The organism is Pedobacter steynii (assembly GCF_900103665.1).
Taxonomy (GTDB): Bacteria; Bacteroidota; Bacteroidia; order Sphingobacteriales; family Sphingobacteriaceae; genus Pedobacter; species Pedobacter steynii.
On record NZ_FNGY01000008.1, the window covers coordinates 57,672 to 115,342 of the forward strand.

49 protein-coding genes are annotated in these 57,671 nt (G+C 43.3%); 24 read left to right on the forward strand and 25 right to left on the reverse strand.

What is annotated here, in order from left to right; all coding sequences use genetic code 11:
- The first annotated feature begins 56 nt into the window (after positions 1 to 56).
- Both BLQ87_RS21670 and BLQ87_RS21675 read left to right on the forward strand, forming a co-directional pair.
- The gene (locus tag BLQ87_RS21670; RefSeq protein WP_074610982.1) at positions 57 to 1,193 is read left to right on the forward strand and encodes a peptide-N-glycosidase F-related protein; all 1,137 of its coding nucleotides are present in this window, start codon (positions 57 to 59) and stop codon (positions 1,191 to 1,193) included.
- A 130-nt stretch (positions 1,194 to 1,323) separates the two neighbouring features.
- The gene (locus tag BLQ87_RS21675) at positions 1,324 to 2,055 is read left to right on the forward strand and encodes a phosphodiester glycosidase family protein (protein ID WP_074610984.1); all 732 of its coding nucleotides are present in this window, start codon (positions 1,324 to 1,326) and stop codon (positions 2,053 to 2,055) included.
- A 29-nt stretch (positions 2,056 to 2,084) separates the two neighbouring features.
- Here BLQ87_RS21675 and BLQ87_RS21680 read toward each other — a convergent pair whose 3' ends face one another.
- The gene (locus tag BLQ87_RS21680) at positions 2,085 to 3,629 is read right to left on the reverse strand and encodes a serine hydrolase domain-containing protein (protein WP_074610987.1); all 1,545 of its coding nucleotides are present in this window, start codon (positions 3,627 to 3,629) and stop codon (positions 2,085 to 2,087) included.
- A 153-nt stretch (positions 3,630 to 3,782) separates the two neighbouring features.
- Here BLQ87_RS21680 and BLQ87_RS21685 point away from each other — a divergent pair, with 153 nt between their 5' ends.
- Positions 3,783 to 4,499 (forward strand): hypothetical protein, encoded by a 717-nt coding sequence (locus BLQ87_RS21685; protein ID WP_074610989.1) that lies wholly within the window; start codon positions 3,783 to 3,785, stop codon positions 4,497 to 4,499.
- A 148-nt stretch (positions 4,500 to 4,647) separates the two neighbouring features.
- Here the strand turns inward: BLQ87_RS21685 and map are convergent, their stop codons facing one another.
- Entirely contained in the window at positions 4,648 to 5,412 is a 765-nt protein-coding gene (map, locus tag BLQ87_RS21690; RefSeq protein WP_074610991.1) for a type I methionyl aminopeptidase, read from the reverse strand.
- A 204-nt stretch (positions 5,413 to 5,616) separates the two neighbouring features.
- On the opposite strand from map, the gene BLQ87_RS21695 reads away from it, so the two are divergent.
- Positions 5,617 to 6,303 (forward strand): substrate-binding periplasmic protein, encoded by a 687-nt coding sequence (locus BLQ87_RS21695; RefSeq protein WP_074610993.1) that lies wholly within the window; start codon positions 5,617 to 5,619, stop codon positions 6,301 to 6,303.
- 18 nt (positions 6,304 to 6,321) lie between these two features.
- Here the strand turns inward: BLQ87_RS21695 and BLQ87_RS21700 are convergent, their stop codons facing one another.
- Both BLQ87_RS21700 and BLQ87_RS21705 read right to left on the reverse strand, forming a co-directional pair.
- Positions 6,322 to 7,146 carry an ion transporter gene (locus BLQ87_RS21700; protein WP_074610995.1) on the reverse strand — a complete coding sequence of 275 codons (825 nt, stop codon included), beginning with the start codon at positions 7,144 to 7,146 and terminating at the stop codon, positions 6,322 to 6,324.
- A gap of 20 nt (positions 7,147 to 7,166) precedes the next feature.
- Positions 7,167 to 7,874 carry an arylesterase gene (locus BLQ87_RS21705; protein ID WP_074610997.1) on the reverse strand — a complete coding sequence of 236 codons (708 nt, stop codon included), beginning with the start codon at positions 7,872 to 7,874 and terminating at the stop codon, positions 7,167 to 7,169.
- Between the two features lie 74 nt (positions 7,875 to 7,948).
- On the opposite strand from BLQ87_RS21705, the gene BLQ87_RS21710 reads away from it, so the two are divergent.
- The 4 genes from BLQ87_RS21710 (at position 7,949) to BLQ87_RS21725 (ending at position 12,524) form a co-directional block, all read left to right on the forward strand.
- Positions 7,949 to 8,638 (forward strand): ABC transporter ATP-binding protein, encoded by a 690-nt coding sequence (locus BLQ87_RS21710; RefSeq protein ID WP_074610999.1) that lies wholly within the window; start codon positions 7,949 to 7,951, stop codon positions 8,636 to 8,638.
- Positions 8,631 to 11,204, forward strand: a complete 2,574-nt coding sequence (locus BLQ87_RS21715) for an ABC transporter permease (protein WP_074611001.1) — start codon at positions 8,631 to 8,633, stop codon at positions 11,202 to 11,204. Before BLQ87_RS21710 ends, BLQ87_RS21715 begins: the two co-directional genes overlap by 8 nt.
- Positions 11,205 to 11,594 carry a DUF2784 domain-containing protein gene (locus BLQ87_RS21720; protein ID WP_074611003.1) on the forward strand — a complete coding sequence of 130 codons (390 nt, stop codon included), beginning with the start codon at positions 11,205 to 11,207 and terminating at the stop codon, positions 11,592 to 11,594.
- Between the two features lie 177 nt (positions 11,595 to 11,771).
- Positions 11,772 to 12,524, forward strand: a complete 753-nt coding sequence (locus BLQ87_RS21725; protein ID WP_074611005.1) for a hypothetical protein — start codon at positions 11,772 to 11,774, stop codon at positions 12,522 to 12,524.
- Here BLQ87_RS21725 and BLQ87_RS21730 read toward each other — a convergent pair.
- Together BLQ87_RS21730 and BLQ87_RS21735 are read right to left on the reverse strand one after the other, a co-directional pair.
- On the reverse strand, positions 12,517 to 13,374 hold the full coding sequence (locus tag BLQ87_RS21730; protein ID WP_074611007.1) for an HD domain-containing protein: 858 nt from the start codon (positions 13,372 to 13,374) through the stop codon (positions 12,517 to 12,519). The two genes, BLQ87_RS21725 and BLQ87_RS21730, sit on opposite strands and share 8 nt — an antisense overlap.
- Positions 13,375 to 13,478: 104 nt before the next feature.
- A complete protein-coding gene (locus tag BLQ87_RS21735; RefSeq protein WP_074611009.1) occupies positions 13,479 to 14,339 on the reverse strand; it encodes an SDR family oxidoreductase in 861 nt (286 codons plus the stop codon).
- Between the two features lie 94 nt (positions 14,340 to 14,433).
- Between BLQ87_RS21735 and BLQ87_RS21740 the strand changes: the two genes are divergently transcribed.
- The 3 genes from BLQ87_RS21740 (at position 14,434) to BLQ87_RS21750 (ending at position 18,636) form a co-directional block, all read left to right on the forward strand.
- Positions 14,434 to 15,621 (forward strand): MFS transporter, encoded by a 1,188-nt coding sequence (locus BLQ87_RS21740; protein WP_074611011.1) that lies wholly within the window; start codon positions 14,434 to 14,436, stop codon positions 15,619 to 15,621.
- A gap of 111 nt (positions 15,622 to 15,732) precedes the next feature.
- Positions 15,733 to 17,418, forward strand: coding sequence for a sodium/sugar symporter (locus BLQ87_RS21745; protein ID WP_074611013.1), 1,686 nt, complete (start codon positions 15,733 to 15,735; stop codon positions 17,416 to 17,418).
- A gap of 204 nt (positions 17,419 to 17,622) precedes the next feature.
- Positions 17,623 to 18,636 carry a PorP/SprF family type IX secretion system membrane protein gene (locus BLQ87_RS21750; RefSeq protein ID WP_074611015.1) on the forward strand — a complete coding sequence of 338 codons (1,014 nt, stop codon included), beginning with the start codon at positions 17,623 to 17,625 and terminating at the stop codon, positions 18,634 to 18,636.
- Between the two features lie 41 nt (positions 18,637 to 18,677).
- Here BLQ87_RS21750 and BLQ87_RS21755 read toward each other — a convergent pair whose 3' ends face one another.
- From BLQ87_RS21755 to BLQ87_RS21770, 4 genes are read right to left on the reverse strand one after another with little or no spacing between them, the layout of a single operon-like run.
- Positions 18,678 to 19,880 carry a Gfo/Idh/MocA family protein gene (locus BLQ87_RS21755; protein WP_074611017.1) on the reverse strand — a complete coding sequence of 401 codons (1,203 nt, stop codon included), beginning with the start codon at positions 19,878 to 19,880 and terminating at the stop codon, positions 18,678 to 18,680.
- Between the two features lie 2 nt (positions 19,881 to 19,882).
- The gene (locus BLQ87_RS21760) at positions 19,883 to 21,241 is read right to left on the reverse strand and encodes a Gfo/Idh/MocA family protein (RefSeq protein ID WP_074611019.1); all 1,359 of its coding nucleotides are present in this window, start codon (positions 21,239 to 21,241) and stop codon (positions 19,883 to 19,885) included.
- 12 nt (positions 21,242 to 21,253) lie between these two features.
- Entirely contained in the window at positions 21,254 to 22,615 is a 1,362-nt protein-coding gene (locus tag BLQ87_RS21765; RefSeq protein ID WP_074611022.1) for a 3-keto-disaccharide hydrolase, read from the reverse strand.
- Between the two features lie 30 nt (positions 22,616 to 22,645).
- Positions 22,646 to 23,677 (reverse strand): DUF6807 domain-containing protein, encoded by a 1,032-nt coding sequence (locus BLQ87_RS21770; protein ID WP_074611024.1) that lies wholly within the window; start codon positions 23,675 to 23,677, stop codon positions 22,646 to 22,648.
- 186 nt (positions 23,678 to 23,863) lie between these two features.
- Between BLQ87_RS21770 and BLQ87_RS21775 the strand changes: the two genes are divergently transcribed.
- On the forward strand, positions 23,864 to 24,892 hold the full coding sequence (locus BLQ87_RS21775) for a S66 peptidase family protein (RefSeq protein WP_074611026.1): 1,029 nt from the start codon (positions 23,864 to 23,866) through the stop codon (positions 24,890 to 24,892).
- On the opposite strand, the gene BLQ87_RS21780 is transcribed toward BLQ87_RS21775, so the two are convergent.
- Positions 24,889 to 25,128: a hypothetical protein gene (locus BLQ87_RS21780; RefSeq protein ID WP_074611028.1), complete on the reverse strand. Its 240-nt coding sequence runs from the start codon at positions 25,126 to 25,128 to the stop codon at positions 24,889 to 24,891. The two genes, BLQ87_RS21775 and BLQ87_RS21780, sit on opposite strands and share 4 nt — an antisense overlap.
- 8 nt (positions 25,129 to 25,136) lie before the next feature.
- Complete coding sequence (locus BLQ87_RS21785; protein ID WP_074611030.1) at positions 25,137 to 25,397, reverse strand: YtxH domain-containing protein; 261 nt, start codon at positions 25,395 to 25,397, stop codon at positions 25,137 to 25,139.
- A gap of 98 nt (positions 25,398 to 25,495) precedes the next feature.
- Between BLQ87_RS21785 and xseA the strand changes: the two genes are divergently transcribed.
- Genes xseA through BLQ87_RS33235 form a run of 3 tightly spaced genes read left to right on the forward strand, consistent with a single transcriptional unit; the run spans position 25,496 to position 28,011 of the window.
- Positions 25,496 to 26,869, forward strand: a complete 1,374-nt coding sequence (gene xseA / locus BLQ87_RS21790; RefSeq protein ID WP_083361993.1) for an exodeoxyribonuclease VII large subunit — start codon at positions 25,496 to 25,498, stop codon at positions 26,867 to 26,869.
- On the forward strand, positions 26,847 to 27,050 hold the full coding sequence (xseB, locus tag BLQ87_RS21795) for an exodeoxyribonuclease VII small subunit (RefSeq protein ID WP_069381539.1): 204 nt from the start codon (positions 26,847 to 26,849) through the stop codon (positions 27,048 to 27,050). Before xseA ends, xseB begins: the two co-directional genes overlap by 23 nt.
- A 40-nt stretch (positions 27,051 to 27,090) precedes the next feature.
- The gene (locus BLQ87_RS33235; protein ID WP_083361994.1) at positions 27,091 to 28,011 is read left to right on the forward strand and encodes a tetratricopeptide repeat protein; all 921 of its coding nucleotides are present in this window, start codon (positions 27,091 to 27,093) and stop codon (positions 28,009 to 28,011) included.
- Here the strand turns inward: BLQ87_RS33235 and BLQ87_RS21805 are convergent.
- From BLQ87_RS21805 to spt, 3 genes are all read right to left on the reverse strand, one after another.
- Positions 28,006 to 28,992, reverse strand: a complete 987-nt coding sequence (locus BLQ87_RS21805) for an NAD-dependent epimerase/dehydratase family protein (protein ID WP_074611032.1) — start codon at positions 28,990 to 28,992, stop codon at positions 28,006 to 28,008. The genes BLQ87_RS33235 and BLQ87_RS21805 overlap by 6 nt on opposite strands.
- 76 nt (positions 28,993 to 29,068) lie before the next feature.
- A complete protein-coding gene (locus tag BLQ87_RS21810; protein WP_074611034.1) occupies positions 29,069 to 30,190 on the reverse strand; it encodes a hypothetical protein in 1,122 nt (373 codons plus the stop codon).
- Entirely contained in the window at positions 30,187 to 31,392 is a 1,206-nt protein-coding gene (gene spt / locus BLQ87_RS21815; RefSeq protein ID WP_074611036.1) for a serine palmitoyltransferase, read from the reverse strand. The genes BLQ87_RS21810 and spt overlap by 4 nt, the downstream gene beginning before the upstream one ends.
- Positions 31,393 to 31,839: 447 nt before the next feature.
- Here spt and BLQ87_RS21825 point away from each other — a divergent pair, with 447 nt between their 5' ends.
- Positions 31,840 to 32,184 (forward strand): hypothetical protein, encoded by a 345-nt coding sequence (locus tag BLQ87_RS21825; protein WP_074611041.1) that lies wholly within the window; start codon positions 31,840 to 31,842, stop codon positions 32,182 to 32,184.
- A 70-nt stretch (positions 32,185 to 32,254) separates the two neighbouring features.
- Here the strand turns inward: BLQ87_RS21825 and BLQ87_RS21830 are convergent, their stop codons facing one another.
- Positions 32,255 to 32,899, reverse strand: coding sequence for a hypothetical protein (locus BLQ87_RS21830; RefSeq protein WP_074611043.1), 645 nt, complete (start codon positions 32,897 to 32,899; stop codon positions 32,255 to 32,257).
- A gap of 227 nt (positions 32,900 to 33,126) precedes the next feature.
- Between BLQ87_RS21830 and BLQ87_RS21835 the strand changes: the two genes are divergently transcribed.
- Entirely contained in the window at positions 33,127 to 33,978 is an 852-nt protein-coding gene (locus tag BLQ87_RS21835; protein ID WP_074611045.1) for a dienelactone hydrolase family protein, read from the forward strand.
- Here the strand turns inward: BLQ87_RS21835 and BLQ87_RS21840 are convergent.
- Positions 33,965 to 35,227, reverse strand: a complete 1,263-nt coding sequence (locus BLQ87_RS21840; RefSeq protein WP_074611047.1) for a sensor histidine kinase — start codon at positions 35,225 to 35,227, stop codon at positions 33,965 to 33,967. The two genes, BLQ87_RS21835 and BLQ87_RS21840, sit on opposite strands and share 14 nt — an antisense overlap.
- A 386-nt stretch (positions 35,228 to 35,613) precedes the next feature.
- On the opposite strand from BLQ87_RS21840, the gene BLQ87_RS21845 reads away from it, so the two are divergent.
- Positions 35,614 to 35,922: an RNA recognition motif domain-containing protein gene (locus tag BLQ87_RS21845; protein WP_062548794.1), complete on the forward strand. Its 309-nt coding sequence runs from the start codon at positions 35,614 to 35,616 to the stop codon at positions 35,920 to 35,922.
- Positions 35,923 to 36,028: 106 nt separating this feature from the next.
- On the opposite strand, the gene BLQ87_RS21850 is transcribed toward BLQ87_RS21845, so the two are convergent.
- Positions 36,029 to 36,628: a hypothetical protein gene (locus BLQ87_RS21850; protein WP_074611236.1), complete on the reverse strand. Its 600-nt coding sequence runs from the start codon at positions 36,626 to 36,628 to the stop codon at positions 36,029 to 36,031.
- A gap of 98 nt (positions 36,629 to 36,726) precedes the next feature.
- Between BLQ87_RS21850 and BLQ87_RS21855 the strand changes: the two genes are divergently transcribed.
- Together BLQ87_RS21855 and BLQ87_RS21860 are read left to right on the forward strand one after the other, a co-directional pair.
- Entirely contained in the window at positions 36,727 to 37,953 is a 1,227-nt protein-coding gene (locus BLQ87_RS21855) for a sterol desaturase family protein (protein ID WP_074611050.1), read from the forward strand.
- On the forward strand, positions 37,928 to 38,617 hold the full coding sequence (locus BLQ87_RS21860) for a lysoplasmalogenase (RefSeq protein WP_074611052.1): 690 nt from the start codon (positions 37,928 to 37,930) through the stop codon (positions 38,615 to 38,617). Before BLQ87_RS21855 ends, BLQ87_RS21860 begins: the two co-directional genes overlap by 26 nt.
- Here BLQ87_RS21860 and pbpC read toward each other — a convergent pair.
- The 4 genes from pbpC to topA all read right to left on the reverse strand — a co-directional run bounded on the left by pbpC (position 38,614) and on the right by topA (position 49,680).
- Positions 38,614 to 41,004, reverse strand: coding sequence for a penicillin-binding protein 1C (gene pbpC / locus BLQ87_RS21865; RefSeq protein WP_074611054.1), 2,391 nt, complete (start codon positions 41,002 to 41,004; stop codon positions 38,614 to 38,616). The two genes, BLQ87_RS21860 and pbpC, sit on opposite strands and share 4 nt — an antisense overlap.
- A 1-nt stretch (position 41,005) precedes the next feature.
- Positions 41,006 to 46,615 carry an alpha-2-macroglobulin family protein gene (locus BLQ87_RS21870; RefSeq protein WP_074611055.1) on the reverse strand — a complete coding sequence of 1,870 codons (5,610 nt, stop codon included), beginning with the start codon at positions 46,613 to 46,615 and terminating at the stop codon, positions 41,006 to 41,008.
- Positions 46,616 to 46,688: 73 nt separating this feature from the next.
- On the reverse strand, positions 46,689 to 47,093 hold the full coding sequence (locus BLQ87_RS21875; protein ID WP_074611056.1) for a hypothetical protein: 405 nt from the start codon (positions 47,091 to 47,093) through the stop codon (positions 46,689 to 46,691).
- A 22-nt stretch (positions 47,094 to 47,115) separates the two neighbouring features.
- Positions 47,116 to 49,680 carry a type I DNA topoisomerase gene (topA, locus tag BLQ87_RS21880; RefSeq protein ID WP_074611057.1) on the reverse strand — a complete coding sequence of 855 codons (2,565 nt, stop codon included), beginning with the start codon at positions 49,678 to 49,680 and terminating at the stop codon, positions 47,116 to 47,118.
- A 541-nt stretch (positions 49,681 to 50,221) separates the two neighbouring features.
- Here topA and BLQ87_RS21885 point away from each other — a divergent pair.
- The 3 genes from BLQ87_RS21885 to BLQ87_RS21895 all read left to right on the forward strand — a co-directional run bounded on the left by BLQ87_RS21885 (position 50,222) and on the right by BLQ87_RS21895 (position 52,528).
- Positions 50,222 to 50,734 (forward strand): glutathione peroxidase, encoded by a 513-nt coding sequence (locus BLQ87_RS21885; protein WP_074611058.1) that lies wholly within the window; start codon positions 50,222 to 50,224, stop codon positions 50,732 to 50,734.
- Between the two features lie 107 nt (positions 50,735 to 50,841).
- Positions 50,842 to 51,603 (forward strand): 5'-nucleotidase C-terminal domain-containing protein, encoded by a 762-nt coding sequence (locus tag BLQ87_RS21890; protein ID WP_083361996.1) that lies wholly within the window; start codon positions 50,842 to 50,844, stop codon positions 51,601 to 51,603.
- Positions 51,581 to 52,528: a bifunctional metallophosphatase/5'-nucleotidase gene (locus BLQ87_RS21895; protein ID WP_074611059.1), complete on the forward strand. Its 948-nt coding sequence runs from the start codon at positions 51,581 to 51,583 to the stop codon at positions 52,526 to 52,528. The genes BLQ87_RS21890 and BLQ87_RS21895 overlap by 23 nt, the downstream gene beginning before the upstream one ends.
- Here the strand turns inward: BLQ87_RS21895 and mnmA are convergent.
- On the reverse strand, positions 52,525 to 53,616 hold the full coding sequence (gene mnmA / locus BLQ87_RS21900; RefSeq protein ID WP_074611060.1) for a tRNA 2-thiouridine(34) synthase MnmA: 1,092 nt from the start codon (positions 53,614 to 53,616) through the stop codon (positions 52,525 to 52,527). The two genes, BLQ87_RS21895 and mnmA, sit on opposite strands and share 4 nt — an antisense overlap.
- A gap of 182 nt (positions 53,617 to 53,798) precedes the next feature.
- On the opposite strand from mnmA, the gene BLQ87_RS21905 reads away from it, so the two are divergent.
- Positions 53,799 to 56,090, forward strand: coding sequence for a GH92 family glycosyl hydrolase (locus tag BLQ87_RS21905; RefSeq protein WP_074611061.1), 2,292 nt, complete (start codon positions 53,799 to 53,801; stop codon positions 56,088 to 56,090).
- A 214-nt stretch (positions 56,091 to 56,304) separates the two neighbouring features.
- On the opposite strand, the gene BLQ87_RS21910 is transcribed toward BLQ87_RS21905, so the two are convergent.
- Together BLQ87_RS21910 and BLQ87_RS21915 are read right to left on the reverse strand one after the other, a co-directional pair.
- Positions 56,305 to 56,625 (reverse strand): hypothetical protein, encoded by a 321-nt coding sequence (locus BLQ87_RS21910; protein WP_074611062.1) that lies wholly within the window; start codon positions 56,623 to 56,625, stop codon positions 56,305 to 56,307.
- Between the two features lie 98 nt (positions 56,626 to 56,723).
- Entirely contained in the window at positions 56,724 to 57,593 is an 870-nt protein-coding gene (locus BLQ87_RS21915) for a nucleoside phosphorylase (protein WP_074611063.1), read from the reverse strand.
- Positions 57,594 to 57,671: the final 78 nt, after the last annotated feature.

A 57,671-nucleotide genomic window follows, 5' to 3' on the forward strand; every position in this document is an offset into this window, starting at 1 on the left:
GTTGGTAAATAAATATAACTTTATGATACTTAGATATTAACAAACCCTTCATCCCTATGAAAAGAATTAATTTAATTTTATCCTTTCTGCTATTGTCAGGATCAACAGGCTTCTACGCCTGTAAAAAAAATGCCAGAGAATTGGAAGCTGGCAAGGCAAAAATGGAAATGTCAAATGCATCAGGTAATGCGCTGGCGACTAATTTTACCATCAATACCTTTAACAAAGAACCAATTGCAAATGCTGCGGTAGTTTCAAAGAAATTTACTTTTCCAGCTGGTTCAGACGACGTAACAAAGATACTCATGCATGTTTATCTTACTTGTCCTACCGGAGGATGTCCGCCATGGGATGTGTTTGCCAACCTGAAGCTGATGAAAAGTAACGGTGATGACACGAAGACCTACGGTTACGAATTGGGACGTTGGATTACGCCCTATGGCAGGCCCAATACTTCTATACCTGGTGGCTGGGTGATCGATGTTACCGATTTTCGTTCGCTGTTAATTGGAGAGGTTACATTGGAGACAAGAGCAGAGGTTTATAGCGGAACCTGGCAGTGCTCTGTTGATTTTGAATACTTCACAGGCACACCGCAATACAAATACTCGGCTGTAGTGCCGGTTATTGAATACAATGCCTGGTCAACATCCGGTATCACTTTCGGCAAAGGTATCGTTACTGCAAATTCATACAACGGAAAGCAAATGGGCTTTTCTATTCAAATGCCATCAAATGCAGAAAAAACATCTTTTAGGAGTATAATTTCAGGTTGGGGTCACGCTCAGCCATTGGCTCAGGGAGGACGTGGCTTTGCGGAATGGGCTTTTAGGAAACATCAGCTAAATATAGATGATACCCCAGCTTTCTGGCATGATATGGCAAGTCTGGGCTGTGGAACGAATCCTAAAGTAGTAAAAAATCAAGGGGGCAACTGGACGGGCAACAGGGCAGGATGGTGTCCGGGAATGGAAGTCCCGGTAAGGACAGATGTGCTGGCAACACCAAAGGCGGGTCAGACTTTTAACTTTAATTATGTTTTGCAGGAAGATCAATGGAACCCATCTGATATGACGAGTAAGTGGAGAGATAATGATGCCGTGCCCGGTGCTTATTATGCGCTGTCGACTTATTTAGTGGTGCAAAGCAATACGCCACTTACCACTATACCGATAGTTACCAACCGGCCGTAAAATACCCACCGACCTAAAAAAGGAGGGCTGGACTTCAAATGTCTTGTCCCTCCTTCTTTTCTCTTATGCTTAAACAGGTAGCGAAGTACTTAATCCTATATTTGTGTTGCCCGAAAAATTTGAAAGATTCATGAACAGGAGCAAAACTTCGATTTCAGCCATATTAGTTGTTCTTGTATTAGCAGGGGTGTTTGTATTCGCCCAAAAACCTAAACGCGCAGACGAGCAGTTTGTAAGCTATATTGTGGACACCAAAAAGCAAGACCTCAAACTGTATTGGAAAGACGACCAGCAGGAAATCTTTAAAAGCATACAGAATCTAAAAAGCTGGCTTGACAAAAAGCATAAGAAATTAGTGTTTGCAATGAATGCAGGAATGTATAAAAAGGACAATTCAGCACAAGGCCTTTTTATTGAAAATCGAAAATTAGTAACCGCTTTAGACACAACAAGCGGAGCGGGGAATTTCTATTTAAAACCAAATGGCGTTTTTTACATCAGGGTCGACAATTTGCCTGGTATCTGCACGACCTCAAAATTCATCAACAATGGAAAACTGAAGTACGCCAGTCAATCAGGTCCAATGTTGATCATCGACGGACAAATTCACTCCGCATTTAAAAAAAGTTCAACAAATCTGAACATCAGAAACGGCGTGGGGATTTTGCCAGATAATAAAGTCATTTTTGCAATGTCAAAGAAGGAAGTTAATTTGTATGATTTTGCTGAATATTTTAAAAACCTGGGTTGTAAAAATGCTTTGTATCTCGACGGACTTGTTTCCAGAACCTATTTACCTGAGAAAAACTGGAAACAAACGGATGGAAATTTTGGGGTAATCATTGGCGTGACGACAGATTAATACGCTGGTTAGGCTCCTGGCTAAATAGACTATCGTAAGAGCTTGAAATAACGGTCGTTAGAATATACCCCTACAATCACATTATTTTCCTTTTTGACAGAGAAAGAACGCAACATTGTCCTGAAATTAATCAAGCCGGTGCTATCGGTTAGCAGGTGTAATTGCCCTTTCAGGTTTCCCCAGGAAACTTTTCCGGCATTGTTGATTTCCATTGTACCAGATTTTTCAGCACCGTCATATCGGCCGGAGAGTTTTTTATCCATTGGTATTTTTTTGTTAATGGCCTCCGTTATCTCCTTTGTTTCCAATGTATCTGATTCGAAGTTTTTCTGTAGTGACAGGAGGTTTTCTTTAGCAATGCTGCGCTTGTTGTCTTTGTTTAAAATCGAATTGTAGATATAGTTTGCTACCAAGTGAGCCAAAGCTTCCATTCCTTTCTTGTTGCTTAAGACCACCACGCCGATCTTTTGATCTTTCATGAACGATAAATGCGAAGAAATGCCGCTGTAACCGCCTAAACGCGATACGAGTTGTTCCCCGTTAAAGACAGATTGTTCCCATCCCAGACCATAGCCAAATCTTTCATAAGATTGATAGCGATTTTTTTGGGGAACAATTGCAGATGTGGCCATAGCAATTTCTTCTTTACTCAATACCCCAGGAACCGAATTTCCTTCACTAATGAAGAACTGCAGGTATTTTAGCAGATCAGCTACGGTAGTCAGATGCCCACCAGCGGCCGACATGGAGTTATCTGCTTTGTCAAATACAGTGCTCAGCTTGCCTTCCGACTCGTCTATTACGTAACTGATGTATTTAGGGGCTGCTTTTGAAACATAGGCCGTGGTCTTTTTCATCCCTAAAGGCTGGAAAAGATAATCATCCATCACCTCTTGCCATGGCTTGCCCAATTGCTTTTCGACGATCATTGAATAGATGACAGGGCCGAGATTGGAATAATTAAAGCGATCGTCTGGTAAGGCGGTACTCCGCGTTTTTAGCATGGCCATCAGTTGTTCGGTACTTTTGATTCCAATAAAAGCTGTCCATACCACTGCATCATTATTTTTGATGCCATGGGTATGGGTGATCAGAGAGCGTATGGTGATTTTATCAGGATGGATCTTTTGATCGTCAAAAGTAAAACCAGGCAGGTAGTCCGCAATTGTTCCATCCAGCCTGATGATGCCTTTGCGGTCTAATATGGCCGCCAGTGTTCCGGTCAGGGACTTGGACGTTGAGGCAATATAAATTTGGGTTCGGTCGGAAAATCTCGTCTTAGTTTCAGGATTGGCATAACCGTAATTCTTTTTCAGAAAAACATGGCCATCCTTTACTACACCTAAGGTTAAATTGAGTTCCTTCCCTCCGAATGAGGACCTGATCTGACTCAATAACACCTCCAGGGAATCGCTTAAATTTTTGGATGATTTATCTCTGTAATAATCGCTTTTAACCTGCTTATTGGTGTTGTTTTGAGGGTTTGTAAGCGCAGCTGAAACTATAAATAGAATGACGCATAGCGGATAGCAAGCGAATGAAGATTGCAGTTTAAGTTTGTGGAGTAATATCATAAATTAATCAGTTTAGGTTAACCTAGGTGTTAAGACCACAAGATTGAGAATCAGGTTACAGTAGATCCACGAGTTTATCCTTAAAGGATAAAACAGTGTTTTTATGTTATTTTTTCTACCTTTATTAGCTATGTTTTTATTAGAACTATTTTTATGAAAAAAGTAAACGCATTTATGCTGATCTTATTGGCCTCAGCATTTCCATCGGTTAAGGCTCAGATTTATGAACAACCGTCGACAGGAAGTATTGGAATCGGAACAACCACAATTGACAATGCCCAGACCTGGCGCAGGGTACTACAGTTAAATGCAAATGATCACGCTAAATTTTTGGTAACCACTACTGGTGGAGTTAAAGTCGGCGTATTTAGTCACGATGGTTATAACGGTAAAATCGGAACTGAAAGCGCCCATAATCTAACCTTTACTGCTGGTTATTGGAATGATGTAATGACACTCACAACAGGAGGGAATGTCGGAATTGGGACATTGAATCCCTCGGCAAAACTGGCAGTAGACGGAAACATTAAAGCAAGAGAGGTAAAAGTCGAAAATACAGTTTGGCCTGATTACGTGTTTGAAGGTTCCTATCAGCTCCCTACATTAAAGGAAACAGAACATTACATCAAAGAAAATGGTCATTTGCCTGGAATTCCCTCAGCGGCAGACGTAAAAGCTAATGGAATTGAGTTAGGAGATATGAATGCCAGGCTGTTAAAGAAAATTGAGGAAATGACTTTGCTTTTTATCGAAGAGCATAAAAGAAATACGGAGACCCAACAGCTCTTAAAAGAACAACGGGATATGATAAAAGCGCTCTCGGAGCGATTGCGTCATGTTGAAAATGCCAACAACAAAAAAACGAGCTAAAAAATGGATGTAATTCCAATCGCATTATTGTGTTCCTGATTAAAGGGGCTTTAGGACTTGAATCATCACCAGGTTTTTATAGAAAATACGGCATAAAAAAAGAGATCTGGTGTTCTCCAGATCTCTTTTTTCGTTAAATCACGTCTGATTAGGAAATGATCTCGTTCATCGCAGTCAGGATTACCGGAGCACCACCTGTCACCATAATCGTATGCTCATGCTGAGCCACAAAACCACCTTTATTTCCTAAAAATGTCCAGCCATCAGCCTGCTCCACGGCAAGACTAGATTGAGTAGCAATGAAAGTCTCAATGGCCACTACCGAGTTTTTCTTGAATCTTTCCTGATTAAAGCGGTCGTAATAATTCAGGATCTGATGCGGTTCTTCATGTAAACTTCTGCCTACACCATGCCCGGCAAGGTTTTTAATCACCATATAACCTGCTTTTTTAGCTTCAGTTTCTATAATCCTTCCAATTTCAGAGATTTTTACACCTCCTTTAATATGTTGAAGTGCTTTTGTTAAAATTCTTTTCGATGCTTCTACCAGAGGGGCATGGTTATTAAAATCCTGTCCCAATACGAAGGATCCTCCGTTGTCAGACCAGAAGCCATCCAGCTCTGCAGATACATCTATATTGATCAGGTCGCCTTCTTTAAAGATCTTATTTTCAGTAGGGATACCATGTGCAATTTCATTGTTCACACTGATACAAGTCCATCCCGGAAAACCATAAGTTAACCTTGGTGCTGATTTTGCTCCTTTAGACTGAAGTAGGGCACCACCAAAATTATCCAGCTCCAAAGCAGACATTCCTGGTTGAGCATATTCCCTCATTTCCTTTAAAGCAAGGGCTACAATTTCACTTATTTTACTGATACCTAGTAATTCGGCTTCTGATGATATCGACATATTTTCTCGTTTATTTCTTTAATCAAAGTTACAGAATTAGAAATAACCTTTCATTTTAAACCTATAATTTTATTTATTTTGTTCAACATGTAAAGTTTTTGCTTAAATTCCTGTAAGAAATGTCTTCTTTACATTCAAAATAGAGACAAATTGCTTTTACTGTCGTAAATTAGCCGCGCCAAATCACTTAATCCCGGAATAATTATGGCCCCAAAGAGAGTATTGAAAGTCGGTTTAGATTCTGCCGCACCATTTCCCATGCATTCGGACTATAATTCCGAAAAATTCGAAGGATTTGAGGTAGATTTATTAAGTGAAATTGCTAAACACCTTGATTTTGAGATACATTATGAAGTTTCTTTGTGGAAAACAATCCTGGAGAAACTTTTTAAAGGAGAATTAGACCTGATTTGTTCGGCAGTAACGGTGACCTCCTCCCGCAAGCATATTCTGGAGTTTACAGAACCTTATTTACACTTCAGACTTTGTGCTGTAGTACCCGCTGAAGGCGCGCTGGACGAGCTGAAAGACTTTAAAAATAAGACAATCGGGGTTAGAACCGCAACAGAAGCGGAAAGACATGTCCATACCAAATTCCCTGACAACAACATGTTCCATGCAGATACGAATAAAGAACTGTACAGAAAACTTCAGGCAGGAAAGATTGATATGCTCGTTGATGACTCACCCATTGCAGGAGGCTTCCTTCAGAACAACAGCAAACTAAAAATAGGCATGTTCCTGCCAAATACCGATTCTCATTATGCCATTGCGATGAAAAAAGGGGATCTGGAGTTGAGAAAACAATTCAATACAGGCCTGAAAATGCTGAAGGAAAACGGAATTTATGATGCCATTTATGCAAAATGGTTTAGCGGGATTCAGTTTTAAAACTCAGGAATTTAACCATTAAAGCTTTGTTGCGCAGTATTTACAGAATTTAGCATCCTGATCATGGCCTTCACGGCCGCATCCAGGACATACCTGATGGTGGAATCCTTTATTTCTTGCTGCGGCGGCCATTTCTGTGGTGATAATCCCTGTGGGGACCGCGATGATGGCATAGCCGATCAGCATCATAAATGAGGCGACAAACTTTCCCATTGGCGTGACAGGGGAGATGTCTCCATATCCAACCGTGGTAATCGTAACAATAGCCCAGTAAATGCTTTCCGGTATACTGGAAAAGCCATTTTCCCTGTTTTCCACCAGATACATAACAGAACCCAGAATCACTACAAGTGTAAGAACGGTAAGCATAAATATGCTGATCTTGCGCAAGCTGCCACTAATGGCTACCGTTAAAAACTTCATTTCCGACAGGAACCGCCCTAACTTAAATATCCTGAAAATCCGCATCAGTCTTAAAGCACGCAGGGCGAGTAAAGACTGGGCACCTACAAAGATGACACTCAGATAAGAGGGAATCAAGGCGAGCAGGTCGATGATGCCAAGGGGGCTCTTTACATAATTGAGCGGATGCCTGATGATCACCAGCCGAAGGATATATTCTATGGTAAACAGGACCGTAAATGTCCATTCGGCTATAGAGAAAAACGAACCGAATTGCCGGTGGTAGCTATCGATACTATCCAGCATCACGATCAGAATACTGGCAAAAATTGCAATAAGTAAACCCACATCAAATGCTTTTCCCGCAAATGTATTGGACTCATAAATGATCTCATGGAGCTTCGCCCGCCAGTCTTTATTCTTTTCGTTCTCCGTATTCATAGTTCTTTATTGGAATTTCCTTATAAAAGCCCTTTTAACTGGCCCCATACATTTTCTGCAAGAATTTTCTGTCCTTCAACAGTTGGATGAATCCCGTCTTTCTGGTTGAGTTTAGGCACACCGCCAACGCCCTGTAAGAGGAAAGGGACCAGTACCATATTGTTTTTCTTTGCCAATGCCGGGAAAATAGATTTAAATTCTTCAGCGTATTCAGCACCCATACTCGGTGGAATCTGCATTCCTGCAAGTACAAACCTGACCTGAGGGTATTTCTTTTTTACCTTATCTGTAATTTGCTGAAGGTTCTTTTTCGTGTCGGCAAGTGGAAGTCCTCTTAATCCATCATTTGCACCAAGCTCTAATACGATAATGTCAAAAGGTTGTTTTAACAACCAGTCGATCCTTGTTTTTCCTGCCGCTGAAGTTTCTCCGCTTAATCCTGCATTGACTACCTTATAAGGCAATTTCAGGGAGTCAATTTTATGCTGAATGACTGCCGGGAATGCTTCATTCACGTCCAGACCAAGCCCTGCAGTCAGACTCGTTCCAAAAAAAAGAATCTTCTTTACCGCCTTATCGTCGGTTTTATTTGCTGTGGATTTCGTAGTATCCGCTTTTTCATTTCCGGATTGCCCGTTTCCTTGTCCGCCGCCACAGGAAGAAAACAAGGATGCCATGGAAAACAGCGTTGTTAAAACGATAGAACTTACAAAATAATGACGTAACATATGTGTTGAATAAGGGTCTGAATATAGTCAATATTGCCGATAGCGTGTATATTTAAACAAAAAGAACTCCGCCTGTGGAAAATATCCTTAACATCCGAAACGTAAGTAAAATTTATCAAAACGCGGGGCATCAGCTCACTGTACTGGACAACATCAGCTTTTCCATTCAAACGGGATCGACAGTTTCCATCACGGGCCCTTCGGGAAGTGGAAAGACGACTTTACTAGGTCTTTGCGCAGGATTGGACCGTTCCAGCTCAGGTAGCGTCGAACTGAATCAAGTAGCATTAGATCAGTTAACTGAAGATCAGCGTGCAGCAGTGAGAAATAAATATGTAGGATTCATTTTTCAGAATTTCCAGCTCCTGCCCACCTTAACGGCGTTGGAAAATGTGATGGTACCATTGGAGTTAAGGGGAGAGAAAAACATTAAAAGCCATGCCATGGATTTACTGGATAAGGTTGGTCTTTCCGATCGTTCCGGACATTATCCCGTTCAACTCTCCGGAGGAGAACAGCAGCGGGTATCCCTTGCACGTGCATTTTCAAATAAACCGGCCATACTTTTTGCAGATGAACCCACTGGGAACCTGGATGCGGAGACCAGTGATAAAGTCGTCAAACTGATGTTCGACCTGAACAGGGAAGCCGGGACAACGCTGGTGATCGTTACCCACGACCTGGACCTTGCCGGGAAAACCAACAGAATGATTAAATTAAAAGGTGGCGTGATCATCTCTGACCTGGAATTGAGCCATGCCTGATCAAAAATTTGATATCAAACGATCGGTAAACTACGCCTGGCTGTTAAAGATGGCCTGGAGAGACAGCCGTAAAAACAGATCCAGACTTTTTCTTTTCATCTCTTCCATTGTATTGGGAATTGCAGCATTGGTAGCCGTTTATTCTTTTAGAGATAACCTCCAAAGGGATATTGACAATCAGGCAAAAGAACTGACAGGTGCAGATTTAGTGATTGAAAGTCGTAGGGCGCCAAAAGAAGCCGTTGTTAGTTTACTAGACACCCTCGGACAACAACGGGCGGAAGAAAGAAACTTTGTTTCTATGGTCTATTTTTTAAAAGGGGCCGGAAGCAGGTTGATTCAGGTGAGGGCACTGGAAGGAAATTATCCTTTTTATGGAACCATAGAAACGAGCCCTGTTACTGCCGCTCAAACTTTTAAACAGGGTAAAAATGCGCTGGTAGATAAAACATTAATGTTGCAGTTTAATGCGGCAGTAGGAGATTCCATCAAAATCGGATCGGTTCGTTTCGCGATCGCCGGAAACCTGGAAAGCGTTCCCGGACAAAGTGGAATTGCGAGTACGGTTACCCCGGTAGTCTATATTCCATTGCAATATCTGGAACAAACAGGGTTAAACCAGATGGGGAGCAGAATCCAATACCGTTATTTTTATAAGTACGATAAGGTTGCTTCCGCAGAACGGGACCTGAAACGCCACCAACGACTTTTTAATAAAGAAGGACTGGATCATGAAACAGTGGCGACGAAAAAAGCAAGTACCGGAAGGGCTTTTGGCAACCTGAATAAATTTCTGGCACTGTCTGGTTTTATCGCCCTTTTATTGGGATGCATAGGGGTAGGAAGCGCAATTCATGTATATATTAAGGAAAAGCTCGGCACCATTGCCACTTTAAGGTGCCTGGGGTTAAATGCGGGAGAAGCCTTTCTCATTTACCTGATTCAAATTGCGGTTATAGGTTTTATCGGAGCCATTGCAGGAGCCATTTTGGGTACCCTGGTGCAGTTCGCCTTACCTTTAATATTACAGGACTTTATTCCGATAGACATTAGTATGCAGATTTCCTGGCTGGCAATTGCACAGGGACTGGCCATCGGACTCATCATTTCCATTTTATTCGCATTGCCATCCTTACTTTCCGTCAGGAACATTTCTCCTTTAAACGCGATCAGAGTTTCTTTTGATTCGGTTGTTGCGAAGCGTGATCCCTTAAAATGGTTGGTTTATGTGCTCATTGTGTGGTTTGTTTATGGGTTCAGCTATTTGCAAATGAACGGCTGGCTGGAGGCATTGGTGTTTATACTGGGTATTCTGATTGCCTTTCTTTTACTGGCAGGGCTTTCAAAACTGCTCATGCTGATTTTAAGAAAGTCCATTCCGGATACGATGAACTATTTATGGCGACAAGGCTTTGCAAACCTTTACCGCCCTAATAACCAAACCTTAATGTTGACAGTGTCCATAGGCTTATCCACTCTTTTTATCGTAACACTTTACCTGGTACAAGGGGTTTTACTGAATAAAGTTTCCCTTTCTGCTGATTCTTCACAATCCAATATGGTCCTGTTTGACATTCAGGCGGGTCAAAAGGAAGCGTTGGCGAATTTAACGAAGCAGCATAAATTGCCGGTGCTGGGCCAGGTGCCCATTGTGACGATGAGAATTGAAGAGATTAATGGCAAAACTGCGGAGGAACTGGATAAGGCGGATAGCCTGCAGCAGAAAAGTGGGAATTCCGCATTGCGGGCTTTTAAAGGAGAAATCCGGGCAACTTATCAGGCAGATCTGAGGGCCACAGAAGAACTCGTGGAAGGAAAATGGACCGGCAACACACCTGAAGGAGGAACCGTGAAAATTTCTTTGGAAAAGGGCTATGCCGAAAGGATCAATGTGAAAGTTGGCGATAAAATTGTTTTCAATGTACAGGGCTTGTTATTGCCGACAGAAATCGGGAGCCTGAGAATGGTAGATTGGAATACTGTCCAGCCTAATTTCAGAGTGGTTTTCCCGACAGGGGCATTGGAGCAGGCGCCACAATTTTATGTGCTGATGACGCATGTGCCTACGGAAAAAGTGTCTGCTGACTTTCAGGTTGCTGTCGTTAAAAGCTTTCCAAATGTGTCAATCATTAATTTAGGTATGATCTTGCAAATACTTAATGATCTGTTTACTAAAATTAATTTTGTAATTCGTTTTATGGCAGGCTTCAGTATGGCGACCGGCTGGATTGTACTCTTATCAGCAGTGATGAGTAGCAAGGGGCAGCGGTTGAGGGAAAGCGTATTATTGAGAACAATGGGAGCGAACAGGAGACAAATCCTGACGATCACTGCACTGGAATATTTATTTTTAGGGGTATTGGCATCGGCAGCCGGGATCATTCTCGCAGTTGCGGCCAGCTGGGCGGTTGCTGCTTTTAGCTTAAATGCTACCTTTGCCCCGGATATTTTACCCTTAATCGCATTTTTTGTGATCATTCCGGTATTGGTCATGATCACGGGGATTTACAGCAGCCGAAGTGTACTCAATCATCCTCCATTGGAAATTTTAAGAAAAGAAGCATAAATGAGCTTACCTGTTTTAGATTTTATATATACCCTTGTTCACCTGCTGATCATCGGTTTCAACCTTTTTGCATGGGCATTTCGGGCAACGAGAAGACTGCACCTATATGGAGTTGCGGTTACCCTGGCTTGCTGGTTGATTCTGGGCATCTGGTATGGAATTGGTTATTGCCCGGTAACGGATTGGCAATGGCAGGTAAAAGCCCGGCTGGGCGAGCAAAACCTGCCCAATTCATTCGTTAAATATTATGCAGATAAAATCAGCGGTCGATCAGTTGATGCAAATCTGATCGACATCATTACCGCTGGTTCTTTCCTTTTATCCATTATTATCTCTGTTTATCTAAACTTTTTTAGCAAAAAATCAAAGCTCAAAGCGAAGTCTAACTAAAGTTGGTAACAGTGCTGTTACTCTGCTTTTTATGAAAGCCGATCCCGGACAACAGGAACTTAACTCCCAGTGTAAAAGGACATTTGACAGCGGTTTTTTGCGCCTATTTTCCTATGTTTAGAAAATTTAGCACCAAAAATCACGTTTGATTATTGTTTTGTTAACGAATCTGCAGCTATGAATAAACCATCTATATCTCTTTTCTTTTTGGGACTGATTTTACTCAGCTCCTGTTCTTCTGTATACATGCCAAACGTGCCGAATACACCTATGTTGAGTCAAAAGGGAGAGTTTAGCGGTGGAGCTCACATTACCCCGAGGGGGAATTTCAGTGTAAATGGTGCTTATGCCCTTTCCAATCACCTCGGCGTATTGTTTAGCGGTGCTTATATGAATAAAGAAAGAACAACAAAAGACTACCGCAATAAATCCATAGAAGTCGGGGGAGGGTACTTTGATACCTTTGGTCCGGACAATAACCGGATTATCGAATTATATGTAGGTTATGGTGGCGGGAGTACCGACCGTAATTTCAGGGAATATGATGACAATAAAGTGCTGACCAAAAATATCGCGGAGGAATTTACCTATACCAAAACCTTCCTGCAGGTAAATTACAGTTCCAAGAAAAACAGCAACTTCAGGCTGTTTGGAAATAACTACCCTTTAAACTATGGAACAGCGCTTCGGATCAGCCATGTGAAGATGGATACTTTCCTGAGTAACAATATCGGGCAGCCTAAGGAAGATAACATGTTCATAGAGCCTATCTTCTTCACCAGGATGCGACTAAGTGATGCTGTACAGCTCCAATATACCACAAGTGGTAATTTTGGCTTAAAGAGCCGCAAATTCATGAATGCAGGGAATTCCATCTTTACCGTAGGTGCAGTCGTGAACCTCGGCGGAAAGAAAAAAGAAGTTAAATAGACAATATCGCCTTCAGGTTCCGGAGTTTCGTTTTTAACCCGGAGCCCTTTTTCAAAAAAGCAGGATAACCTTTCTGAAGTTTAATGGCCTTCACTGCTTCATAACCTAAAGCAATACTCCGGATCTTATTCAAGAGAAAAGTATCATCTTTAAATAAATCGGATTCATTCAGAAAACCATTCTTTAAAAAATCCCGGATCAATACCGCCATTTGCTGATTGGCATAAAGGTGGAGCGGAAGGTTAAACACTTCCTGATTTAAACGCTCAAAAACCTGGTTGATCCATTCGACCTGAGCCTCATCGTTCACCACGAGTTTACCTTCATGAATCCTGATGTGTTCTAAAAATAATTTCGCCGCCGGCCGGTTGATCAAGCCTGCATGTAAAGCGTCCCTTAAAGTATAGTCCAGGCGGTCTGCACATAAATGAGGTAGCGGTTGCTCCAGAATGGGGAAAGATCCGTCGAGAATCTGATCCAGGTGATAGCCATGTTTAATCAGCACTGCAGGAACATCTGAGCTCATCAGTATTTCTGCAAACATCTCTTCATGATAATTCTCTTCCCTGTTTTGAAATACATAATCGCCCACATGTGAAAAGGCCGTATGAGAAGCATCATGCAGCAATCCGGCAATCTGCTCGAGCTCAGTACCTCCAAGCATCCGGATGAGCAACATCACACCTTTGGAGTGTTCCAGGCGTGAATGACTTAAATCCGGATTCACTAAAAAGATCGCGCCACTCTGGTGGATTCCGGCAAGCCGCTTCATCGCTGCAGTAGCCAATAAATCTTCAAAAACCGCAGGCAGTTCTACATTTCCATAAAGCAAATCACTTACTCTTACCATATTTTTTAAGCTAAATCTCTCCGTTTAACATCGTTGAATAACGGAGATACAATATTACTAATTATTTTAGCATTAAAAAATAAAATATGCTAACAATAATAGATTTATCCGTTAATGATCTCACCGCCATTCGGATGTAAAACCTGTCCGGTCATATAGCTCGCATCGTCAGAAGCCAGAAACACATAACATGGCGCTACTTCATTTGGCTCTCCGGCTCTTTTTAAGGGAACATCTGATCCAAAAGTGGCTACTTGAGCAGGAGGGAAGGTTGCCGGGATCAGTGGCGTCCAGATTGGTCCCGGTGCCACTCCGTTGACCCTGATCTTCCTCGGGGCAAGCGAAGCCGACAGCGATCTGATAAAACCTGCTATTGCACTTTTAGTTGCCGCGTAATCTATCAAATGGTCACTGCCGCGATAAGCGGTGACCGAAGTGGTAGAGATAATGCTGCTGCCTTCTTTAAGGTATTTGAGTGCCGCTTTGCTCAGGTAAAAATGAGGGAAGACATTGCTGCGGAAAGTTTTCTCCAATTGTGCAGCTGTAATCTTTTCCAGGCCGTCCTGCGGATACTGAACCGCAGCATTGTTGACCAGCACATCGAGCTGTCCGAATGCTTTAATGGTCTGGTTAACCAGCTTTTTACAATGTTTTTCATCCGCAATATCACCGGAAACCGCAATGCCTTTCCGGCCCATGGACGCTATTGCTGCTATCGTCGTGTGCGCATCCTGGTGTTCATTCAGATAGCTGATCAGTACATTGGCACCTTCCTGTGCAAAGGCAAGGGCCACCGCACGGCCAATCCCGCTGTCGCCCCCGGTAATAAGTGCTACTTTTCCTTCCAGTTTCAATTTCCTGGCGGCGGGTTCATACTCTGGTGCCGGCTTCATGAGCGTTTCCAAACCCGGTTGACGGTCCTGATGCTGCTTAGGCCGAATGTCTTTCTCTTTTTCGGTTTTCATTGGAATAACTTTGTTTTCTTAACAAATCAGTCGGACAAAGGGTTTTCACAGGAATGATATTTGCCTATCTTTGGCGGATATCCATTCCTTTCCGATGCAGCGATCTTCCGATACCATTTATACTTTACAATTTGGACTTGTTTGTTTGAGTTCCTTTCTCTTTTCTGCAAGTTTCAATATGCTGATCCCGGAATTGCCTGCTTATTTAAGCAATATGGGAGGAGCAGAATATAAAGGATTGATCATTGCCTTGTTTACCCTTACCGCGGGAATATCCAGGCCATTCAGCGGTAAGCTGACGGATACCATCGGAAGGGTGCCTGTGATGGCCGTAGGCTCACTCGTTTGCTTTGTCTGCGGTTTCCTGTATCCATTGCTGACTACCGTTGCCGGCTTCCTTTTTCTCCGGTTAATCCACGGCTTTTCTACCGGATTTAAACCTACAGCTACCGCAGCCTATGTTGCAGATATTGTGCCGGTTAACCGATGGGGAGAGGCCATGGGCGTACACGGTGTTTGTTTCAGCACCGGACTGGCCATTGGCCCTGCAATCGGAAGCACCATTACCGATCATTACTCCATAAATATCCTTTTCTATTGTTCCTCATTATTCGCATTATTGTCTATTGTGATCCTGGCGAATATGAAAGAAACCTTGCCCGACAAAGAGAAATTTAAGTTTGTGCATTTAAAGATCAGCAGAAAAGACATTGTCGAGTGGAGGGTAATTCCCTCGGTCATCATCATTTTCCTGAGTTATGTCAGCTATGGCGCGATCCTTACTGTAATTTCCGACTGGAGTAAACATCTTGGAACGAGCAACAAAGGCTTGTTTTTTATGGTTTTTACCCTGACCTCACTTTTGATTCGTTTTGTAGCCGGAAAAGCTTCAGACCGTTACGGAAGACCCGTTATATTAAAAATCTCTTTAACCCTGCTCGCCATCGCCCTGTTCTGGATCGCCGTATCGGACTCTTCAGTAATGCTGATGTCGGCCTCAGCACTTTATGGCGTGGCTACAGGGATGTTATCTCCAACTGCTACCGCGTGGACGGTAGACCTGAGCAATCCGCTGCACCGCGGGAAAGCAATGGCCACGATGTACATCGCATTGGAAGCTGGTATCGGCTTAGGCGCATTACTTGCAGGATGGCTGTTTATAGATGACCTGGCGATGATTCCGGTCACCTTTTATTATTGTACAGGAATTACCTTAATGGCACTGGTTTATTTGCAATTTATCTATAAACCAAAGCCCTTGATTCCGGAAACGATCTCCTGATCAGTCCCGGCCTCAAGCCTGCGTTTAAATTTATTTGGCTTTTCTGCTACTTTCTGAAAGTTATGCCAAATAAATTTATATTTTAGCTAGCTAATCAACATTTAAACCACAATGAGCTCACTTCACAAATACGATTACATCGTATTTTTCATTTACTTCGTCATCGTATCCTCCTACGGTTTCTGGATCTATTACAAAAAGAAGACTGCATCGGCAGACTCTAAAGACTATTTTTTAGCAGAAGGTTCTTTAACCTGGTGGGCCATCGGTGCCTCCCTGATTGCCTCTAACATCTCTGCAGAGCAGATGATCGGAATGAGCGGTTCCGGATTTAAACTCGGCCTTGCCATTTCCGCTTACGAGTGGATGGCTTCAGCAACATTAATCATTGTTGCTGTGTTCTTTATGCCAGTCTACCTGAAGAACAAGATCTTTACCATGCCTCAGTTTCTGAGTCAGCGGTACAATGAAAAAGTAGCGATGATCATGGCTGTATTCTGGCTGATGCTGTACATTGTGGTGAACCTGATGTCTATCCTTTACCTGGGTGCATTAGCCATCAGTGGTATCTCCGGACTTGACCTTACTGCCTGTATCCTTGCACTGGCCATATTTGCCATTTTCATTACCCTTGGGGGAATGAAAGTAATTGGCTATACCGATGTGATCCAGGTTTTCTTTTTAATTCTTGGTGGATTGGTGGCGACTTATATCGCGTTAAACCTGATCTCCGGCGGACAAGGAATCGTTAAGGGATTCGGACTGCTGAGAACAGGTGCTTCAGAACATTTCCACCTGATCTTTAAAAAGGATAACCCGAATTATATGGACCTTCCGGGATTAAGTGTCCTGATCGGAGGGATGTGGATTGCCAACCTGAGTTACTGGGGTTGTAATCAGTACATTACACAAAGAGCGCTGGGTGCTTCTTTACCTGTAGCGAGATCGGGCCTTTTATTTGCCGCCTTTTTGAAAATGCTGATGCCGGTGATTGTCGTGATCCCTGGTATTGCGGTATATTTAATCGTTAAAGACAATATGGGTGGAATAAATGGAAGCAGTTTACTAACCGCTTCCGGTGTGCAGGATCCAAACAAAGCTTATCCGGCCTTACTTGGTTTATTGCCAATCGGACTGAAAGGACTTTCCTTTGCCGCGTTAACTGCTGCGATCGTTGCTTCCCTTGCCGGAAAAGCAAACAGTATTGCCACAATTTTCACCCTTGATATTTATAAGAAAGCCTTCGAGCCCAATGCAGGAGAACAAAGAATGGTTAATGTAGGAAAGATTACCGTAGTGGTATCTATGCTGATTGCCGTACTGCTTTCTCTGGCGGTAGGCGACCTGTTAATGGGAGAAGGAAAACAAGGATTCCAATACATTCAGGAATATACCGGATTTGTATCTCCGGGAATCTTTGCCATGTTCATTCTTGGATTCTTCTGGAAGAAAACAACCTCTAATGCAGCATTATTCGCTACCATCGGTGGTTTCGTCGTTTCAGTGATCCTTAAATTCTTACCGGGATGGATTGACCTTTCAGGTCTATACGAATATGGATGGGCAGTAGCCAATTCATCGGGCGTATTTGAAATTCCGTTTATGGATAGAATGCTGATCGTTTTCGCGGTCTGTATCCTGGGCATGTACCTGATCAGTATTTATGAAAACAAGAAAGGGATCGTTCCTAAAGGTCTGGAGATCGACGTTAAAATGTTTAAAGTATCCACTTCATTTGCGATTGGTGCATTAATCATCATCACCTTACTTGTTGCCTTATATTCGGCCTTCTGGTAAGCCTGAATTAATTATAAGAAAAAACGCCTTCATGTAAATGGAGGCGTTTTTTTGTTGCCCTAATCCTGCTATCCCGGACATAAAAATCAATAATTTGACTTAAATACTAATAATATTCATCAATGGTAATATTATTTATTTTACGATAAAATATTTGGTAATTAGAAACTTGTTTAACTAATTATATCTGTATAGATTAGTACTGTGTCTAAAGGAGTCCTGCTTACCCATTTGTTACTGATGATTGCAATGTTGTCTAAAGCACAACAGAGGCCTCAGTATACCCAGTATGTATTTAACAATTATATATTGAATCCTGCCATTTCCGGGATAGAGAATTATACCGATGTCAAATTCGGATATCGAAATCAATGGCGTGGGATAGACCAGGCACCGATTACCGCTTATTTTTCTGTGCACATGCCATTAGGAAAGCAATACCTGTATGGCAATTCCAATTCATTTGATGAAAGTGGGAACAACCCGATGAAGAGAAATTATATGCATACATATATGGCTTCAGAACCGCATCATGGGGTAGGCGTCTATGGCGTGGTAGACAGGACAGGTCCGATTACGGGTAGTGATTTCAAATTAACCTATGCCTATCACCTGGGACTGTCACCGAGATTAAACCTGAGTGTAGGGCTGGCAGCGGGTGTTTCGAGGTTGATACTGGACATTTCCAAGATCAGCCTGGAGAACAGCTTTGATCCTGCAGTCTCCGAAAATGCGAACAACAAAATTCAACCCGATCTGGCGGCAGGGATCTGGCTGTATGGGGCCGACTTTTTTGCCGGGCTTTCGGCTCAGCAGCTGCTGAACAGGCCCATCAGTTTTAACCCGGATAAAGGATACCATCAAGGTAAACAAGTGCCGCATATTTTCCTGACGGGAGGATATAAGGTTTTCCTCAGTGATGAAATTGCGGCCCTGCCTTCGGTCATGTTTAAATATGTAAATCCGGCACCAGTATCAACCGATGTAAACCTGAAATTCGCGTTTAAAGATAAATTCTGGCTAGGGGCGAGTTACCGGTCCAACGACGCCTTTGCGGTGCTTGCAGGCTTTAACGTCAGTTCTCTCTTTGTGCTGGGCTATTCTTATGATTTTACCACTTCGGAGTTGGGAAAAGTAAGCACAGGAAGCCATGAGGTGGTATTGGGGATTTTATTAAACAACAGATACAAAGTAACCTGTCCGCAGAAAAACTGGTAAAGCGTGATATTTACCGGCATTTCTGCGGACAGGAAAATTAGCTATACATTATACCCGCTATTCCATTTTTCAATGCGTTCCCCATATAAAGCTTTATTGGCCAGATGGACACATATGGCCGTTGTTGCTCCGGTAATCACGTTTGAATCCGGTTGTTTCTTTTCTACGATAGACCGGTGAAAGTCCTTCAGGGAATAATAAGTGCCGTCTTTAGCGGGAAGGTCTGTTTTTATCGGAATTCCACCATCCTTGTCCCAAACGATTTTTGTGGCACCAGTCACCCCATCAACGGTCTCCAGTTCCTTTCTGTTGCTTTTTTCCGGGTAAAATATCGCTTCATTCACCAATAAGGAAATCGTCCCTTTCGTGCCCTTCAGTTTAAATAAATAGCTGTCACGCTCGTTTGCCAGGGTCGTTCCAAAGTTCCCGATCATGCCTTCTTTCGCATAGCGGAACATCACCTGGACATTGTCGTAAGTCTCCCTGCCATCCTTATAAAAATCGATTCCACCTGTAGCAAATATTTCCTGAGGATGGGTATCAAAGGCCCAGTTGATGAAATCCATCTGATGGGAAAGCAGTTCGGCCATCAGGCCTCCGGAATATTCCTTATACATCCGCCAGTTGATTTTCCGCTCCAGTGAAGGGTCCGGAACATTTCTGCGCCAATTGTTGTTCCTGTCCCAGCGGCTTTCAATCTGAGTTACTTTTCCAAGATAACCTTTATCGATCATCTCTTTGACCTTGTAATAAATAGGGGCATAGCGGTATTGATGACCTACCTGCAGAATCTGATCCGGATGCTGTTTCACGATCTTCACCAGATCTAAAGCCTCGGGGATATTATAAGTCATCGTTTTTTCCAGATACACATGCTTTCCGGCTTTCAGCGCAGCTACGGCGATCGGAAAATGCATGTTCAAGGGCGTGGAGATAAACACTGCTTTAATGGTTTTATCATCAAGCAGGGCGAGGTAATCCTTGTATTGCTTTAATCCCGGCTGTTGTTTCAGGGTTTCTTTGAGCCTGAAATCGAGTACATCACAAATCGCCGCGACTTCAAATTCCCCGGGAAGCTGGCTTGCGATATGAAGCAGCCCTTTTCCACGGTCTCCACAGCCAATAATGGCTACTTTGATTTTTTCTTCCGGATTCCCGGCAGCTGTTTTTCCAAACATATCCTTAGGCAGTAATAATCCGCCCGCGAGGATGCCTGTATTCTGTATGAATTCTCTCCTGAACATGTTTAATATTTAAATACTTTACCATCCACCATCACTTCCTGAGTCCTTTCATCGAAGATCGCTTTTTTTCCCGTTCTTGCGGCAGCATTGGTCATGATATTTGCAATGGAATGGTAATAACCCGCTTCTACAGGTGCATTCGTTTGTTCGCGGCTGCGCACACATTCCATCCAGTTCCTCATGTGGGCAGACGTTAGTTTATCTCCACCGGTATTGGCCGAGGCAGCCACTTTTTCTACCATATCTGTGAGCTTCAACTCCGGCAGCAGGTTGGGCTGCATGTGCATCGCACTAGCCGCATTTGCTTTTAATCCACCTTTAGGGGAAACCATATTGGTGTTCAGGTTCAGCTCTCCGCCATTGGCATAATAGATTTCTGCCGGGTTTTCATCACCATTGTGCATTCTCGAAGTGAAGACCACCTGAAATCCGTTTTGTGGATCATCGGCTTTGCCATAGTCGAACACCGCCGTAGTGGTGTCCCAGTTCCGGCGACCATCCTTCCACTGATAAATCCCGCCATTCGCCACCACACTTCTGGGGTGTTTTAATCCGGTAAACCAATGTACGGTATCGATCTGGTGCGACATCCATTGTCCCGGCATTCCTGAAGAATAAGGCCAGAAAAGGCGGTATTCCAGGTATTTGCGTGGATCCCATTCTTCAAAAGGACGGTTGATCAGAAAGCGTTTCCAATCGGTATCTTCCTGTTTTAATTTCGCTACCAGATCCGGTCTGCGCCATCTGCCCGGCTGGTTTACATTCCAGCTGAGTTCTACCATGGTGATGTCGCCAAATTTACCATCCTGAATAAACTTAGAAGCCGCTTTATAGTTTCCACCACTTCTTCTCTGCGAGCCGATCTGAACAATTTGTTTGGATGCTTTTACTGCTTTTAAAGCTGCGCGGGCATCTTCCATCGTTTCTGCAAAGGGTTTTTCACAATACACATCACATTTGGCGCTGATGGCTTCCATGGCATGAACTGCATGTTGGAAATCGGCAGTGCTGACAATCACTGCGTCAATATCTTTCAGGTTATATAATTCTTCATTGTTGCGACATGCAGTGATGTCATGTCCGAATTTTGTTTTGAGCAGGTCTACACCCAGGTTCCTGCGGTAATTCCAGAGATCGGAGACGGCTACCATATCAAAGTTGAGTTCTTTATGGTGGTTCAGGAAACTCGGCAGGAGGGAGCCTGCAAAGCGGTCCGAGAAGCCGACTACGCCAACCCTTACCCGGTCGTTGGCACCAATAATATTTCCATAGCTTTTTGCGCTTAAACCCATGGTTCCCATATAGGTTCCCGCAGCTGCAATCGCCGATTGTTTGATGAATTTTCTTCTTGAGGATAACATAAACAGAAAGGTTTAAAGTTGTTTTAACTTAATGCTTCTGAAAAAAACCTGATCACCATGGTCCTGGATCAGGATATGACCTTTTGGCGCCATTCCAAAATTTTTCCAGTCCTTATACTTGCTTCCTGCTACCAGGGCAAGGAATTCTGCTGATCCTCTGGTATATTCCAGAATTTTATAGCCGTTCAGCCAGTATTCAATTTTATTGTCCGGATAAACCCTGATCAGGCCCCTGTTCCATTCTCCGATTTTCTTTTGTGCGTTAGGAATCTTTTTGCTTGTCATCAGGTCATATAAAGAACCCAATGTACGGTTACCGTCTTTTCCAAGTTTTGCATCCGGATGTTTTGCATCGTCAAGAATCTGATATTCAGGGCCGATTGCTGAGCCTTTGTTTCCTTCTGTGAGGGTGACAAAGTATTTAATCCCGCTATTTGCTCCTTCGGTCAGTTTGAAATCGAATTTCAGTTCAAAAGCGGAATACTGTTTTTCCGTTACGATATCACCACCATTGGTAGATTCTCCACCATTTGATTTTTGTACGCTCAATTCGCCATCCTGGATTAACCAGCCACTTGCAGGGAAAGTTGGTTTATAAGCACCTTTCCATCCTTTGCTCGTTTTACCGTCCCATAACAAGGAATATCCTGATGCTTTTTCCTGTGAGGACAAGTCATTTGGAACAAGATTTACGACAAATATGCCATCATTTTTAGAAGGCTTAAGGTTTGCGGTCTGAATCCGGATGTTGCGCCAGCGGATCTGTTTACCCGGCTGGTCGTTTTTACCAATACCATGAACCTGTAAAGCAATAAATCCGCTAGGGGTCATGGCATCGACAACATTTGCTGCAGGAACACCGTTTACCCAGGTTCTGATGGAGTTACCGATACATTCTACCCTATATTTATTCCATTGGTTATTTTTGAAAGCCGCTTTTCCTGCCGGATTGATGTCCATCGGATACAGCCAGCCTCTTCTTGATTCGTCATAAAGTCCACCGCTAAACTGCCTGTCGGAAGGATCGATCTCTACCTGATAACCATGAACCCTGCCATTTGAATAATCAGCCTTACTCTCACTGCGGATCTGCACTCCGGAATTCATCGAAGGATCTACCCATAATTCCAGTTCGAGGATAAAGTCTCCATAATTTTTCTCTGTGGTCAGGAAGGAGTTGGGTTGATTAGACACGGTAGTACCTACAATTTCTCCGTTAACGACTTCATATTTTGCCTGTCCGTTGAGTTGTTTCCATCCGGTAAGGTCTTTTCCATTGAACAGGTTTTGCCATTTCTGACTTTGGGCCTGCAGGGTCATCGGTGCAGTTCCCAGGAATAAGGCGGCTAAGATTAATAATTTTTTACTTTTCATTTGTGTGTTTACTTCTGTTTTATGTAGTTCTTATTTGGTTTTACTAAATTCCAGTGCTTGTTTTTGCAGGCTGGCAACGCTTGGTTTTTCTGAGGACGTAAGGAGGATCCGGTAACGAAAGGTAACCGACGATCCGGGGAGCAGACGCAGGTTCAGGCGTTCTTTTCCCTTACTGAACACTTCCTGCCCCAATGGATTTGCGGCAAACAAACCATAATCACGGGCATGCCAGTAAGTAGGGTAGCCCGGATTTTTAGGGTGGTCAATTATGGCTACAGAAATCTCCTGCCCGTCTTTTACACCGGATAACAAACACCAGTCGGCCCTGGTTCCCCAGGCATCATTCCCTTTTTTTCCTGCGCTCGTCAGGTAATCTCCGTTTGCCCCGTTTGTAGCAGCGGATACTTTGGTCCGGTTTCCCTGACTATCGCTAAACTCGGCCACCTGATTGGAAGGGAGTTCCAGTTCTTTGGTTACCCTGAGGCCCAGCATTCCATCTTTTACATCTTTGAAATAAACGGTATCCTTTACCGCGGTCAGGGTGGTGATCCTGTCTACAGTCCTGGTATGTTCTGTACCTGAAAAAATCAGTGTTGTCCTTTCTTTCAGCAATACATGCTGGTCTTGTCTTTCCCAGTTTGCGGTATAAACGAGCTTTCCTTCTTTAGCCCCATCTTTCGTCTGAAGGACTTCCACCGATCTGATCCATCCATATTTGCCCTTCTTTTCTGCGGGGATATTATAGGAATTGTTCCAGAAATCAAAGCCGTTTATGCTTTCATAATTGAGCCATAAGCCAACATGGTGCGGATGGTCTGTTCTTTCCTGATCCCTGGTATTCAATGGAAATCCACGGGTAACGGTTAGTCCGCTTGCTGTATTTAAAGGATATAAGATGGGTTTTTCGAGCTGATTGGAATAGAGAAAACTACTAAAATGACTGCCAGCGATGAGCACATCGATTTTATTTCCATCCTTATAGGGGATGAAGCCTACATTTTTAGTCTGCGCATTGGCATACAGACTCCCGCTTAACAGCGCCAGGATCAGGTATTTCTTCATATTTGGTTAACTAACATCCGCCAGGATCGGAATGCAACAGCAATCGATTGTCTTAAGCTAATATACTTTTCTTCGGATAGAAAGCATTCGGAAACCCGCTTTATCGCCAAAAAAATCTACGAAAACGATGGAGTAACCTGTGGATGTCCGGAATTACACTTATTATTGTGTATAGCAATCTGCAAAATGAACAGGAAACATTTTCTCTCTTTTATGGCGATGGCGGGCGCAACATTTCCGGCATTAAAATCTTTTGGAAGTTCAGTAATACCGGAGCCGGCAACGGCTGTAAAAATTCCAGACTATTTAAAGGCCGGGGATACTATAGGAATCACTTGTCCGGCAGGTTTCATTACCATGGCAGAGATCTTACCTTCCGTTCAATTGATGGAAAGCTGGGGCTTCCGTATTAAAATAGGAAAGACCGTAGACCGGAGGGATTTTACTTTCGGAGGGTCTGATCAGGAACGGATGCTGGATATGCAAAACATGCTCGATGACCCGGAGTTAAAAGCGATTATGTGTGCCAGGGGAGGGTATGGTGCAGTCCGCATTATCGACCTGTTGAATTTTGACCGCTTTGTGGCGAGTCCGAAATGGATGATCGGGTTTAGCGATGTGACCATATTACATTGTCACCTTAGCCGCAAATATGGCATTGCTTCCATACATTCTAAAATGTGCAATAGTTTTCCGTCCGACTGGACGCTTGCCGATCCCGTTCAGATCGCAACGATCCTTTCCATCCGGCAGGCATTGAGTGGGGAACAGTTGAAGTACATCGCGCCTCCACATCTCTTTAACAGACCAGGGAAAGTGGAAGGTGTGCTGGTTGGGGGGAACCTCAGCATCATTGAAACGCTTGCCGGCAGTAAATCTGATTTAAAGACGGAAGGCAAAATCCTATTTCTGGAAGATACCGGTGAGTACCTCTACCGCCTGGACCGCATGTTCTGGAACCTGAAGCGGACCGGAAAGCTGGAACAGTTGCAGGGACTGATCATTGGGGGCTTCAAAGTAAAACCCGATGATCCCGGGGAAGAATTCGGCAGAACGCTTTATGATATCGTTCAGGAAAAAATAAAAGAATACAACTTTCCCGTATGCTTCGATTTCCCTGTTGGCCATCAAAAGAACAATTTCGCTTTAAAATGCGGGGTCAAACATAGTTTTGAAGTAAACAGCAATGGCAGCAGCCTGACTTCCTTATATTAGCTTTTCTTTTTTCCGCCAAACCAGGATTTCACCTTGTTAAGTAAGGAACTGATCTTTTCTTTAGGCTTTTTCGTGTACTTGCTGATCAGATAGCCTGGGCTATACTGATGGATATACGTTTTTACCCCGTTTTTTATCGCATCTTCATGTTGCTGTGTATCGGTCTGAAGTTCCTTTTGTTTATTTTTAAGATCCTTTAAGCTGTGAATCTCTTTGTAATCGTAAATTTTTCCCATCTATCTGTCTATACGTGTTCCACATGATCATTGTAATCCTCCTGGTCAAATCCAAGGCTGATCGCATTGCTCAGGCGATCTTTAATGTTTTCTAAATGATCCAGCTTGTTTTCTGCCCCATCCTGCAGGTTGTGACCGAGGTCTTTTAAAGAAAGGCTCAGGTCATCACGGGTATCGCTTCCTTTTTCAGGAGCAAGCAATAAACCCAGCGCTGCACCGGCAGCCATCCCTGCAAATACTCCCAATAGTATTCTTGTATTTTCGTTCATAAAAAATTTATTGTTCTTCGTTCATTATAACTGTAACAAGGGTAGATTTGTTTTTAGAATTCCTAACTTTAGACAATTATCATAGATATCTATAACCCTTGAGCACAATTCCTTCTATAAAGCTGTCTGAGCTGACCAGTCAAATCCAACAGGTAATTGATGGGGCTTTCGGACATAAAACATTCTGGATCATTGCCGACATCACCAATTACACCTATAAACCTCAAAGCAATTACCATTATTTTGAGCTGGTGGAAAAGGATAAAACGGCCGCAAAAATCCTGGCAAAGGTGGCGGGCAGGGCATGGGGCAATGCTTCTCTGAACATTAGCAATTTCGAGAAAGCGACCGGCCAGAAATTCAAGAACGACATCAACGTGTTAATCCAGGTATCGGTACAGTATAATCCATCTTTTGGCTTGCAGCTCAACTTGTTGGATATCGATACCAATTTCACGCTGGGCTTATTTGAGCAACAGCGTAAAGAAACCCTGGAAAGGCTGGTTCGGGAAAATCAGGCTTTTATCAAAAAAGCAGGAGAGGGCTATATTACCAGGAACAGCGAGCTGGCACTCAATCAGGTGATCCAGCGGATTGCAGTCATCTCTTCGGATACTTCTGCCGGATTTCAGGATTTTAGACATACCCTGGAACACAACCCGTTCGACTATAAATTTTATATCGACGATTACTTTGCCCTGGTGCAGGGCGATGGAAACGCAAAACAGTTTCTCGCCAGGATCATCGAGGTTTTTGAATCGCAAAAGCCTTATGATGCCCTGGTCATCATTCGCGGGGGTGGTGCACAGACGGACTTCCTGATTTTTGACAACTATGAACTGAACCGCGCAATCGCCAAGTTTCCCATTCCTGTCATCACCGGGATCGGGCATCAGAAAAACGAGACCATTGCCGATTTAATGGCGCATACTTCTACCAAAACACCCACCAAAGCGGCAGAATTTATCATTGCCCATAACCGGGCTTTTGAAGACAACCTGATTGGTACTCAGAAAATGATCCTGATCAAGACTTATCAAATGATCAATCATCATAAAGACAGGCTGGTCCGCCTCAACCAGATTACCATCAATACCACCCGGAACCTGTTGCATGAGCACCATAAAACCATCATGAATCTGTCAGGAATGATACTGACCAACCCGAGGATCATCATTTCCAACAGGCGGAAAGACCTGAGTAACCTCCAGCTGAACCTGCAATCTTACAGCAAGCTGTATTTTCTGAATAAAACGGCACACATTGCCCATTTTCAGTCGGTGATGAGGATCATGAGCCCGCAAAACATCCTGAACAAAGGCTTCGCCATTATTAAAGTGGATGGAAAGATTGCCGGAAATGCAGACCAGATAGAAGTGGGTACCGAATTAACCGTGAGACTGGCGAACTCCGAAATAAAAACAATTGTAAAATCTAAATCAGCATACGATGAAAACGAATTTAACTTATGAGTTGGCTTATAGGGAACTTGCGGAGATCGCACAGGAAATAGAGACAGAATCTGTTTCTGTGGATATTCTTGCAGAAAAGGTGAAACGGGCTTCCGAACTCATTGAATTCTGTCAGAACAAGTTGCGTGCAACCGAGACTGAAGTAAATAAAATCATTAAGCAAATGGAGAATCAAAAGTAGTATCTTAGTCAGATTCGTAAACCATTAAAGCTTAAATAATATGTCTACACAAGGGAATTTTAATGCCGAACAAGAAGAAGAGTTTTTCAATAAGATTGACCAGGTTTATGATTTAACGGAGGCCTCAGATTTTGATGCTGCAGAACAATTGTTGTTGCAGATCGACGGTTCCATTTCCGGGCCTAAGGAAAACAGTAGCGTGGGAGGAGTGGTGCTCGACAGCATTTACTCTTTTTATGAGCAGACAGGAGCGTTGGAAAAGGCATTGCCTTTCTTCCTGGAAGAGACTGATTATCTGAAAGAAAAAATGAATCATCAAAAGATCAGTTCCACACGTCATTTCTTAACTACAGGCGCAATCTATTATGCTTTAAAAGAGCTGGATCATGCCCGTACGTATTTCGGTATTGCCTATGAAAAAGAAGGCAGCCGGATTTTTCAGGATGAGAACTCAGATTACCTGAGGATCGCTTTGATGGATGATGCTGAATTTGAAGCCTTTAAAACGGATTTTGTGCCGAACAAAGACGAGGAAACACTGGAGCTTACAGAAGCGCAGCAGGAATTGCTGGATCAGTACTGTGAAGAAGGAAATGCAGAGATGGACAAAGAGAATTTCTCCGGAGCCATTGAAGCGTTTAACAAAGCTTTGGAAGTTTTACCAGCACCAAAAGACGATTGGGAGGCAACCGCCTGGATCTCAGCTTCTATTGGTGATGCTTATTTCAGCGAGAAAAAATACAAAGAAGCTTTAGATCATTTGCACCGTGCGTACCAGATTTACGGTGAGGAAGAGCCCAGTGCTTTTGTATTGCTGCGCATGGGACAAAGTTACCTCGAGCTAAAAGAAGAAAAACATGCCACAGATTACCTGCACCATGCCTATAAACTGGAAGGTAAGGAGTTGTTTGAGGATGATAAAAAATACCTTAAATTTTTAGGCACGAAGGTAAAACTATAACCAGTTATTGCTTTTATACCAGCTCACCGTTTCGTTCAGGCCTTTTTCCAGGTCGTACTCCGGTTCATAGCCCAGGTCAGCTTTTACATGGTCGATATTACAAGCCCAATTGATTGCGGTGAGTTCGGCCATCTTTTCTTTATTAAGAGCAGGAGTATTCCTGCTCTTTGCATAAAATACATCCATTAAACTCGCCATAGCCCCTACAATAGGTACCGGCAGGTGGAATTTGAACGTCTTTTTCTGCAAAGCCTTTTTGATGAAATCTGCTAAAGCATAGCGGTTGTAAATGTGACCATCTGAAACATTGTACTGTTTGGAAACCAGCGGAGAGAACAGGGCTTTTACCAAAATTGCAGCAAGGTCCTTTACATAAACAAAGCTTAATTGTTGTGTAAAGCTGCCGATATGAGGTTCCAGTCCTTTATTGATGCTGTTGAACAGGATAAACAAATCTTTTTCCCTTGGGCCGTATACGGCAGTAGGGCGGATCACGATCAATGGAAGTCCGGGAATGGCAGCCAGGTATTGTTCTGCCAGTAATTTGCTTGCACCATAATTGGTGACGGGTTTTCCGGCAGTATTGTCCTGAATCTCTGCCGTTAAATCCCTCAGCGGCCCCAATGCGGCCAGGCTGCTCACAAATACAAATTTCTGCAAATCTATCGCAGCAGTACTTGCCGCTAAAGCCAGGTTTCTTGAATAGTCTGCATTGATCTTATTATAGGTTTCCTTTGTTTTCGCTTTGGTGATTCCGGCCACATGAATGATGTAGTGGTATTGTTTTTCTTCCAGCTCTCTTTTAAGGCTGTCTACGGAACTATAATCCAGATGGGTATACTTGATGTCAAACTCCTGTAAGTGTGCCCTGTCCGTGTCCGGACGAACGGCAGCATAGACTTCTAATCCGGCAGCCAATGCTTTATTGATCAAATGATAACCAACAAAGCCTGTTGCTCCGGTAATCAGTACCTTTTTCATCTGGTATGTATTTTTGTAGAATGTTTTAATGATGATCTAAAGCAGGCATCAGCAGATTTGCTGATGCCTGCTTTGATTATATTGATTTTTCGAGAATTCTGTATTTACGGTACAACTTGCCATTGATCTGTTCAATTGCGCTGTTCACCATGGTATTGTGTTCCAAAGTCCAGGAAGCTTCTGCATACTCAAACTTTTTCTCCTGAAAGGTTTTAATCGTTAGTCCGTATAAACAGGCTTCGATTCCCATTTTGCGGTAACCGTCCATCACGCCAAGGGCCATAATTCTAAGGCCTTTGATTTTCCGCTTGTACCATAACAGCCTGATCAGCCCCCATGGGAATAAACGGCCTCTTTTAACTTTAATGAGTGCCTGGTTAAGGTCAGGAACGGAAAGCGAGATCGCCACCATTTTGCCTTCCTGTTCTGCGATGTACACAAAGTCAGGGTCGACAATCATTTTGAGGTCTTTGGCCAGGTAGTGGAATTCCTTATCTGTTGCCGGTACAAAACCAGTATTGTGGTCCCATGCCGCATTATATACTTCACGCACTTTCACCACCTCATTCCAGAAATCTTTCATATTGATCTTTCTGATGATGATGTTGTTGCGTTTCAGACGCTCCTGAATGGCTTCTGCCAGTTTCAGCGAACGGTCATTGTATTCACCTGCTAAAAATTTATAAGCCCGCAGGTCTACCATTTTAGCAAATCCTGCATCTTCCAGAAGCTGCAGGTAGTAAGGTGGGTTATAAGGCATCATGGCTACCGGAGGACCATCGAAACCTTCCACTAATAAAGCGCAGATATCATTGGTAGAAAAGTTCAGCGGGCCGACCATACTGGTCATATTCCTTTCTTTCAGCCATTTGGTAGCTGTCTCAATCAGCTGGTTTGCAGTTTCCTGATCGTTGATACAATCAAAGAAGCCGAAGTGACCTTCAGTGGTATTGTTTTTCTTATTGTGGTTGTTGTTTTGAATGGCCGCAATTCTTCCTACAACTTTATCTCCATCATATGCGAGGAAACATTGTAAAGTGGAATGCTCATGAAAAGGATGCTTACCAGGGGTAAGCATGTCACTTTGTGCAATAAATAACTCCGGAACATAGTTCGGGTCATTTTTATGCAAATCATGTGGGAAATCAATAAAAGCGGCTAATTTTTTCTTGTCGTTTACCGCAACAATGTTCCTCATATTTCTACCTGAGAAGGTTTAATCTGAACTTCTTTAGCTGCTGATGCGATCTTTTCTACGGCTTCTTCAATCTGCGCGAAGGTATGGGTCGCCATTAAAGAGAACCTGATCAGGGAAGCATCCGAAGGTACTGCCGGAGAAACGACCGGATTGACGAAAATTCCGTTGTTGCTCAGGATATTGGTAATCATAAAGGTTTTATCATTATCCCTGATGTATACCGGGATGATCGGGCTATCGGTATGGCCGATGTCAAAACCCGCCTCTAATAATAGTTTTTTAGCATGGTTTGTATTTGCCCAAAGCTGGTCAATGCGTTCCGGCTCAGACTCAATGATGTCTAAAGCAGCAATTACACTGGCTACTGCCGAAGGCGGCATACTTGCACTGAACATTAAAGAGCGTGCCCTGTGTTTTACATATTCAATTGTTTCTTCTGTTCCTGCAATGAAACCTCCCAAAGAAGCAAGGGACTTGGAGAAAGTACCCATGATCAGGTCTACTTTATCCGTAAGGCCAAAATGAGAAGCAGTACCTGAACCATTAAATCCGATTACGCCTAAACTGTGGGCATCGTCCATCATGATGTTTGCACCAAACTCTTCTGCAATTTTAACAATTTCAGGTAAGTTAACCAGGTCACCTTCCATGCTGAAGATTCCATCGGCAACGATCAGTTTCGCGGAGTCTTCCGGTAAACGGCTAAGCTTCTTACGAAGATCGTCCATGTCATTGTGGGCATATTTGATAGATCTTGAAAAAGAAAGACGGCTGCCATCAATGATCGAAGCATGGTCATATTCATCCAGGATCAGGTAATCGTTTCTGTCCAATAAACAGGAAATCACACCCAGGTTTACCTGGAATCCTGTGCTGAAAAGAACTGCTGCTTCCTTACCAACATAAGCTGCAAGTCTTCTTTCCAGTTCTATATGTATGTCAAGCGTTCCGTTCAGGAATCTTGATCCGGCACAACCCGTACCGTATTTATCAATTGCAGCTTTTGCTGCTTCTTTAATTTTTGGGTGGTTTGTCAATCCCAGATAGGAGTTTGAGCCAAACATCAGCACCTTTTTTCCATCTATAACCACCTCAGTGTCCTGTGCTGATTCTATGGCCCGAAAGTAAGGGTATAAGCCTTTTTCCTTGATTGCTGTAGCGTCTTTAAAAGCGGCTATCCTATCGTGTAATTTTTTGCGCATGCTAGTACTGTATGTTTAGATCACTGAGCTTTTGTTGATGTGTTGTTGGTTTTGTTAAGAAATTATTAGCTCTGTCTTTAATAATATCTCCCTGGGTTTAGCTTGTTAGGTTTGACAAATTTGTCAAATACAAAAAAACTTATCAAATCTAAGATCATAAACACAGAAAACAAAACTTGAGGCCATCCAAGTTTGAATATATTACTTTTTAAAACAAAAATTACAATTTTCTTATAATTTCTCTGGGTTTTAGCCTCAGTTAGGTACAAATACTTCACATCAATTGTCAACCAAGTATACAATATTGATACCAAAAAATAAAGTAATTTTTAAAAAGACATTATAATTCACCGCTTTAAATTTAAAAAGGAAGGGGTAATGCTCTGATAAATGAGCCTGAATCGGACTGATCTAAAGATTTTGTGTATTTTTGGAAAAAAAGATTAGATGAGTACTATTAATACGATACCGACGTTCGAGAATTTTACAGAATTTTACCAAAAAGCCGTTGAGCCGCTAAAGCAGGAAAATATTGCTTACATCAGGTTAGATGGAAAGCTAAAAGGGGGAACAAGAAATGTTTTTGCCTATTTCTGGTATAAAGATAAAAAATGGAGTGTAGCTGCAGATACTTTTATTGACAGGTTGAAGATTGCTTTTGAACTTGCCCAGAAAACAGAAGAGCCTTTTGTAATTAAAGCGACCAGAGATCATAAAGGAGAGTCTTTATCCATCAAAGGACAACCGATCAGAAATAACAAATTCAGTGTATTCAAAGTAGGCGAGCGATAGGCCCGCGAAATAAGCACATAAAAAAAGCGATAAGGTATCTTATCGCTTTTTTTATGGAAACAAAGGCGTATTAACCTTCTCTTTTTACATAAGTTTTGTTTCCGTTTTTGTTGATATAATATTTTCCACCACGTGGGCCGGTTAGAATTTCTTCTCCATTTGGACCTTTCAGACTTCTGTCCACTGTAGGCTTATAATCTTTAGGCGCTACTGTTGAAGCGGCCTCTTTTTTCACCTGGGTTGCTGTCGTTTTAGTTTCTTTTACTGCCGCTGTTGCTTTTTCCTTATTTGCGTTGTAACGCTTGTCCGGTGTGCCATCTTTTTTAAGCCCCGGGGTAGCCGTTGCTTTCACTTCTTTTACCGCTTCGTCTTTTTTAGCCACAGCTTTTGTTGCCGCTTTTTTCGGAGCTTCAGCAGCTACATCTTTTGCGTTGGTGTAACGTTTGTCTGGTGTGCCATCTTTTTTAAGCTTTGTGCCTGCAGATGCTGCCTGGTCTGCTGCTTTCTTAGTATCTGCTTTTGCGGCTTTCTTTGCAGCTGCTGCCTCTTTTTTGGCTGCCGCAGCTTCTTTTTTCGCATCGGCTGTTGCCTTGCTTGCTTCTTTTTTAACCTTTTGTTTTTGAGTCGCAACGGCTTGTGCAGGCTGGGCTGTTTGTGCCATACCTAAACTTACACAGAAGCTCAGAATGGTCAGTAATGAAAGTAGTTTTTTCATGGTTTTCTTTTTTGATACGCTGTTTTATAAATTCTTTTTAATCTATTTTCTGTTGGCTTTACAAACATTAAACCAATTTAACATATTAACAGGAAATTTCTACCAAAAAACTAGAATATTTTACAGTAATTTTCTTAGTGTCAACGCCGTATAATGCGTTTATCCGTTTCTTGTCGCAGAAAAATTTCTTATCTTGCTATAGATTTAGCTCATTTAAACCTTCAATTATGGATCAGCGCATTATCAACCTATACGATGAATATACCCATAGCGGCATCAGCAGAAAAGACTTTCTAAAGAAACTTGCCATCCTCACCGGAGGCACAGCAATGGCCTTAACCGTACTTCCCCTGCTGGAAAACAATTATGCCGCAGCAGCCGAAACACACGATGAGGCCCTCAGTCTGGAAAACATTACTTATCCCGGAACAGAAGGAGAGATGAAGGCTTTCCTGGCAAAGCCAAAAGGGAAAAAACATTTGGGGGCAGTATTGGTGATTCATGAGAACCGGGGGTTAAATCCACATACGATAGCGGTCACAAAAAGAGTCGCTGCTGCAGGCTTTTTAGCTTTAGGGGTAGACGCACTGTCTCCTTTTGGGGGCACACCTGCCGATGAAGACAAGGCGAGAGAACTGATCGGTCAGCTGGATCCGGATAAAAATCTTCAAAACTACCTTAAAGGACTTGATTATTTAAGAAAACATAAAGACGGAAACGGAAAGGCTGGTTGCGTGGGCTTTTGCTGGGGTGGAGGAATGGCGAATAAGCTGGCAGTAAATGACCCTGAATTACTGGCTGCTGTAGCTTATTACGGGGCACAGGCAAAAACCGAAGACGTAGGAAAGATCAAAGCGAATATCCTGTTGCATTATGCCGGACTCGATGAAAGGATCAATGCCGGAATCCCTGCTTATGAAGCCGCATTAAAACTGCATCACCTCCCATATCAGTTGTTTATATATGAAGGAGTGAACCATGCTTTCAACAACGATACTTCTCCGACAAGGTACAATGAGGCTGCCGCAAAGCTGGCATGGGGGAGGACGATCGACCTGTTTAAGGCTAAGCTGTCGTAAGCGGGATTTCAATGACCACAATTGTTCCGTGTTCAGGTTTCCTCCGGATCTCCATTTTCCCTTTAAAGTAAGCAATCTTGGAACGGATACTTTCCAGTCCGATGCCCGCTGAGGTTTGGGAAAAGGGAAATTCAATGCCTTTACCATTATCTTCGACAATAATGTTGACATAATCGCTGTGTTCTACCACTTCCAGGTAAGCATTGCTCGCGCAGGCATGTTTGACAATATTGGTGAGCAGCTCCTGAATGATCCGGTAAATGTCGTTTAAAAAAGGAATGGGGTAATGCCCGCAGGACTCGAACCCGATGATGGCATATTCCAATGCTGTTTTTTCGGAAAGGTTGATTTGGTACACCAGGTCTGTCAACACTTTATTCATGCCATATTTTTGAATGCCCCAGGGGCTAAGGGTATGCCCTAAAGTCCGGATGGCCTGGGCAACATTCTTCAGCACTTCTTCTGCTTCTTCCAGTTTTTCCTTCGCGCTTTCCTTTACATATCCTTCGCCGGTCAGCACAGAAGAAATCTGCCAGGTGGCGATGGAAAGCATGCTGCCGACATCGTCGTGCAGCTGATCTGAAATCTTGCGCCTTTCCTGTTCCTGAGTATCAATAAAGCCCGCAGTGATTTCCTGTTGTTTGATGTTGATCGTCCGGAGCAGTTCTTCCCGGTCCAGGCGGTAGCTGTTGAAACGCTGAGCAAGACCAAAAGTTAAAATGATGGCTTGCAATACCAATCCTGTCTGTATCCCAAAGGCCGACAGGTAAGTATTGCTGATTTCCAGGCCAAAGAAAACAAGGGGAGCTATGGAAACGAGGTAAAACCAGACCTGTTTATTTCCAGCTTTGATTTTCAGGATGAGGCTTGCCAAAATGAAGATACCCGCCAAAATGAGGATACTGGTAAAAACGTATCGATAGCTGTAACCTTTATCTGTAAAGATCCATAAGCAAATCAGTAGTATATATAAGGTATAATATAGATACAAACGGTCCTTTACCGTGATAAAAAGAAACAGGCCGAAGAGCAGTAATACCATTACCGCACCGGAAAGAATGCCATTGATCAGGTGATATTTTGCCTGGCTGGCATCGATGCCGGCCGGATGATGGCCAGCACTAATGTTCCGGTCTCCCGGCATAAAAATGGTTTCCGCTTTAGCAGAATTTACTTTAAATGGGTTCGGATAAGCGAAATTTCCGCCTAAAAACAGGAAAAAGAGGAGCGTGGCCGCGCAAAATTTCATATATTTTTCTTGAAATCAGCAACAATTCAAGCGTAAGATTAACCAAAGATTTTAACATAAAAAAGGAATACCATTGTTTTATATCCTTTAAACTACGAATGCTTCCGATAAGCGCTCTGGAAATCAGGCCAGAGCTTGCCCTCACATAATGAGTGTGTTAAGCGAAAGGAACAAGCCTTTAGAACGACGGAAGGAAAACAAAGGAATGAATTAAAACAGGCGACGGATTTAAGCCTGATCTTTTTTTCAAAAAAAAATATCGTAACTGAAACAAAAAAGGCCTGCCGGTTGTTTTGAAGATTAAATTGATAATTATACTTATAACTGACACTAGCATTGGAATTTAAGCTAAAAATGCTTAACTTTGTGCAAATTTTTAAACATTAATGAAGATATTTATTACAGGCCTTCCGTTAGAAGTAGGGGAAGATGAATTAACAGCCGTATTTGGTGATTTCGGTCAAGTAAAATCACTTAGGATTATCAAAGATCGCGAGACTGGTCAAAGTCGTGGTTTTGGTTTTGTGGAAATGCCGGTAGAAGAAGAGGCAAAAGAAGCAATCAAACGCATGAACGGTGGCGATTATAACGGTAACCGAATTAAAGTTGCTGAAGCTCAGGAAAAACCAGGTACTGGTGGCGCCGGAGGCGGTGGTGGCTTTAAACGCAATAACCGTACAGAGAAAAGCTATTAATAGCTTTTTTCTTATTACAGTTCAAGATTCTATTTTTATAGATCAATCCATATAGGGCAGCAAATATGACTTATATCATATTTGCTGCTTTTTTATCTGGATAAAATCAATTCTGGTTTACCAATGCTGTAACCAGGCTTTTCCACTGTGGATAAGAGAATCCAATCTTAGCACTCCATCCAACCAATACATTTCTGACGTTATTGATCAATACCCCACTGTCTGAATTGGGAACTTCATTGCGTCCATGAACTTCTGCATGTACTTCAAGCCCCTTTCTGTAGACTTTAAAGGTAGAAGTAGCTTTGTCTTTAAAAAAATGTGCCGTCTCGTTATCGGGGTGTAAAGGATTCGCTGCCGGTCTTGCCCGCATCGTAATGGACTGTCCCTGCGCGGATTGTTCTTCCCTGATCAGTTCTACAACTACCCAGTCAAAACCATCGCCGGTGGTCGTTCCCGGACCGGGTATGTTGATCTTAAAATGATCGCCTTCCATCGCCTCACGCCGAATTTCCCTGCCGGAAGCATCAGTCAACGTAAATGTTGCCGAGGTGAAGCCACAAAGTTCATCCCAATTGAAAACTTCCAATAGCCGCGTCCTTGCCAATGCATAAAATGCCTTTGCTGCTGCTTCGTTTTTAAATGTTGTTTTTTCAAAAACATCCATTTCTGATCCTTCTTCCTGTTTTGGGATATCTTTCTTCATTTTTACCATTTTTTCTTACAACAGCTCAAGCCTGATTTTGTTTCCTTTGACCCCATCTTGCAGGCTGTATTTATCGCCATTTTTATTAAATTAGTAAAATGAAAGTAGATTACATTGCTTTATCTGTCCCTGTATTTTTCATCCTGATCGGGATAGAACTGGCCTGGAACTTCTACAGGAAACTGAATTATTACCGGTTTAACGATTCCATCGCTAACCTGAGTCAGGGAATCGGGCAACAGCTCACGGGCATTTTCATGAAAACGGCTTTATTCTTTGGCTATAAATACATCTTTGAAAACTGGAGGTTGTTCGACCTGCCACAATCCATCTGGATCTGGATCATCCTGTTTATCGGTGTTGATTTTTTCTATTACTGGTTCCACCGGATGAGCCATCAGGTAAATGCTCTATGGGCAGCGCATATTGTGCACCATCAATCCGAAGAATACAACCTGACTGTCGCCTTAAGGCAGTCCTGGTTTCAGGGCTGGTTTTCCTGGGTATTCTACCTGCCACTGGCATTTGCAGGTTTCGACCCGATCATGTTCCTGACCCTGAGCTCATTTAATACTTTATATCAGTTCTGGATCCATACCCGCGCCATTAAAAGTATGGGGCCACTGGAATGGATTTTAAACACGCCTTCCCATCACCGGGTTCACCATGGCTCCAATCCAAAATATATCGACCGCAACCATGCCGGAACCCTGATCATCTGGGACCGCATCTTCGGTACCTTCCAGAAGGAAGAAGAAGAGGTCTATTATGGAATTACTACACCACTGGCCAGCTGGAACCCCATCTGGGCCAATGTCCATTACTGGGACGAATTGTTGAAAACGGCCAGGCAAAGTCCGAGATGGATGGACAAGATCAATGTCTTCCTTAAACCACCGGGATGGTTTCCCGCACATTTAGGGGGATTTAAATCTGCTCCTGAGATCGATCCTTTGATTTATAAAAAGTATGATCCGCAGTACCATCAACAGCTGACGGGCTATGTACTTGTCCAGTTCGTCGTAGGGCTCATTGCAGGTTCAGCCATCCTGTTTTTACACAGCAGCCTTCCTTCACCTGCTTTAATCAGCGGGGCAACCTTCGTGATCTTAACCTTACTCACCTGTGGTGCCTTGCTGGAAGAAAAGAAATGGAAGGTAAAATTTGAATATGCACGTTTGGTATTGGGGATTTTAATAGTTTTGCTCCAGGATTTTCCGATCGGTTATCAGGTGATATTTTGTGGCCTGAATCTCTGCTCGGCAGTCTGGTTTTATAACCTTCAAAAAAAGAATGTAGATGCTGAAGAAATACCTGAAGTTTAACCTGTTATTTGCGCTGATTTTTATCCTGCAGATCTGCGCAGAATTTAATGAATTGAGTACCCTGAGGTATGTGATTAAGCCTTGCATCGTACTTTCGCTATTGCTGATGCTCTATACCCAGACCGGGTTGAAAGGAAGGTTTCATAAACGTTTGTTTGCCGGACTGATCTTTGCCCTGGCCGGGGATGTATTGCTGATGCTGGCCTGGCAGGACCCTTCCTATTTCATGTATGGCCTCGTTGCCTTTTTAACCTGCCATATTTTTTACATCAGTGCTTTTTACCTGGACTTCCGCTCTGCGCAGGAGCTGGATAAGAAAGGGGCGAGGATCGCGATTATATTGTGTGCGCTCTTTAGCATTACATTTTACTTCTACTTACGACCGCATTTAGGTGGAATGAAGCTTCCGGTAATGATCTATACCTTTGTGATCAGCATGATGATGATGATGGCCGCGTTCAGAAATCAACGCGTGAATACCCTCAGCTTTAACCTGATCCTTGTTGGTGCCTTATGTTTCCTGTTATCCGATTCTATCCTTGCCTGGAACAAATTTGTGAAGGGCTTTGACTTCGCAGGAGTATTGATCATGGCGACGTACATGGCGGCACAATACCTGATCACAATGGGTGCTGTGGAAAGGAAACTGCTGAAAAACGATTAGTGCTTTCCTTTCTCTTTATCCAGCACCGTAAAAGTCTGCATTAGCCTTTCTCCATTCTCGTCGACCAGTGTCAGGGTATGTTTTCCTGCCGGAGGACTGACCGCGAGCTGGTGATACGATTTGGTCGTGGCCACATACTCGTTGTCTATATGCCAGTAAATCTTTGCATTGCTGTTGCGGTGTGTCGCATTTAAAACCACCTTTCCTCTGCTGCCGTCGAATTCTACCGGAATGTAAACGCTGGCATTGTTCTTTGGATAAATCATTTCCATCACATAATTGCTGCCTGCATCGGTACAACCCGGTTTAAAAGGCGGCAATAGCTTATAATCGCTGTTTTTGATTTTATAGTAATACTCCATTGCTGGTGGAAGCACAAACCAGGGCTGATGAACCATCGTTGCGGTAGATTCACATTGATCGGTCACCCTAAAAGTAGCGGTCTGGTCCAGGTGGATGAGTTTATGGTAAGGACAAAGCCCTGTTTTCTCTCCGGAAGGGGAAACGAGTTCTTCCAATGTTTCCCGGCAATATTCACCGGCTTTATAGCCGCTCTGTTTACAGACTTTCATTTTCCGGAGCTGATGTTTAGGCATCTGAAACCATTTGCCATTTGGCAGCTGACGGAAGATGTCAAAGAGCACCGGAGCAGCCACGTCAACACCGGTTAAACCAGGCCGGCCTTCGCCATCGGCATTGCCCACCCATACACAGACCACATATTGTGCCGTCAGTCCAACCGCCCAGGCATCGCGGAAGCCAAAGCTCGTTCCGGTTTTCCAGGCCACCCTTTGTGAAGAGGAAAACTGTTCCCAAAGTCCTTCTTCGCCCGGCCTCATGAGTTCTTCCATGGCGTTAAAAGTGTTCCAGATTGAACCATAGTCGATCGTGGAGGTCAGCTGGGTTTCGTAAGTGTCAAAACGTTCATCCCGTTTCGCTTTCACATAACGGGGTGCATCGTAATCATGAGGGTTATATTTTCCCTGGTATTCATTGAAATGATTCAGTGTCCTTGCCATACCCATATACGTTTTGGCGAGGTCCCACATCGTCACTTCACTGCCACCCAGGATCAGCGATAAGCCATAATGATCTGCCGGTTGGTTCAGGGTGCTGATGCCCATTTTCTTGAGCTTATCATAGAAGCGCTGGTATTTATAGCTCTGCAGCATTTTCACGGCTGGAATGTTCAGGGAACGGCTCAATGCCCGGTCTGCGGGAATGGCGCCATCGTAGCCCAAATCATAATTCTGAGGGGAATACCCATTGATCTGCGTAGGCACATCAGGAATCAGGGTTTTGGGCAGGATAAAACCATCGTTCAGCATGCCCGCATACAGCAAGGGCTTTAAAGTACTGCCCGGACTTCTGGGGGCCTTAATCATGTCTACATGACTTTCGAGTTCTTTATTTTCCGGTTGATAAATGTTCCCGACATAGCTGAGCACCGTTCCGTTTTTAACATCCAGCACCAATGCGGCGATGTTATTGATGTCGTTGGCCCGGTAGCGGTTGTTGTAGCGTTTCAATAGGGCATTCAGCTTCAGCTGCAGGTCAAAGTCCAGCGTAGACCTGAGGCTGGTGCTTTGTAAGGCTTGCTCTTCTGCTTTAAAGCGGTTGAGCAGGTGGGGGGCATTTTGTGGCAGCTGCTGAGGTTTTCCAGGGATGGGTTCCAGCTTGGATAAGTTGGCGGTTTCCTGGTCTATCATTTTTAACCCTGCAATTTTATCCAGCAGGTCGTTTCTCTTTTTGATCAGCTTTGCGGAGTTTTTACCGGGATGGACGAGGGAAGGGCTGTTTGGAAGAACAGCAAGGGTCGCCATTTCTCCCCAGGATAAGCTCCCGGCACTTCGCCCGAAATACCGCCAGGAAGCCGCTTCCAGGCCAACGACATTGCTGCCAAAAGGAGCGTTTGCGGCATATAATTTCAGGATATCTGTTTTAGAATGCGTCAGTTCCAGCCGAAAGGCCAGGATAACTTCAATCAGCTTCTGCCAGACCGTGCGGCTTTCTCTGCGCGACAGGCGGATGACTTGCATCGTTAAGGTGCTGCCGCCACTCACCACGCTTTTGGCCTTCAGGTTTTGACGCATCGCCCTCGCCATCGCCAGGAAATCTATCCCCGGATGGGTAAAAAAGCGCTTGTCCTCAAAGGCGACAATACATTGCTGAAACTTCTGCGGAATCGTATCTGCCACAGGGAAGCGCCATTGCCCGTCTTTGGCGATGGCGGCGCTTAACAATTCCCCATTGGAAGCTTCTACCACATAAGAGGTAGGATTTAAGAATAATTTTGATGGCAAAAGGAACCAAAACCAGCACAACAATAAGACGCAAATCACATCGCTGAACACCAGTTTTGGTTCGTAACTGAACTTTTTAAACATGCTACTTAATTACCTGCACCCATTTCCCTGCCGTAGTTGCACTAATATTGTCGTTATACATTGCTTCACACTGTACTGCTGAAAGGTAATAGCGACCGATATAGGACGCGTTTAACAGCACTTTGTAAGTTACCGTCTCATTCTCCCTCAGGTTGAAATAAGTGAACACACGGTCGTCCCTGATGTCTCTGTACGTATATGGCGAAGAAGCAACAGCACTCTCACTGTCGTTGATCCTGTTATTGATGATCTCCCAGCCGGAAGGGAAGATCTGCGTCAATGCCATTTGCTCATAATAACCCATTCTTCCCGGGTTTTTGATCGTCACCTCTGCATAGAAATCTGTTCCTTGTTTTAAGGTCGATGGATCCAGTGATTTTCCATTTAACAATTTATAGTCGATGTTCATTTCCAGCGCCTCTGCATTGTTCGGCAGGAAGTTGTTTTGTCCGGCCGAAGGTTGCCCCTGAAGGATCAGACGTCCGAATAAAACACGGTCGCCGGTATTGTTGATGACTACGCCGTTTCCACCTTTAAAGGTTAAATCGGTAATGTTCATGAACTGACTGGAATTTGTAGTTCCGCTTTTTCCATCGATTTTATAGTTGTATTTCAGTGTATTTGAAGCGGTATTGGCGCCACAGAACTTGGCAATCGCCAGTAAACTGTAAGCCGTAGTTTGCGTACTGTACCAGTCGTCCCTGCCTAATTTGGCTGCCAGTGGCTGGATCAGCTGTGCTGCTGCCGATTTACGGCCAAGAAGGGTTAAGGTTTCCAGGATCATTGCCTGATCACGTACATCAGAGCCATAGGTTCCGCCCATTTGGTTATAAGGTTTCACTTCTGTGGCCAGCCCTTTGATCAGACCATTCGCCGCATCGGCTTGTCCGGCCAGTTTATAAGCCGCTGCCAGTCGCCATTTAGCGGTTTCCGACAAGTACTGGAAGGCTTTTAACCTGTTCATCGCTGCCATTTCCGGTCTTTTAGCGAGTGCAAGCACATATAAACGGTAAGACTGAGACAGGTCACCACCATAGAAATTGGTACTGTTTGGTGCCCAGTTCGCCGCTTTACTTTTCAGGTAACGCAGCAATTCGTCCAGCATGCCCACCGGAAGGGTATAACCTGCATTTTGTGCTTCTACCAGGAAGTGCCCGGCATAATTACTTCCCCATTCGTCGGAAGTACCTGCACCCGGCCAGTAGCCTAAGCCACCATCTCCGGTCTGGAAGCCGCGTAATTTATTGATTCCTGCTTTCAGGTTTCTTTCTGTCGTCGCTTTTTGCTGCTCTGTAAGCGGTGTTAACTTATTGAGGAACAACTGAGGGAATACTCCTGAGGTGGTCTGTTCTACACAACCATGGGGATATTGCATCAGGTAACTCAATCGTTTTTTAAGGTTGATCGGAGGGATGGTAGAGAGTTCCAGACTTCCCGTATTTGTTCCTGCCATGCCTACAGGCAGGTAAGAATTAACCCAGTTTTTGCCCGGCTCAATCACAATAGGAACCACATTGGTGATGTATGGATTCGGGTTTCTGATGTCCAGTTCTACATCGTAGGCTGTTTTCTCTGCACCACTCTGTGCAATCAGTTTTACCTTGGCAATGCCCGTCATTTCCGGAACTTTGATTTCAAAGTAAGCCATTTGCTCTCCCGGTTGTTTGAAAGTCAGCTGTTGTGTTTTACCACCGATGACTTCCAGGTTCGCAGATTGCAATTGCAGGGTGACATTTTTAAGGTTCTTTTCTGTCGCAAATACGGTTGCAGGCAGGGTGAAGCTTTCTCCCGGACCGATTACCCTTGGCAAAGTTGCCAGTAGCATCAACGGTTTTTTAACCTGTACACTTTTCTCTGCGAAGCCATAAGCGCCATCCTGACCGGCAACAACCATCGCCCTTATCGCACCAATATATTGAGGCAGTTTAAATTTATGGGTATTGCTTGCGCCTTTAGAAAGTGCAAAAGGGCCGAGATATTTCACGACAGGAACAAACCTGTTTGCTTTTGCAGGGCTGAGGTTCTTGTTGATGCTTCCATCACCACCAATGCTCAGGATTCTTTCCAGGTTACCGCCCCATGCACCGAGCACATAATCAAATAAATCCCATGTTTTTACGCCCAAACCTTCACGGGCATAGAAGATGCCATGAGGATCAGGCGTTTTAAACCTGGTCAGATCGAGCAAACCTTCGTCTACAATGGCAATGGTATAGGTCATTGCTTTTCCGTTTTGTTCTGTTACCGTAATGTTGCTTTCCGTTTCCGGTTTCAGTTTATCGGCCATTTTGATCATTGGTTTTAAGATCGTTTCCGGATCTTCAATGAGCAAAGGAATGGCACCGTACATCCGGATAGGGAGGTCGTTCAGTGTTTGTGCATGTGGTTGTAACAGCGTCACATTGGCAAACACATTCGGTGCCATGTTCTTTTCTGCTTTAAACTTAAATTGTGTTTGTCCGGCTTTGGTATCGGTCCAGAAAGTCTTTAACACCTTACTTCCATTTTCAATCGAAATCAATGCCCTGCCATCTTTTCCCGAAGGAATGGTCAGCACAACTTCTTCACCTACTTTAAATTTGGTTTTATTGGCGGTGAAAGAAAGCATGGATGCTTCCGTAGGATTGCTGTTTTGTTCACGTTGCGCCCATCCCGGCCAATCGATATAGACCGATTTACCGGAAACATGGCCTCCGTTATGGTCTCTCACCAGGATCATGTAACGACCCCATTCCGGTTCTTCGACCCTCAGGTTCCAGCTGGCTTTACCACCGCTGATCTGAACGGTTTCTTTTTTAATCAGTTTATTATAGGAGTTCTGCGTGAAATTGGCAAAGGAATTCTCATTGTCCTGTTCCCACCACCAGCGCCATTGCACTTTATACAATTCTACATCTACAGATTTTGATCCGCCAAGCAGTTTTCCATCTCTGTTGACATTGACAATGTCTATTTTATGGTCCTGACCGGTGAGCAGCATTCCACTTAAACGGTCTCCTTCCGGCGCTTTAATGCCGTAGTAGTCGGAATACACATGGTAGGGGATACTGAAATTGTCTATACTGAAGTTACCACCGGCTTCGAACACTTTAATCGCAAAATTGGCTTTCAGCATTCCCGGAGCAGTATTGTTTTCACTTAAATTCGTGCTTACCGCGGCGGTTCCGTTTTCATTTAAGGTGCCTTCAAAGATCGTTTTCAGCTGCGACTGGAACGAAACGGTCGGGTTGTCGAAACTATAATTTTCAAAGCCCTTAAAGGTCGTCTGCATGGTATTCAGACTTACATCCACCTTCGCTTTCAGGTTCTTGCCCGGCGCGCCAAATAACCAGGTTGCCGTAAGGGAAGCCGCAGCTCCGTTTCCGGAACCCAGATAAGGACGGTTGCCATAGTCGAAATTGATCTTCAACCGGTTTGGCATCACCGTTTCAATCTTAATGGTTTTAGAAAAAGTGGCTCCACCGGCTTTCACTTTTGCCAGCCAGTTTCCTGTTGGTGCGGTACTTTCGGTAGCCGTTCTGAAGGCGTAGAACCCATTTAAAGGTTTTCCATTGATCATCCTTTTAACGAGTTGCCCCTGTGGATTATAAAATTCGAAAGTTACCGGATAACCGCCAGGTAGCTTTTTCAGTTTATCTTCCAGAATGAAAGAAAGGAACACCGAATCTCCGGGACGCCAAACGCCACGTTCTCCGTAGATGAATCCTTTTAAGCCGTTTTGCACCACATCTCCACCTACATCAAACCTGCTCAATGGAAGAGAACTTCCATCGTCCAGTTTCAGATAACCACGCTCATCGCCATTTTTAGCGATCAACAGGAAAGGTTTCTTTTTAAGGTCAAATGAGGCCATTCCATCGCCGTCTGTTTTTACGGTATGGATCACCTGTTTCTGATAATCCAGCAATTCTAACGTAACACCGCTCAGTGTTTTTGCCGTTAACAGATCTGTCGCAATGATCATCATGCTGTTGTCGTTGCCACGTTTGGCAATCAGGCCAATATTTGAAGCGATCAGGTTCCTGCTTGCCCAGCGTTCACTGGTATAGTAGGATGGCGTACAAGGATTATCCCGGTCTTCCCAACGGTAATTGTTGGGGTAATTGCTGTTGTACCGGCTCCAGAAATCATCGTCTTCATCGATCTTCTCTCCGTAGCCGCCGTATTCATCTTCTTCTCCTGAAACCGCTGAAGCATCTGAATCATCGCTGTTTTCTGTATTGGCTTCCACACATTTAAAGACGTTATATTCTCTTCTGAAACCAACGGTAACACGATACATTGCACCTGGTTCTGTACGGATAATCTTATCCAGATCGAGGGTGAAACGGTTTTTCTTATGCAGGTCCAGCGCTTTATCCTCATCCAGGCGAATGGTTTTCTGTACGATAGGTTTCCCTACACGGCGAAGTTCCTGTCCGTCTTTATAATTGTTGGTCTGGAAAAATTGCGGGATATTGTTCTCATAGATTTTGATCACCGTTACATCCACAGCTTTTAAGTTTACTGCTTCAAATGGTAAAACCAGTTTCCCAGAAGTAGGTAGGATGCTTCCGCTTCCGGCAATGGTTACCGAAGGCAGTTTATTCTCAAAAACGATATTTGCTGTTTTAGCAGCGGATAGTTTAACACTGTTGATATTTTCGACACCTTCGTTCACCGTGAACGCATAATTTCCTTCCAGTGTTTCGGCAGAATACACCTTCACCTGACTGGCATCTATGGTAAACCTCAGGTCAGTCAGCTGGGCAAGGGAGATCAATCCGTTCAGGTCCTGTGCTACGTTAATCGGCTCAGAGAACTGAACGAGCGCAAAATCTTCCAGATCCTGTATGGCTTTCATGTTCAGGATTTTGAAAACACCCAGTGCAGGAACTTCCAGCACTTCTTCTCCTTTACCTGGTGCATCAATGGGATCACCGGACCAGATGAGCTTTAAGGGATTGTCGGATTTTGTTTTCTTAATGCTGTCTACGGTAAAAGTAGAAACGTTTTTTGCAGGATTGTGCTGCCATTTCACTTTTAAGGATTGCGGGAAATCTATTTTTAAGGCTTTTTCAATTTGCTTTGGATCTTCCTGATCGGAAGTCAGCACTTCTCCGCTTAATTTCATATAATCAAGGGAAGTATTGTTTTGAGAAACCAGTCCGTTTTGCGTCAGGCTAAGTCCGGGACTGATGACTCTGAAATTGAATTCAAATTCTTCCAGGCCTTTTTCCGTTTCCGTCACTTTGTTCAGGTTGAAGGTCGCTTCGTAATCTTCTCCGGGTTTCAAAGGCTCATCGGGTCTGAATTCCAGGGTCTGGGAGTCGATCCAATACGTTTTTCCTTTTACAGAAGGGGAGAAGCTGAACAGGTCCCGGGAATCGGCCACGCCAATATCACTCATGGTTTTCACCTGACTGGCCAGATGGAGCCTGACATAACTTTTCTTGGAAACTGTTCCCGAGGTATAGGCTTCTATGTATTTAGAATAAGCCTGATTGTAGTCTTTTGGTCTTTCTTTTTTGAAAAAGAAGAGCGAGGCAAGGCCGATGATGATGACCGCTACCGAGCCGATAATAATTCCTTTTTTATTCTTCTGAATAAATGGAGATGACGTGAATTTCATACACTTTTATGGTAAAGTTGGAGATGTGCATGAAAATTAGCAAAAAGGATTGGTATCGGAAACTAAACCGAAATTATTTTATCATCACACCCGGCATATTTACCAAAGGAATCCGGATTAAATTATCATCAACGATACTTTCAGGAAGGAAAATAAATTTTTTATCATAGATCACCTCGTCGAGGTAATAGCTTAACCAATATTCATTGGTTAAGCCAAAAACTTCAGGATCTATTGCTTCAACGCCTGTAAAAGAACGGGGCTGAAGGTCTCCGAGTGAATGTCTGAGCACAGAGGTCTGCACCATTCTGCCATCTTTTTCTCCGTAGCCTTTAGAGCTGATCAACACATTTTTCAATGGTTTATCTTTCAGGTTAATCAGGTAGACAGTCCAGTTTTTTACTTCCGGGCTTTCGCTCTTCAGCACTACTGCAACGGCAATGTCTTGTACTATATTTTCAGGGAGATCTTTCTTCATATCTGCATTGAGCAGGCAAAGCCTACTTTTTCTTTGCTACCGGTTTCTTTTTTGCTGGAGATTTCGCCGCTGCCTTTTTCTTGGCAGCTTTAGGTTCAAAAGCGTTAGGCACCTGTTCTACAATTAGTTTTTTTACGTCTTCGAGGGATACGCCCGCAAGGTCTTCAGGAGTATATTTCTCTCCTGTAGCCGGGTTTTTACCCAATTTCAGCATGTCTTTACCGAAACGGATGAAGGGTCCCCATCTGCCGTTTTCAATCGCAATCTTCTCTGCAGTCCATTGCTGAATAAACCTGTTAGCTTCTTTCTCTACCTTTTTACCGATCAGCTCTTCGATGTCTTTCTGCGTCAGGAAGTCGAAGTTATAAGCTTTAGGCACATTGATAAATAAGTCGTTCCATTTGATGAAAGGACCGAAGCGGCCTTTACCTTTAGTTACCGGTAAACGCTCATAATGCGCCACTGGTGCATCAGCAGTAACTTTCTCAGCGATAATTTCAATGGCACGGTCTCTGTCTACAGACAGCGGATCTTCGTTTTTAGGAATGGAAATATAAGCATCTCCCCATTTCACGTAAGGACCAAAACGGCCTACACCTACGGAAACTTCTTTACCTTCATAATCTTCCAGCTGGAAAGGAAGTTTGAACTGTTCCAGGGCATCTTCTAAGGTTACAGTTCCTACGGATTGGGATTTCGACAGGCTGGCATAACGCGGTTTTTCCTCGTCGTCATTCTGTCCGATCTGTACCAATGGTCCGAATTTACCCACTTTAGCATAGACATTCTTTCCGGAAGCAGGATCAATTCCCAATAGACGCTCTCCGTTGGCACGGTCGGCATTTTCAAGGGTAGTTTCTACTTCAAGGTGGAAAGGCGTATAGAAGGAGTGGAGCATTTTTGTCCATTCCTGCAATCCCTGAGCAATCTCATCGAATTCCTTTTCTACGTTGGCCGTAAAGTTAAAGTCGACAATCCCTTTGAAATGTTCTACCAGGAAGTCGTTTACTACTTCGCCTATATCTGTCGGGAAGAGTTTTGATTTCTCTGCCCCTGTGATTTCTGTTTTAATTTGTTTGCTCACTACTCCGTTAGCCAATACAATGGAGCTAAAGGAACGCTGGCGGCCATCACGGTCTTCCTTAACGACATATCCACGGTTCTGAATCGTAGAAATCGTTGGCGCATAAGTGGAAGGTCGGCCGATGCCCAGTTCTTCCAGTTTCTTGATCATGCTTGCCTCTGTATATCTGGCAGGCGGACGTGAGAAACGTTCTGTGGCATTCATTTCTCTCAGGATGAGCTCCTGACCTTTGGCCAATGGAGGCAGCATATTGCTGTCTTCCGAATCTTCCAGGTCTTCTTCATCACTTGATTCCAGGTATACCTTTAGGAAACCATCAAATTTGAGGACTTCACCTTCGGCAACCAAATGCTCTTTACGGGTACTGATGGCAATCTGAGCGGTTGTTTTTTCAAACAAGGCTTCACTCATCTGAGAAGCGATGGCACGCTTCCAGATCAATTCATATAAGCGCTGTTCTGAGCTGTCGCCGGGTACGGTATGGTGGTTGAAATAAGTAGGGCGGATGGCTTCGTGAGCTTCCTGTGCACCTGCTGTTTTCGTTTTATACGTTCTGATCTGATGGTATTTATCGCCCCATGCGGATTTGATCTCTGCTGATGCTGCCTGTAATGCAGTCTCCGAAAGGTTTACCGAATCGGTACGCATATAGGTGATCCTTCCACTTTCGTACAGGCGCTGTGCAACCTGCATCGTCCTTGATACGGAATATCCGAGTTTACGGGAAGCTTCCTGCTGTAAGGTTGAAGTGGTAAACGGAGGCGCAGGATTTCTTTTCGCAGGTCTGGTTTCCAGACTGTCTACGCTAAAGCCTGCTTTAATACAATCGTTTAAGAATTTCTCTGCATCTGCTTCCTGCTCAAAGCGCTGAGGTAATTCTGCTTTAACCACTTCTTTCCCTTTTCCGGTGCTGAACTGTGCAGAAACCTTAAATGCTGCTGTTGCATTAAATTTATTAACTTCTCTTTCTCTGTCTACAATCAGACGAACAGCCACCGACTGTACGCGTCCTGCAGATAAAGAAGGTTTTATTTTTTTCCATAAAACAGGGGAGAGCTCAAAACCTACCAGCCTGTCCAGCACACGTCTGGCCTGCTGGGCATTCACGAGGTTATAGTCGATCGTACGCGGAGTTTCTATCGCCTTTAATATTGCAGGCTTAGTGATCTCATGAAAGACAATCCTTCTTGTTTTATTTTCTTTTAATCCTAATGTTTCAAATAAATGCCATGAAATCGCTTCTCCCTCACGGTCCTCATCGGACGCTAGCCATACCATTTCGGCTTCCTTTGCTAATTTCTTAAGCTCTGCAACGATCTGCTTTTTATCAGCAGGAACCTCATAGGTCTGGGCAAAATTATTGGCTACATCAATACCCATATCCCCTTTAACCAAATCCCGGATATGCCCGTAACTTGATTTAACAAGGAAATCTTTTCCTAAATACCCTTCGATGGTTTTAGCTTTTGCAGGTGACTCAACTATTAATAAATTCTTCGCCATTCAGAACGTTTTTCTGCAAATAAAGCTATAAATAAGGCTAATTTCAAAATTCGATATGATTTTTATAGTAAATATATTTGAAAATGTGTCATTTTGCCCATGATAAAGTGGTGACTTATAGCCGATTTAAACAAAAATGAACAGTTTTACGGTTTTTTAGGATCTTTTCTCCGGGATTGTTTGGATTTGGTTCTAAGGCATGTATTGTAAACATCTGGAAGGAATATGGTCGTGCTGATTCGGGCAAGCTTATGACCGCTTGCAGGAATACTCATTTTAAGCCCGTTTTACACAAGCTGCTGACCCGCCTTTAATACGCTTTCAAGCGGGTCACCACCGAGTATAGAGCGTGTATAGAGCCTGGTTAGAGCGCGTATAGGTAAAACAGGAATTGGACATGGATTTGTAAAGTCAAAATGTTGTACCGGATTGACTTTACTGATCCGGTATTAACCGAACCCGGGTTATATCTTTACTATTTAATTATATATATTAAACCTTTTTGTGCTTAACTTCGTTTATACATTATAAAAAAACAAAAATGAATACATTATTAATATTACTGAGCCTGATGTTTACCCCACCGGCGAAAAGCATTTATGATTTCAGCTTCAAAACCATTGATGGCAAAGAAGTAAAGCTTTCTAAGTTTAAAGGAAAGAAAATCCTGATTGTGAATACCGCTTCCAAATGTGGTTATACCCCACAATATGAAGCCCTGGAAAAATTACACAAGCAATATGGTAAAAATGTAGTGTTAATTGGTTTCCCGGCTGGTAATTTCGGCGGACAGGAATTGGCTACCAATTCTGAGATTCAGGATTTCTGTAAAAAGAATTTTGGGGTGACCTTTTTACTAAGTGAAAAAGTGAGCGTAAAAGGAACGGATATCAATCCATTGTTCAAATACCTGACTTCAGAAGAGAACCCTGATTTCAAAGGAGACATCAACTGGAATTTTGAAAAATTTCTGATCAACGAGAAAGGACAATTGGTTCACCGTTTCAGATCTAAAGTAACACCAATGAGCGAAGAGCTGACTAAAAACCTGTAGTCAATTCTTTCTTTTTAAACATCAAAAGAGAAATCCTTAACCTGGATTTCTCTTTTTTTTAATCCCAAAACGCATAGATTAATTTAACTTTGGACTTTGAAATCATTATGCAGCATATCCAACCATTGAGAAAATACCTGGCATTGGCCGCTATCCCATTCTTCTTGATTTCCTGCGGCAGCCATTACAAACTCGTAAAAAGTAACCGTGCGGAATACAAGATGAACAATGAACGGGCCGTCGACAGCAGCCTGATCAAAACCTACCTTCCTTATAAAATAAAGATGGAGCAGGAGATGAACACGGTGATCGGACATTCCGAAGTGTTGATGAGTAAAAATGATAAGGTGCCTGAAAATCTGCTGAGAAATTTCTTTTCTGATGCTTTACTTCATGAAGCCCTTAAATTTGATCCGGCAGTTGATTTCGCGATGCCTTCCACCAATGGCGGTTTGCGCGTTGATATCCCAAAAGGGGAAGTGAAAATGGCTAATATTTTTGAGGTCATGCCTTTTGAGAACGAAATGGTGATCTTTACATTGGCCCCTTCAGACGTGAAAAACCTGCTCAATTTTATCGCTAAAACCGGTGGTCAACCCGTTGCGGCATTGAGAATGAAAATTGTCGATGATCAGCCTACGGAAGTGATGATCAATGGAAAACCTTATGATCCGACAAGAAACTACAAGATCCTGACTTCAGATTATGTAGCCGAAGGTGGCGACAATGTACAAAGCTTCAAAAATCCGATAGAGAAAAAGATGATTGGCATCAGAATGCGCGATGCATTGGTCACCTATATAAAAGAAAATGAAGCTGCCGGTAAAACAATCAATCCTAAATTAGATGGAAGAATTACTAAAAATTAACCGCAGAAACTTCCTTAAAACGGGAGGGATGGCAGCTGCAGCAGTTGCCCTGAACTTGAATGCTTTTGATGCCATCGCAGCCGGGGACCTGGTAAAGCTCACGATATTACATACCAATGATGTACACAGCAGGGTAGAACCTTTCCCTATGGACGGTTCGAAGTATCAGGGACTGGGTGGAACCGCAAGGCGGTCTGCACTGATCAAGGCGATCCGCGAAAAAGAGCAGAATGTATTGTTGTTTGATGCCGGAGATATCTTCCAGGGAACGCCTTATTTCAACAAATATGGTGGCGAACTGGAAATTAAGCTGATGTCTGAAATGAAATACGATGCCGCAACAATGGGGAACCATGATTTCGACAATGGCCTGGCAGGATTTTACAAGCAATTGCCACATGCCAATTTCCCAATCCTCTGCAGCAATTATGATTTCTCGAATACCTTATTAAATAAGTCTACACAACCCTATAAAATCTTCAAAAAACAGGGGATTAAAATCGGGGTATTTGGAATCGGGATCAAACTCAAAGGACTGGTGGCAGACAGGAATTATGCAGAAACGCAGTTTCTGGATCCTGTAGCAACCGCAAATAAAACGGCAAGCCTGCTCAAGAATGACCTTAAATGTGACCTCGTGATCTGTTTATCTCATTTGGGCTACCGGTACGACAGCAACAGGGATTCTGACCAGGTATTGGCTAAAAATACAAGGAATATTGATCTGATCATCGGAGGGCATACCCATACTTTCATGGATCAGCCGGAAGACATCCAGAATCTGGATGGAAAGATGACGACGATCAATCAGGTTGGATTTGCGGGGATTAACCTCGGCCGGTTGGATTATTATTTTGAAAGATATAAGGGCAAGCGTATTAAAACTGCTGCACCTTATACCATTTCAGATCAATTAGATCGTTAACAAAGGAAACCGCCTCCAAGAAGGTCGTTTCCTTCGTAGAATACGGCAGACTGGCCCGGTGCTATTGCCGATACAGAATGATCAAATACCACGCGCATTTTATCTTTCTCCTGAACAATAGTGCTTAGGGTTCCTGCATCTTTATACCTGATTTTAGTCACCACGTTATCCATAGGTTCTAAAATATTATCATATTTAATCAGGTTTACGTTTCTAACCATCGCTTCTCTGCGTTCCAGCTCATCTGCTCTTCCCAGAACAACAGTATTGCTTTCCGGAAGGATCTGGGTTACAAACATGGGTTCGCCAAAGGCAATGCCCAAACCTTTTCTCTGTCCGATGGTGTAGAAAGGGTATCCTTTATGCTGTCCAACCACCATTCCGTTGCTGGTAATAAAGTTGCCACCTGCAACACGGTCTTCCAGATCGCCAACTTTATGCTTTAAGAAGGCACGGTAATCATTGTCGGGAACAAAGCAGATCTCATAGCTTTCGCTTTTCTTTGCCAGTTCTTCCTGTCCCATATCCAAAGCCATCTGACGGATATCCGCCTTCGCAAAAGATCCCAAAGGGAATTTTGTACGGGCCAGGTTTTCCTGAGATACCCCCCAAAGTACATAAGACTGATCTTTATTTTCGTCCAGACCTTTAGAGATCACATGACGGCCATTGTCGTGCTGCCTTACATTGGCATAGTGACCGGTTGCGATAAATTCACAGTCCAGTTTGTTGGCACGTTTCAATAAAGCTTCCCATTTAATGTGGGTGTTACATAAAACACAAGGGTTTGGCGTACGGCCTGCAAGATATTCATCAACGAAGTTATCAATTACATAATCACCGAACTCATCCCTGATGTCTAATATATAGTGTGGGAATCCGTAATTTACCGCCAAAGTACGCGCATCATTGATGCTGTCCAGGCTGCAACATCCGGTTTCCTTACCGCTGGTACCTGAGGTCGCATAGTCCCATGTCTTCATGGTCAATCCGATAACTTCATATCCTTGTTCGTGTAACATTACTGCTGCTACTGAACTATCTACCCCGCCACTCATGGCTACCAATATTCTACCGAGTTTACTCATTATAATTTATTCTGACGCAAAAATAAAGGTTTTTACTGATACATTCTCATTTATGCCGTCAGTTACTTGTAAAAAGGAGAAATGATAAAAGTTCTGATTAAACGTTATAGCAACATAATAAAGCTAATTCTTTACAGATTATTTATACCTTAGGTTTATCATAAAAAATTTCAAATCAGAAAATGAAGAAAGCTTTATTGTTTTGTTTACTGTTTCCCGCACTTTCCATTCAGGCACAACAGGCCCTGGTAAAGTATGTAAAACCGATCATTGGCACCCAGAAGATGGGCCATACTTATCCCGGTGCAACTGTTCCTTTTGGGTCGGTGCAGCTGAGTCCGGATACAGACACGCTTTCCTATGAGTTCAATGGGAAGTACAATGGCGATGTGTATAAATATTGCGCAGGATATAAATATGAAGACAAGACGATTGTCGGCTTTAGCCATACGCATTTCAGTGGTACGGGACATTCCGATCTCGGAGATTTCCTGATCATGCCCACACAAGGGGCATTACAAATGAACCCGGGAACAGCTGATGTTCCTAAAAGTGGCTTTCGCTCTGCTTTTTCTCATCAAAATGAAACCGCAGAAGCCGGATATTATAAAGTAAAACTGGATGACCATCAGATTCAGGCCGAATTAACGGCGAGCAAAAGGGTAGGGATGCACCGCTATACTTTTCCAAAATCAGCGGAATCGCACATCATCCTCGACCTGATGTCGGGCATCTACAATTACGACGAAAAAACGGTTTGGACGTATGTACGGGTGGTGAACGACAGCCTGATTACCGGATACCGCCAAACCAATGGATGGGCGAGAACAAGAACAGTCTTTTTTGCGATGTCTTTTTCAAAGCCTTTCAAAAACTACGGACAGAAAAACTTTGATAAGAAACAGGTATATGGTGGCTTCTGGAGGAAATTCGACCAGAACAACAACTTCCCGGAAATTGCCGGACGAAGGATCAGAATGCATTTTGATTTTGACACGGATGAGCAGGAGCAGGTCGAAGTAAAATTTGCATTATCTCCGGTAAGTCAGGACAATGCGCTGGAAAATATGCGTACAGAGATCCCGGGATGGAATTTTGACCAGGTGAAAACCCAGGCGCAGGAAGAATGGAACAAAGAACTGAACAAGATCAACATCAATGCTTCAGAAGATGATAAGGTAAACTTTTATACGGCAATGTACCATGCTTTTATCAACCCAACCACTTATGGAGACGTAAACGGGCAATATAAAGGGCTGGACCAGAATGTACATCAGGCGGAAGGTTTTACCAATTACACGACTTTCTCGCTTTGGGATACCTACCGGGCTTTACATCCTTTCTTTAACCTCATCCAGCCATCCAGAAATAACGATATGGTGAAGTCCATGATGGCCCATTACGACCAGAGTGCATTGAAGATGTTGCCGATCTGGTCGCATTATGCCAACGACAACTGGTGCATGAGCGGATACCACAGTGTATCTGTCCTTGCCGATGCGATTGTTAAAGGGGTATACAATGGTGATGCCGGCAAAGCGCTGGAGGCCTGTATCACGACCGCTAATCACCGCAATTATGAGGGGATAGGAAAATACATTGACATGGGATACATTCCTGCAGAAAGCAGCGGAACTTCTGTTTCCAATACGCTGGAGTATGCATACGACGATTGGTGTATCGCGCAGATCGCTAAAAAACTGGGCAAGCCGGAAATTTATGAAACGTTTTTGAAACGCTCCCAAAACTGGAAAAATGTATACGATAAAAGTATTGGCTTTATGCGCCCGAGACTTGCGGATGGTACTTTCAAAAAGGAGTTTGATGTGCTGAGTACCCACGGACAGGGATTTATAGAAGGGAATACCTGGAATTACAGCTTTTTTGTACCACATGATCCGGAATCCTTAATGACTGCCATGGGCGGGAAGAAGAGATTTGCTGCGCGTATAGACAGCCTGTTTAACATGCACCTTCCGGATGAGTTTTTTGCCGATACCGAAGACATTACCAGAGAAGGGATTATTGGCGGTTATGTTCATGGAAACGAGCCGGCTCACCATGTGGCGTATTTGTACAACTGGGCTGGTCAGCCCTGGAAAACGCAGGAAAGGGTGAGAATGATTTTAAAAATGCAGTATAAACCGACGCCCGACGGGTTGGGAGGAAATGACGATTGTGGTCAGATGAGTGCCTGGTATATGTTTTCTTCTTTGGGTTTTTACCCGGTTTCACCAGGTTCGGATGAGTATGCTTTAGGTAGTCCGGCCGTTAAATCCGCCAGCTTAACGCTGGAAGGAGGGAAAACTTTCAGTATCGAAGCGGTTAATCAGAGCGATAAAAATGTTTATGTGCAAAAAGTGCTCTTAAATGGAAAAGTTTTGACAGAAAATAGCATTAAACATCAGGAAATTGTAAAAGGAGGAAAATTAATGTTCTATATGTCTTCTAAACCTGTTAAATTTTCAAATTAATGTGAAATTAATCTGCTGAAAAGGAGTATTTTACAACTAATAGGAATAAATCCATAAAACCTGCTAAAATCAGTTAAAAATTTTAGCAGGTTTTATGGTTTTTATAAAAATAATACGGATATTTAGTCTACGATCAATAATCGCTCATAGACAAAGCGTTTGTCGTATAAAATTTAGGTTTGATACGGCCGGGTCCTCCGGCCTTATCTCATACCTAAACAAAGGCCGGAACTGCACTGTCCGGATCGTTCCCCTGAATTTGATTCCTCCTGATGTCAGCAAGATCTGTCGGTTTTCTAATGATCTTTTTATTGATGCCTACCGCACCGTTATACAATAATATTCCTCCTAATAAAGTCTCTTGTATGCCAATAAAAGGGTGTTTTGAAATGGCCCTGATCCCTCTTTGAAAGATATAGGCACCTGCTATAATAGAAACTATTCTTTTGCCCGCGTCTAATTCTTCCGTATCGTATGCACTTAACAATGATTTTGCCGCTATAATCCCTAATTTATTCTTTAATATTCCAAACATAATTCTTCGTTCTATATTACCAAATCAACACGATGGGCAACGTTTTGTTTGAAAATTCTGAAAATCACTCAAACACAAATCGTTACCGGAACAAGGATTTAGCTCAATTTATCCAGAACCATGCGGATGGCTTTATCCACCACCTGATCCGGTGTTTTACTAAATTCAAAATTTACCCTGCTGGCGAGGATGGCATTCACAGAAAGGGCTTTATGGCCCAATGCTTTTGCAAGTGCATAAATACCAGCGGTTTCCATCTCCAGGTTGGTAATTCTGTATTTACCGTGCTGGAAAGTATTCAGCAGTTGGATAAAATTAGGAATTGCATTTTTTGCACGGACCTGTCTGCCTTGAGGGGCATAAAATCCCGGAGCAGTAACGGTGATTCCCTGTACCATTTCTCCTCCGATCCGGTTTAATAAACCAGGGTCAGCAGCAGTCAGGTAAGGGTAAATCCCCTTGATATGGGAGGCATGAGAATGGAACGCTTCCAGAATCGGACGCTCGTCGACAGACAATTCATGGATGTAATATTTCATTAGCGCATCCAGTCCTAGTCCGAAAGAAGAGGCGAGGATGGTGCCCATCGGTAAGTCTGATTGGATTGCGCCAGAGGTTCCTATCCGGATAATGTCTAAAGATACCAGCTCTTTTTTAACTTCCCTGGTTTCAAAATCAACATTTACCAGGGCATCGAGTTCATTAAAGACGATGTCGATATTGTCTGTCCCAATGCCTGTGGAGATCACGGTAATCCGCTTCTGACCAAGATAACCGGTATGGGTCAGGAATTCCCGCTTTCCCTTTTTAAGTTCTATGCGGTCAAAATGTTTGGATATTTCAGAAACCCGGTCGGGATCGCCTACGGTAATCACCGTATGGGCAAGGTCTTCCGGTAATAAGTTCAGGTGGTAAATGGTACCGTCCTGATTGATGATTAAATCTGCTTCAGATAATTTATTTCCCATAATTTGGAGATTGATCTCACAAACGTATGAAACAACCCGGAGTTTACCTATACAATGATCGCAAATAAAAAATTTCTG

Excerpts from the sequence above, each read along its gene's own strand:
- BLQ87_RS21785 (WP_074611030.1), bottom strand. The coding sequence starts at position 25,397 with ATGAACGAAAATACAAGAATACTATTGGGAGTATTTGCAGGGATGGCT.
- BLQ87_RS21875 (WP_074611056.1), bottom strand. The coding sequence starts at position 47,093 with ATGAAGAAAGATCTCCCTGAAAATATAGTACAAGACATTGCCGTTGCA.
- map (WP_074610991.1), bottom strand. The coding sequence starts at position 5,412 with ATGTCGATATCATCAGAAGCCGAATTACTAGGTATCAGTAAAATAAGT.
- BLQ87_RS21670 (WP_074610982.1), top strand. The coding sequence starts at position 57 with ATGAAAAGAATTAATTTAATTTTATCCTTTCTGCTATTGTCAGGATCA.
- BLQ87_RS21825 (WP_074611041.1), top strand. The coding sequence starts at position 31,840 with ATGAGTACTATTAATACGATACCGACGTTCGAGAATTTTACAGAATTT.
- BLQ87_RS21895 (WP_074611059.1), top strand. The coding sequence starts at position 51,581 with ATGGAAGAATTACTAAAAATTAACCGCAGAAACTTCCTTAAAACGGGA.
- BLQ87_RS21700 (WP_074610995.1), bottom strand. The coding sequence starts at position 7,146 with ATGAATACGGAGAACGAAAAGAATAAAGACTGGCGGGCGAAGCTCCAT.
- BLQ87_RS21720 (WP_074611003.1), top strand. The coding sequence starts at position 11,205 with ATGAGCTTACCTGTTTTAGATTTTATATATACCCTTGTTCACCTGCTG.
- BLQ87_RS21680 (WP_074610987.1), bottom strand. The coding sequence starts at position 3,629 with ATGATATTACTCCACAAACTTAAACTGCAATCTTCATTCGCTTGCTAT.
- BLQ87_RS21765 (WP_074611022.1), bottom strand. The coding sequence starts at position 22,615 with ATGAAAAGTAAAAAATTATTAATCTTAGCCGCCTTATTCCTGGGAACT.
- BLQ87_RS21870 (WP_074611055.1), bottom strand. The coding sequence starts at position 46,615 with ATGAAATTCACGTCATCTCCATTTATTCAGAAGAATAAAAAAGGAATT.
- BLQ87_RS21730 (WP_074611007.1), bottom strand. The coding sequence starts at position 13,374 with ATGGTAAGAGTAAGTGATTTGCTTTATGGAAATGTAGAACTGCCTGCG.
- BLQ87_RS21675 (WP_074610984.1), top strand. The coding sequence starts at position 1,324 with ATGAACAGGAGCAAAACTTCGATTTCAGCCATATTAGTTGTTCTTGTA.
- spt (WP_074611036.1), bottom strand. The coding sequence starts at position 31,392 with ATGCGCAAAAAATTACACGATAGGATAGCCGCTTTTAAAGACGCTACA.
- mnmA (WP_074611060.1), bottom strand. The coding sequence starts at position 53,616 with ATGAGTAAACTCGGTAGAATATTGGTAGCCATGAGTGGCGGGGTAGAT.
- BLQ87_RS21905 (WP_074611061.1), top strand. The coding sequence starts at position 53,799 with ATGAAGAAAGCTTTATTGTTTTGTTTACTGTTTCCCGCACTTTCCATT.
- BLQ87_RS21715 (WP_074611001.1), top strand. The coding sequence starts at position 8,631 with ATGCCTGATCAAAAATTTGATATCAAACGATCGGTAAACTACGCCTGG.
- BLQ87_RS21835 (WP_074611045.1), top strand. The coding sequence starts at position 33,127 with ATGGATCAGCGCATTATCAACCTATACGATGAATATACCCATAGCGGC.
- BLQ87_RS21885 (WP_074611058.1), top strand. The coding sequence starts at position 50,222 with ATGAATACATTATTAATATTACTGAGCCTGATGTTTACCCCACCGGCG.
- BLQ87_RS21890 (WP_083361996.1), top strand. The coding sequence starts at position 50,842 with ATGCAGCATATCCAACCATTGAGAAAATACCTGGCATTGGCCGCTATC.
- pbpC (WP_074611054.1), bottom strand. The coding sequence starts at position 41,004 with ATGTTTAAAAAGTTCAGTTACGAACCAAAACTGGTGTTCAGCGATGTG.
- BLQ87_RS21770 (WP_074611024.1), bottom strand. The coding sequence starts at position 23,677 with ATGAAGAAATACCTGATCCTGGCGCTGTTAAGCGGGAGTCTGTATGCC.
- BLQ87_RS21830 (WP_074611043.1), bottom strand. The coding sequence starts at position 32,899 with ATGAAAAAACTACTTTCATTACTGACCATTCTGAGCTTCTGTGTAAGT.
- BLQ87_RS21740 (WP_074611011.1), top strand. The coding sequence starts at position 14,434 with ATGCAGCGATCTTCCGATACCATTTATACTTTACAATTTGGACTTGTT.
- BLQ87_RS21725 (WP_074611005.1), top strand. The coding sequence starts at position 11,772 with ATGAATAAACCATCTATATCTCTTTTCTTTTTGGGACTGATTTTACTC.
- topA (WP_074611057.1), bottom strand. The coding sequence starts at position 49,680 with ATGGCGAAGAATTTATTAATAGTTGAGTCACCTGCAAAAGCTAAAACC.
- BLQ87_RS21780 (WP_074611028.1), bottom strand. The coding sequence starts at position 25,128 with ATGGGAAAAATTTACGATTACAAAGAGATTCACAGCTTAAAGGATCTT.
- BLQ87_RS21845 (WP_062548794.1), top strand. The coding sequence starts at position 35,614 with ATGAAGATATTTATTACAGGCCTTCCGTTAGAAGTAGGGGAAGATGAA.
- BLQ87_RS21840 (WP_074611047.1), bottom strand. The coding sequence starts at position 35,227 with ATGAAATTTTGCGCGGCCACGCTCCTCTTTTTCCTGTTTTTAGGCGGA.
- BLQ87_RS21805 (WP_074611032.1), bottom strand. The coding sequence starts at position 28,992 with ATGAAAAAGGTACTGATTACCGGAGCAACAGGCTTTGTTGGTTATCAT.
- BLQ87_RS21760 (WP_074611019.1), bottom strand. The coding sequence starts at position 21,241 with ATGTTATCCTCAAGAAGAAAATTCATCAAACAATCGGCGATTGCAGCT.
- BLQ87_RS21810 (WP_074611034.1), bottom strand. The coding sequence starts at position 30,190 with ATGAGGAACATTGTTGCGGTAAACGACAAGAAAAAATTAGCCGCTTTT.
- BLQ87_RS21910 (WP_074611062.1), bottom strand. The coding sequence starts at position 56,625 with ATGTTTGGAATATTAAAGAATAAATTAGGGATTATAGCGGCAAAATCA.
- BLQ87_RS21775 (WP_074611026.1), top strand. The coding sequence starts at position 23,864 with ATGAACAGGAAACATTTTCTCTCTTTTATGGCGATGGCGGGCGCAACA.
- BLQ87_RS21915 (WP_074611063.1), bottom strand. The coding sequence starts at position 57,593 with ATGGGAAATAAATTATCTGAAGCAGATTTAATCATCAATCAGGACGGT.
- BLQ87_RS21755 (WP_074611017.1), bottom strand. The coding sequence starts at position 19,880 with ATGTTCAGGAGAGAATTCATACAGAATACAGGCATCCTCGCGGGCGGA.
- xseB (WP_069381539.1), top strand. The coding sequence starts at position 26,847 with ATGAAAACGAATTTAACTTATGAGTTGGCTTATAGGGAACTTGCGGAG.
- BLQ87_RS21695 (WP_074610993.1), top strand. The coding sequence starts at position 5,617 with ATGGCCCCAAAGAGAGTATTGAAAGTCGGTTTAGATTCTGCCGCACCA.
- BLQ87_RS21685 (WP_074610989.1), top strand. The coding sequence starts at position 3,783 with ATGAAAAAAGTAAACGCATTTATGCTGATCTTATTGGCCTCAGCATTT.
- BLQ87_RS21860 (WP_074611052.1), top strand. The coding sequence starts at position 37,928 with ATGCTGAAGAAATACCTGAAGTTTAACCTGTTATTTGCGCTGATTTTT.
- BLQ87_RS21745 (WP_074611013.1), top strand. The coding sequence starts at position 15,733 with ATGAGCTCACTTCACAAATACGATTACATCGTATTTTTCATTTACTTC.
- BLQ87_RS21735 (WP_074611009.1), bottom strand. The coding sequence starts at position 14,339 with ATGAAAACCGAAAAAGAGAAAGACATTCGGCCTAAGCAGCATCAGGAC.
- BLQ87_RS21850 (WP_074611236.1), bottom strand. The coding sequence starts at position 36,628 with ATGAAGAAAGATATCCCAAAACAGGAAGAAGGATCAGAAATGGATGTT.
- BLQ87_RS21855 (WP_074611050.1), top strand. The coding sequence starts at position 36,727 with ATGAAAGTAGATTACATTGCTTTATCTGTCCCTGTATTTTTCATCCTG.
- BLQ87_RS33235 (WP_083361994.1), top strand. The coding sequence starts at position 27,091 with ATGTCTACACAAGGGAATTTTAATGCCGAACAAGAAGAAGAGTTTTTC.
- BLQ87_RS21705 (WP_074610997.1), bottom strand. The coding sequence starts at position 7,874 with ATGTTACGTCATTATTTTGTAAGTTCTATCGTTTTAACAACGCTGTTT.